Annotated in this window: 39 protein-coding genes; 8 read left to right on the top strand and 31 right to left on the bottom strand. The window is 33.5% G+C overall.

What is annotated here, in order from left to right; genetic code table 11:
* The first annotated feature begins 618 nt into the window (after nt 1-618).
* The 3 genes from GA0061080_RS05680 to tssI all read left to right on the top strand — a co-directional run bounded on the left by GA0061080_RS05680 (nt 619) and on the right by tssI (nt 5,693).
* Complete coding sequence (locus GA0061080_RS05680; protein ID WP_081300089.1) at nt 619-1,386, top strand: lipoprotein YafT; 768 nt, start codon at nt 619-621, stop codon at nt 1,384-1,386.
* A 155-nt stretch (nt 1,387-1,541) separates the two neighbouring features.
* Entirely contained in the window at nt 1,542-3,308 is a 1,767-nt protein-coding gene (gene tssF, locus GA0061080_RS05685) for a type VI secretion system baseplate subunit TssF (protein WP_065635573.1), read from the top strand.
* A 9-nt stretch (nt 3,309-3,317) separates the two neighbouring features.
* A complete protein-coding gene (gene tssI, locus GA0061080_RS05690; RefSeq protein ID WP_091122448.1) occupies nt 3,318-5,693 on the top strand; it encodes a type VI secretion system tip protein TssI/VgrG in 2,376 nt (791 codons plus the stop codon).
* Between the two features lie 205 nt (nt 5,694-5,898).
* Here the strand turns inward: tssI and GA0061080_RS05695 are convergent, their stop codons facing one another.
* A complete protein-coding gene (locus tag GA0061080_RS05695) occupies nt 5,899-6,162 on the bottom strand; it encodes a PAAR domain-containing protein (RefSeq protein ID WP_065635575.1) in 264 nt (87 codons plus the stop codon).
* Nucleotides 6,163-6,358: 196 nt separating this feature from the next.
* Between GA0061080_RS05695 and GA0061080_RS05700 the strand changes: the two genes are divergently transcribed.
* On the top strand, nt 6,359-6,877 hold the full coding sequence (locus GA0061080_RS05700) for an Hcp family type VI secretion system effector (protein WP_065635576.1): 519 nt from the start codon (nt 6,359-6,361) through the stop codon (nt 6,875-6,877).
* A gap of 87 nt (nt 6,878-6,964) precedes the next feature.
* Here the strand turns inward: GA0061080_RS05700 and GA0061080_RS05705 are convergent, their stop codons facing one another.
* The 14 genes from GA0061080_RS05705 to tssB form a co-directional block, all read right to left on the bottom strand.
* Nucleotides 6,965-8,329, bottom strand: coding sequence for a VasL domain-containing protein (locus GA0061080_RS05705; RefSeq protein ID WP_091122451.1), 1,365 nt, complete (start codon nt 8,327-8,329; stop codon nt 6,965-6,967).
* A gap of 52 nt (nt 8,330-8,381) precedes the next feature.
* On the bottom strand, nt 8,382-11,894 hold the full coding sequence (tssM, locus tag GA0061080_RS05710) for a type VI secretion system membrane subunit TssM (protein ID WP_091122457.1): 3,513 nt from the start codon (nt 11,892-11,894) through the stop codon (nt 8,382-8,384).
* Between the two features lie 16 nt (nt 11,895-11,910).
* The gene (gene tssA / locus GA0061080_RS05715; protein ID WP_167349190.1) at nt 11,911-13,317 is read right to left on the bottom strand and encodes a type VI secretion system protein TssA; all 1,407 of its coding nucleotides are present in this window, start codon (nt 13,315-13,317) and stop codon (nt 11,911-11,913) included.
* A gap of 12 nt (nt 13,318-13,329) precedes the next feature.
* Nucleotides 13,330-14,010, bottom strand: a complete 681-nt coding sequence (gene vasI / locus GA0061080_RS05720; RefSeq protein ID WP_081300090.1) for a type VI secretion system-associated protein VasI — start codon at nt 14,008-14,010, stop codon at nt 13,330-13,332.
* A 3-nt stretch (nt 14,011-14,013) separates the two neighbouring features.
* Complete coding sequence (tssH, locus tag GA0061080_RS05725) at nt 14,014-16,629, bottom strand: type VI secretion system ATPase TssH (protein ID WP_091122465.1); 2,616 nt, start codon at nt 16,627-16,629, stop codon at nt 14,014-14,016.
* Nucleotides 16,630-16,644: 15 nt separating this feature from the next.
* Nucleotides 16,645-17,379 (bottom strand): type IVB secretion system protein IcmH/DotU, encoded by a 735-nt coding sequence (gene icmH / locus GA0061080_RS05730; protein WP_065635582.1) that lies wholly within the window; start codon nt 17,377-17,379, stop codon nt 16,645-16,647.
* Nucleotides 17,380-17,381: 2 nt separating this feature from the next.
* Complete coding sequence (tssK, locus tag GA0061080_RS05735) at nt 17,382-18,725, bottom strand: type VI secretion system baseplate subunit TssK (RefSeq protein ID WP_091122469.1); 1,344 nt, start codon at nt 18,723-18,725, stop codon at nt 17,382-17,384.
* Nucleotides 18,725-19,255, bottom strand: coding sequence for a type VI secretion system lipoprotein TssJ (gene tssJ, locus GA0061080_RS05740; protein WP_091122473.1), 531 nt, complete (start codon nt 19,253-19,255; stop codon nt 18,725-18,727). Before tssJ ends, tssK begins: the two co-directional genes overlap by 1 nt.
* A gap of 1 nt (nt 19,256) precedes the next feature.
* Entirely contained in the window at nt 19,257-20,534 is a 1,278-nt protein-coding gene (tagH, locus tag GA0061080_RS05745; protein ID WP_091122477.1) for a type VI secretion system-associated FHA domain protein TagH, read from the bottom strand.
* 4 nt (nt 20,535-20,538) lie between these two features.
* Nucleotides 20,539-21,522, bottom strand: a complete 984-nt coding sequence (gene tssG / locus GA0061080_RS05750) for a type VI secretion system baseplate subunit TssG (RefSeq protein WP_065635586.1) — start codon at nt 21,520-21,522, stop codon at nt 20,539-20,541.
* Nucleotides 21,486-23,237: a type VI secretion system baseplate subunit TssF gene (tssF, locus tag GA0061080_RS05755; RefSeq protein WP_091122481.1), complete on the bottom strand. Its 1,752-nt coding sequence runs from the start codon at nt 23,235-23,237 to the stop codon at nt 21,486-21,488. Before tssF (GA0061080_RS05755) ends, tssG begins: the two co-directional genes overlap by 37 nt.
* Nucleotides 23,238-23,252: 15 nt before the next feature.
* Nucleotides 23,253-23,681 carry a type VI secretion system baseplate subunit TssE gene (tssE, locus tag GA0061080_RS05760; RefSeq protein WP_091122485.1) on the bottom strand — a complete coding sequence of 143 codons (429 nt, stop codon included), beginning with the start codon at nt 23,679-23,681 and terminating at the stop codon, nt 23,253-23,255.
* 11 nt (nt 23,682-23,692) lie between these two features.
* Nucleotides 23,693-25,174 (bottom strand): type VI secretion system contractile sheath large subunit, encoded by a 1,482-nt coding sequence (gene tssC / locus GA0061080_RS05765; RefSeq protein ID WP_065635588.1) that lies wholly within the window; start codon nt 25,172-25,174, stop codon nt 23,693-23,695.
* 64 nt (nt 25,175-25,238) lie between these two features.
* The gene (gene tssB, locus GA0061080_RS05770) at nt 25,239-25,730 is read right to left on the bottom strand and encodes a type VI secretion system contractile sheath small subunit (protein WP_065635589.1); all 492 of its coding nucleotides are present in this window, start codon (nt 25,728-25,730) and stop codon (nt 25,239-25,241) included.
* 873 nt (nt 25,731-26,603) lie between these two features.
* On the opposite strand from tssB, the gene GA0061080_RS05775 reads away from it, so the two are divergent.
* Complete coding sequence (locus GA0061080_RS05775; protein ID WP_091122489.1) at nt 26,604-26,981, top strand: hypothetical protein; 378 nt, start codon at nt 26,604-26,606, stop codon at nt 26,979-26,981.
* A gap of 163 nt (nt 26,982-27,144) precedes the next feature.
* Here GA0061080_RS05775 and mutT read toward each other — a convergent pair whose 3' ends face one another.
* From mutT to GA0061080_RS05800, 5 genes are all read right to left on the bottom strand, one after another.
* Nucleotides 27,145-27,549, bottom strand: a complete 405-nt coding sequence (gene mutT, locus GA0061080_RS05780; RefSeq protein ID WP_091122492.1) for an 8-oxo-dGTP diphosphatase MutT — start codon at nt 27,547-27,549, stop codon at nt 27,145-27,147.
* 118 nt (nt 27,550-27,667) lie between these two features.
* Complete coding sequence (gene secA / locus GA0061080_RS05785; protein ID WP_091122495.1) at nt 27,668-30,397, bottom strand: preprotein translocase subunit SecA; 2,730 nt, start codon at nt 30,395-30,397, stop codon at nt 27,668-27,670.
* A gap of 77 nt (nt 30,398-30,474) precedes the next feature.
* On the bottom strand, nt 30,475-30,819 hold the full coding sequence (locus GA0061080_RS05790) for a hypothetical protein (RefSeq protein WP_091122498.1): 345 nt from the start codon (nt 30,817-30,819) through the stop codon (nt 30,475-30,477).
* 205 nt (nt 30,820-31,024) lie between these two features.
* Complete coding sequence (locus GA0061080_RS05795; protein ID WP_091122502.1) at nt 31,025-32,584, bottom strand: multicopper oxidase family protein; 1,560 nt, start codon at nt 32,582-32,584, stop codon at nt 31,025-31,027.
* 121 nt (nt 32,585-32,705) lie between these two features.
* The gene (locus tag GA0061080_RS05800; protein ID WP_091122505.1) at nt 32,706-33,083 is read right to left on the bottom strand and encodes a hypothetical protein; all 378 of its coding nucleotides are present in this window, start codon (nt 33,081-33,083) and stop codon (nt 32,706-32,708) included.
* 218 nt (nt 33,084-33,301) lie between these two features.
* Between GA0061080_RS05800 and GA0061080_RS05805 the strand changes: the two genes are divergently transcribed.
* Both GA0061080_RS05805 and folA read left to right on the top strand, forming a co-directional pair.
* Nucleotides 33,302-34,366: an MJ1255/VC2487 family glycosyltransferase gene (locus tag GA0061080_RS05805; protein WP_091122508.1), complete on the top strand. Its 1,065-nt coding sequence runs from the start codon at nt 33,302-33,304 to the stop codon at nt 34,364-34,366.
* A 10-nt stretch (nt 34,367-34,376) separates the two neighbouring features.
* A complete protein-coding gene (folA, locus tag GA0061080_RS05810; protein WP_091122512.1) occupies nt 34,377-34,886 on the top strand; it encodes a type 3 dihydrofolate reductase in 510 nt (169 codons plus the stop codon).
* Nucleotides 34,887-34,939: 53 nt separating this feature from the next.
* Here the strand turns inward: folA and relA are convergent, their stop codons facing one another.
* The 11 genes from relA to dauA form a co-directional block, all read right to left on the bottom strand.
* Nucleotides 34,940-37,198 carry a GTP diphosphokinase gene (gene relA / locus GA0061080_RS05815; protein WP_091122516.1) on the bottom strand — a complete coding sequence of 753 codons (2,259 nt, stop codon included), beginning with the start codon at nt 37,196-37,198 and terminating at the stop codon, nt 34,940-34,942.
* Between the two features lie 3 nt (nt 37,199-37,201).
* The gene (gene rlmD / locus GA0061080_RS05820) at nt 37,202-38,539 is read right to left on the bottom strand and encodes a 23S rRNA (uracil(1939)-C(5))-methyltransferase RlmD (RefSeq protein WP_091122519.1); all 1,338 of its coding nucleotides are present in this window, start codon (nt 38,537-38,539) and stop codon (nt 37,202-37,204) included.
* 12 nt (nt 38,540-38,551) lie between these two features.
* On the bottom strand, nt 38,552-39,040 hold the full coding sequence (gene coaD / locus GA0061080_RS05825) for a pantetheine-phosphate adenylyltransferase (RefSeq protein WP_091122523.1): 489 nt from the start codon (nt 39,038-39,040) through the stop codon (nt 38,552-38,554).
* A gap of 169 nt (nt 39,041-39,209) precedes the next feature.
* On the bottom strand, nt 39,210-40,208 hold the full coding sequence (gene galM, locus GA0061080_RS05830) for a galactose-1-epimerase (RefSeq protein ID WP_091122526.1): 999 nt from the start codon (nt 40,206-40,208) through the stop codon (nt 39,210-39,212).
* The gene (gene galK, locus GA0061080_RS05835; RefSeq protein WP_091122529.1) at nt 40,199-41,356 is read right to left on the bottom strand and encodes a galactokinase; all 1,158 of its coding nucleotides are present in this window, start codon (nt 41,354-41,356) and stop codon (nt 40,199-40,201) included. The genes galM and galK overlap by 10 nt, the downstream gene beginning before the upstream one ends.
* Complete coding sequence (gene galT, locus GA0061080_RS05840) at nt 41,357-42,406, bottom strand: galactose-1-phosphate uridylyltransferase (RefSeq protein ID WP_091122533.1); 1,050 nt, start codon at nt 42,404-42,406, stop codon at nt 41,357-41,359.
* 44 nt (nt 42,407-42,450) lie between these two features.
* Nucleotides 42,451-43,467, bottom strand: coding sequence for a UDP-glucose 4-epimerase GalE (galE, locus tag GA0061080_RS05845; RefSeq protein WP_091122536.1), 1,017 nt, complete (start codon nt 43,465-43,467; stop codon nt 42,451-42,453).
* Between the two features lie 45 nt (nt 43,468-43,512).
* Entirely contained in the window at nt 43,513-44,787 is a 1,275-nt protein-coding gene (locus tag GA0061080_RS05850) for an MFS transporter (RefSeq protein ID WP_091122539.1), read from the bottom strand.
* 476 nt (nt 44,788-45,263) lie between these two features.
* Nucleotides 45,264-46,427 (bottom strand): histidine-type phosphatase, encoded by a 1,164-nt coding sequence (locus tag GA0061080_RS05855; protein ID WP_091122543.1) that lies wholly within the window; start codon nt 46,425-46,427, stop codon nt 45,264-45,266.
* 173 nt (nt 46,428-46,600) lie between these two features.
* Entirely contained in the window at nt 46,601-47,302 is a 702-nt protein-coding gene (gene trmB, locus GA0061080_RS05860) for a tRNA (guanosine(46)-N7)-methyltransferase TrmB (RefSeq protein WP_091122546.1), read from the bottom strand.
* A 182-nt stretch (nt 47,303-47,484) separates the two neighbouring features.
* Nucleotides 47,485-49,164, bottom strand: a complete 1,680-nt coding sequence (gene dauA, locus GA0061080_RS05865) for a C4-dicarboxylic acid transporter DauA (protein ID WP_091122550.1) — start codon at nt 49,162-49,164, stop codon at nt 47,485-47,487.
* A 210-nt stretch (nt 49,165-49,374) separates the two neighbouring features.
* Here dauA and GA0061080_RS05870 point away from each other — a divergent pair.
* Nucleotides 49,375-49,858, top strand: a 484-nt coding sequence (locus GA0061080_RS05870; RefSeq protein ID WP_167349191.1) for an IS5 family transposase, incomplete at its 3' end; no start/stop codon positions are given.

Consider the following 49,858-nt stretch of genomic DNA (forward strand, 5'->3'; position numbering starts at 1 on the left):
TCGTAAGGGGTGCCAGTATAAAGGCCATAAGGCGTTTGCGAGCCATCGGTAATATAGTAGTTTTTAACGGCTTGCGCATCACTGACGTTAGAAAGCACCGCATATAAAGGCATAGACGAGGTGGCGGTAATGGTGCGCCAGTTAGCTAGTGGCATATCTAACATAATATGCTTACTCCATGAAATAAAACAAAATAATAATTAACATTATGATTTATCAATATCACCAACAACATCCCCACCATAGAGCCGTTAAGAAATCGAAAATAAATGCATTTGCTTATTTAAAATACGTTATTTTTGTTATTGAAACAATATTTTTGAACGATATTATTTCAATAATCTTTTTTTAGCGCTTATTGTTGTATAAATTATTTTGTTTATTTAACATCGGTATTATTGTTATAATTTATTAGGTTATTGCTTAACTAACTAAATTATAAATAATTTTAATATTTATCTTTGGTGTTATTTTTTATTGTTATAAATCGAACAAAATTAATAATGAATTTTTATGGTAATGTTTGTTTTATTACGTTAGGATTATCTTATTTATGTAATAGAATGTAAAGTATTAGAAAAAATTTTGTCATCTATTCAAATAAGGGCAAATAACATCATGCAAAAAATAGCCAAATTAGTAAATTTTATAATTATTTCATTTTTAAGCTTTTTCTTGATAAATTGTTCATCCTCTCAAATGGTAAAAAATCCAGCTTATAGCGCAGCAAAAGTGGCTAAAGTACAGTTAACAGATAAAGATATTTTTGATGAAGAGTTGGATAAAGAGATTACGGATTATGACATTCAAGAGGCCGCTTATTTGGCTAAAAAAGGATTCCATGTTCCTCTTAAATCTTCTATTATTCTTGTGCAGTCTGGGGAAAGTGTACCAGATGCCACAATGCAGTTAGAAATGTCAAAGTACTATCAGGTTTCGGTTTATAATGGTTTTCCAAAAACAAAAACATTATCAAACCGCCGAAAAAGCAAAGATTCAGATCATGTCATTTATAATAATTACATGAAACAACTGCGTCTTATCGCTGCCAAAGGAGGTCAACGCACCATTGTTGTTTATTGGGGAGAGCTTGAAAACGGTGTTCTTGACGAAAAAACAAACATTGTAAATTGGCGTTTGTATTCTGGTGGTAAATTACCGAGTAATACCAAATCATTACGTTATTTACTAAAATTTACATTAGTTGATGTTGTAACTGGTAATTGGTCAACATATTCACCTATTAATGTTGAGGTAGATTATATTCCTCCTAAGTTCCGTAATAATGTAACGGATATAGCTCAGATTGATCAACTTATCCATAAATCATATGCTAACGCAGCTTTATTATTAGCTGAAAGATATAAAGGTAAATCAGTAAAATAACTTTCTTTAAATCAAATAACTATTTATCTTTTGTAATATAATTAATTGTGGTTTTATGTTAACATCAATAACATAATTATATATAAATAACACTTAAAGATGTTAACTGTATTTGAAATGTCTTAGTTAATCTAAGTCAAAAGGGTTTGAAGGGAATGGAGTTAAAAGATTTTTATCAAGATGAAATTTCATACATTAAACTATTAGCTCGTCATTTTGCTGAAAAACATCCTGAGTTAGATGCATTTTTTTCAGCATCAACTGACGATGCTGATGTTGAACGAATATTAGAAGGTAATGCTCTTTTAATTGCGCGTTTGCGCCAGAAAATTGATGATGCTTTTCCTGAAATAACCCATGCCTTACTTGATGAAGTTTGGTCAACGCCAATTAATCCTATTCCTGCAACAACGGTTTTTGAGTTTATTCCAGAAAGAAATGGTGAGATAATTTATATTCCTCCTGAAATACATGTACAAAGTTCGAAAAATCCAGGAACTAAGGACCATTATATTTTTCAAACAAGACGAGATGTTAGAATATTACCACTACAAATCATTAATCGTAAAATTGTACATAGTAATAAAGGCTCTCAGCTTACTTTAACGTTTGAATGGTATGGCAATTCAAATCAAATTGATTGGGAGTTTAAATTATTACCGCTATTTTTAGGGGAAAATAAACAGACAGCCGGATTATTATTGTTATGGTTTTCACATTATTTAGAAAATATCCAAATTAGAGTGGCAGGAGAGGAATATTCGTGCTCCAACAACTTGGTTAATATTAAACCCTCTACGGAAGAAAATTTACTTTTACCATGTAATGGTTCTCCTTATTGGCGTTTGCAACTATTGCAAGAATATCTCTATACCGATCATGTTAATGATTTTATTGAATTAGATATTAGTTATATAAAACCATACATTCTTCAAGGTGAGAATGCCTGTTTTGATGTGGTTTTTGATTTTAACCAAGCATTTCCTTTCGACAATCTTATTGATGAGCATGTGTTTCGTTTATATTGCGTGCCTGCAATTAATAAATTTTCAACAGTAAGTTATCCTATTTCCTTTGATAGCGCACAAAGAACCCCAACAGGCTTTGTTATTAAACCAACCAATCCTTTGCATGAAATTTATCGTATTTTGAGAGTCTATTCACCAGCAGAGGCACATCGATTAGGTCGTGGAGTCTCCATTGAATATAAACCGATTACTAAATTTTCTCCTACACGGTTTACATTTAATGACGCTGATATTTTTTATAAAATAGAGCGAGAACATGATGTTATTGGTAATGTCATTTATAAACTCTCTTTTTTTGATCACCAAGGTAAACCTACTGATGTGACCGATATAAATTATTTTATTTGTGAGCTTGAGTGTATTAATCGTCAAGAAATTACAGGGCTGAACATAAATGAAATTTCAACATCCACAGGCGAGGTACCGAGTGGTGTTGCATTTACCAATATTACTAAAGTCAGTAAGCCTTTTTTACCTATAATATCAAGCCATGTCCATTGGCCATTAATTTCACACTTATCATTAAGCCCTATTTTTTTAAATGATATTAATGTTATTCGTCAAGTAGTACAAGATTTTGATATTCATAGTAAGTCTAATCGTCCTGCTCATAATCGTTTAAAACAATTTTTACTTGGTATAGAAAATGTAATAAGTCATCCTGTTGACAGACTTGTTAATGGATTACCTTTAAGAGGTGTTCAACTAGAATTTTATTTAGATCCTGATTTTTACCCAGATAAAGGAGAAATGTTTAGGTTAGGATCGTTACTAGGAAATTTTTTTGCTTATTGTATTACTAATAATAGCTTTTTATTAACTAAAATAATCAATACACAAACTAAAGAATGTTGGACATTACCCCAAATTAGTGGCAGTAAAAAACAAATATAGGAATTAGCTATGAATAATAATGGGCTTCATTTTACGTGCAAAGTTGGTGAGCTTTCTGATGATACTTTTTCAGTGTATAAATTTACCCATGAAGAGGCACTATCAGAGCTATTTACACTTACTCTATATGTCGCAACCAAAGAACCATTATCCGATCTGAGTAGTTTAATTTTACAGCAGGTAACATTTAAAGTTAATGCCAGTGGTGAAGAACAACGAACCATTTCTGGCTTGATAGAAACTATTGAACAGGGAAAGTCTGGGTTCAGACGTACTCATTATAAAATTGTAGTGCGACCTTCAGCATGGTTACTTACGCTACGCAAAGATAGTCGTATTTTTCATTTTAAAAGTATTCCTGAAATTATAGAAAGTATGTTTTTATATCATAATATTCAATTTGATAGTCAACTTAATGACGAACATCTAATTCGGGAATATGTAACACAAAAACGAGAAACAGATTATCAATTTTTTGAACGTATCGCCGCAGAAGAAGGAATAACTTTTTGGTTTGAGCAAATTGATGATAAAAATCAGAAACTGTTTTATTCAGATAGTCGGTTAGGGCAAAAATCAGGTGCCAGTTTGATCTATAATACGCATCCTCAAACGGCCGAAACGGGTGATTTGATGAGTGATTTAACCTTTTCGGTAACCATGAAACCAAATATGGCGATTCATAAAGATAGAAATTACACAAAACCAGCTTATGAATTAATGCATCAGTCATCGACTCAACAAGGTAATGAGCATTTTGCTTTTTTTGAAAGTTATGGACGCTTTGAAGATGATAAACCTGGAAAAAACTTTACGCAATATCGTTTAGATGCACTACAGGCTGAATCTGAATTAGGGTGTGCAACAACAAATTGTATAAAATTGATGCCAGGGACAATTTTTACGTTAAGTGAACATTCAGATAATAAATTAAACGCCAAATGGCAAGTTGTTAGGGTTAATCATCAAGGTTATTGTCCTCAAGCATTAGAAGAAGAAGCTGATGGTGGTGTAACAGTTGTCAGTAATCACATTGAATTTATTTCAGCTGAAAAAGAGTGGCGACCTGCTTATATTCATAAACCAGTCCCTGATGCCAATGAAATAGCCGAAGTTGTTGGTCCTGCTGGCGAAGAAATACATACGAATGAATATGGATGTGTTAAAGTTCATTTTCACTGGAATCGTTATGATCCCGCTGATGATAAAGCTTCTGCTTGGGTAAGAACAGCCAATCAATGGGCTGGCAATGGTTTTGGTAGTGTTACATTACCGCGTATAGGTCAAGAAGTGATAATTACCTATATTGATGGCGATATTGATCGCCCTATTATTAGTGGTCGATATTATAATGCTCTTAATAAACCACCTTATAAATTGCCTACCCATAAAACCAAAATGGTTTGGCGCTCTAAGTCACATAAAGCAGAAGGTTATAACGAAATTTCATTTGAAGATGAAAGTGGTCAAGAGGAGATTTTCATTCATGGGCAGAAGGATTTTAATGCCCTTATCAATAATAATACAACATGGGATATTCGTAATGATCATAAAAGCAAAATAGCCAATAATAGCACTATTGAAATCATTGGTAATAGTGATGTTTCAGTCAAAGGAGAAACTCGGATAAAACGTGAGTCGAGTAAATCAGAAAAAATTAGCAATGAATTTCATCTCAAAGTTGGCACAGATTACGTAATTAATTCTGGTAGTGAAATATCAGCTAAGGCAAACTCAAAAATAACATTAGATGCTGGGACAGAACTAACCATTAAAGCTGGTGGGCAATTTATTGTATTAAAACCATCAGGTATATTTACTTCTTCTCCATTTAATATTGGAGCTGGTTCTCCTGGTAAAGGCAAAAAACTTAATTTAAAAATTCCAGGATTTATCGCTACTTTAGTTGCTCCTAGTCTTGTTCAGCAAGGAACAATTAAAAAAAATGCACCTTTTTGCGAAGAATGTGAAAAATGTAAACAAGGTCAATGTGATATAGGTGTTACACCATCAGATATGCCTGATAATTCAGCAAAAGTACAAAATATAATTTCGGGGGGTGGGTTTGCTGGTGGTTTAAGTAATCCTAATATGATAATGAATGGTGGATTTACTGGTGGCACAATGCCAAATATGGATATATTTGATAAAACATCAATATTAAATAATATAGTCAATAAACTTGGATTCAATAATCAATTCCAATTTTTATCAGGAGCATTTGATAGTGCATCACAACTTAGTAATAATATAAAAAATGTTGAACAAATGCTTAAAATGCCACAAGGTATCAATGGAGTAGCTAAGAATATACTTGGTAATGCATCTACACCAATGAGTTCATCTGGAACTAATTATAATGATATGTTAAAAAAAACATTCTGATATGATTGATATGAACTAAATTATTACTAAATAATGTACAATAATTAGCAAACTGAATAAAACTATTTTCTTTATTTAATATTGATTAGTATTTATATAGATATCATCATTTGTTTGAAAATACATTTGCTAAAATAAAACTTTATCAAAATATGGCAATAACTTACGTTAAATTGGTAAGAGATTGCCCTAATTAAATAATATTTTACCCTACACTAACATCACTTGTGGTTGAAATTAATGTGCAACCACAAGCGCTTTTATGACCATCTAAGGCGACAGGTTTTCCTTCATCTTTAAAATTAGCTTCGCCTTCAACTATAGGATTATTACCGTGTTCTGGTATAGGACATGACACCAAATCACCAACACGAGCGACAGGTTTTCCTTGTATTATAGTTTTTGTTGATGCCGTTATGACTCTTCCACCATGACTTGTTGGATCGCCAAGTCGAATTACTCCGCGCATAGTTTCCCCCCTTAAAGTAAGATATTGTTACACATGATTACTATATGAAAAAAATAAGATATACTAATTTATTTATTTTTTATAAATTTTTTGATCCATTTTATTATAAATAATGTAAAATAGATAACATAAATAATATAAGCACATTATTTAAATTATTCTTATAACTAAATTCATTATAAAAAAGGGGATTATTATGCCAACTCCATGTTATATTTCTATTGAAGGGAAAACACAAGGAAACATCACTGCTGGTGCTTTTACTGCTGAATCAGTGGGGAATATCTATGTTAATGGTCATGAAGATGAGATGTTAGTACAAGAGTTTTTACATAATGTTACTGTACCTACTGATCCTCAATCAGGACAACCATCTGGTCAACGTGCTCACAAGCCATTCCAATTTGTTGTTGCTTTAAATAAAGCTGTTCCTTTGCTTTATAATGCGCTAGCATCTGGCGAGATGCTACCAAAAGTACAATTAAAATGGTATAGAACTTCTATAGAAGGCAAGCAAGAACACTTTTTTACTACCACACTTGAAGATGCAACTATTGTAGATATGGATTTACATATGCCTCATTGTCAATCACCAAGTGATAAAGAGTATACTCAATTATTAAAAGTATCTTTGGCTTACCGCAAAATTATTTGGGAACATACTGTTGCTGGTACATCTGGATCTGATGATTGGAGAGCTCCAATAGAATCCTAATTAACTTAACTTAAATTAAAGGTTAAAAGTGAAATTTGGCTTTTAACCTTTATCAATAAGACTTTTTTAAGTCTCGTAATTATTATTTTAATTATCCTTATCGGTTTGGTAGTATCTAGTCATAATGGCTTTCAGTTTTCGATTAAGTTTTTGTTTAAGTTCAGTTGTGACCTCTTTTCCATTTTGCTGAAGCTCTTCAATTTGACGTAGCACTTCTTCAATAGGAGGCTCACTATCTAGTTCTTTTTGAATATTATCGAGCATTGTACGTAATTGATTAATTGTAATATAGCGATCTTCTGATATTGCATTATCTACTTTATTTATTAAGCTTTGTAATTGCATTTTCGCATTATGATAGTTTAAGGTGTTAATTTTATAAGCAACATTAGCTTGCAATTGATTCTGCCAATAATTATCCAACTGCTTATATTTTTCCTCTTCTGGCCATAGCCGTTGAACATTTTTCAATAAATTATTGATATAATAATAAGAACTAATAGGCGATAATGATGAAATATCATGAATTTGTTTTTCATAATGTGTCAATATAAAGGAGCGTGTTTTTTCATTATTGATCAAAGAAATATTTGGTTGTTTAGATGAATCCCTATCAAACCAAGACAAATTTGGCCCCATTAAATCTAACATTTGTGCATGTTGGCAATTAAAAAATTCCATTACACAAAAACTACAAACAGAAGCTAAAATAACGCCAAACGCAAAACTCCACCATGAAAATCGCTTTTTACTATGATATTCTAATGATATAGTCGATACATTTGGGGATATTTCTGTTATTTTATTTGTTTGGTATTGATCTTGTTCTATATCTTTATCAGATAAATCTTGCCTATTAGAAGTTTCCGGAAGATAAAGTAGTATTTTTTTGATTGATTTTTTTGGTTCTTTTTTCGGAAAAATGATATGTTTTTTTTCTAAAATTTTTATTTTATTTTCTATATAAAATAACAGGTTATCAATTAGAGGGGATTTTTCAAATGGTACTTGATATAATTTATCTATTACTTTTTGAAGAGCATCGCAAGCACGTTGCAATAAGGCTATATCTTTGATAGTGAAGTCTTGTTGGCGAATCAAAGAACCGAGCCGGGAATTAAACCAATTTAATGCATCTACTCGAAAAACAGGGTTAGTAGGCCATAATTCTTCCCATTGATAACAAATAAGTGATTTAAGAAGTTCACAACCTTCAACAAAGCCGCTCAAACCATAACGGTGGTATCTTGCAAGGGTATAATAACTAATCGATAATAAATCAATTCCATTTTTTTCAAAAAGTATCAGAGCATTATTTTCTATCAATGCCCAATCAATAATTGGATGTTTAGGATGACTTAATTTATTAATTTCTGATTTTATAGTTTCGAACTCATCAAAATGAGAGGGATCTTTTCCCATTTTAATAATGTGAATATTATTTTGTTCCATCGCACAATCTCAATAAACAGATCCATAATAAAATTAGGATCTGTGTCATTTTTTAATAAAGAGTATCAGAAAGTTTAAATTGGCTAAATAACCCACCAGCAAATGGATTTTCTGCACTATCAACTTGAATACGATAAATAACAGAACCTCCATCAATATCGTAACGTATATCAAAAGATGAATCAGTTATATTAGTTAATTTACCAATATCAAATAATCTAAATTGTCCCCAAAACCCAGAACGAATTAAAGTTCTAGAACTTTGATTCGTGTTTGAAATTAGTGTTAATTTGCTTTCAATTTCCTCTCGCATTGTGTTTGGCCAAATTATTTGAGTTTGAATACTTTTACCATGGCTATAATCAACCAACTGTCCATCAAGATTTAAAATACTACGACGTTTATTCGCTGACATAGAAATAGGTTTAATGGTATATTGAACATTCAAGGCATTTTGTGCATCAAAAAATGTCCTTCTAATCTTATCTGCCACTTTTAGTTGCGCTAATACATCTGATCTAATTAGTCTTTTATCATTAGCATCTTTTAATAAATTATTATCAACAAAAATTTTTAAATTTTCTTGATAAAAACTATCAATCACTCCTCCATTTTTGAAGAAACGTTGAAACTCACTGAGTGAAACATCATGATTAGATGCAGTGTTAAATGGATAACGGTTAGCAAGGTTTAAATTAAAATCTTTGACTACTTTCTCGTTCCATTCAACTTCCAATGAACGTATAGCTTCAGTAATAATAACATCCCAAATTTGTTTAGATAACTCATTTAGCCATCGTCCCAACGGTTCAGGAGCTGTTTTAGCTAATTGTTGAATCTCAATGATAGGATCACTACTATTCTGATTCATATGCAGTTGTACTGCTTTTAGTGCGGCCTTACCTGGAGAAGGTGAATTCTGTATCATCAGCAAATAACGATGTAGATCACCTAATTTTTGAGAAGCATTTTGAATAGTGCTTAATTGTTGATTATTATCTTGTAATACTGAAACAGCTTTTGAAAATTCACGATGAATACTATTGATTAGTGTTCGCTCTTCATTAGTAAATTCCGTTTTATTAGTTTTTTTGTTATTTAAATCAGATACAGGTAAGGCTTCGGAATTATTTTTTATAAGCATAATTGCTTTTTTCAACGGTTGTTCACTACTATTAATGCTCTCCAATGTTTCTATAGCATTAGCAATACTATCAAAATCCTTTATGATTAAATTATCATAAGCTTTATGCCAAGTATTTATATAATCATTCATATATAAATCAATAATATAATGCTTAATATTTTCCCTATCAGCATGGGTATATTTAGTACTTTTAGATATACCTAAAACCCAACTGTCTAATGCTGTTAAGTCTATAAAGCTTTCATCTTGTTTAAGAAAATAATTAATTAAACTTTCATAAGTCAAAAATTGAGGAATAGTTAATTGTTTTTCATTGTTTACTTTATAAACCAAATTAAACGATGCACCAATTTCAGTTTTAATATTTAAATCTGTAGGTAATATATTAGCCAATTTTAGTCGTAAATTTTGATATATACGTTGATAAATGGAAAGTTTTCTTAATTCAATCTGAGCTTGTTCTATAAATGGTTTAAATGGCATAAAAGCATCTATAGCCATTTTATCACCACTATTTCGTTCTTTCTTCCATTGGTTATGGATTAATGCATAATCCAAATGTTGTATTAGTTGATCTTGTTTATCTTGTTGTCCAATAAATAGATCACTCCAACGGTTACTCATATAATTTAGTACTAGCTCTTTATCACGTCCTGATTCATCTTCAATCATTCGCATAATACGTAGCACACCTAGTTTTTGTTCACTTTCTTTCGGTGCCAGTTGGAGTTCATCGGTTAATCCATGCATAATATCCGGTAAATATCTCTGTTGAAGCAGTTTTAAATACATAGATTCTATAGATGGCGCTATTTTATAGCCTTGATAAAATCCAAAATTAGATAAATAACGATTATATTCATGATAATTACCATAAGCAAACATCGCCTCACGCAGAGGATTAAGCTTTGGTAATTCCGAATCGCCGTAAATATCTTTTTGAGCCATAGTAGGAATTTGTATATACTGTTTCATTTGAGCTAAAACAAGATCGCCAGCATCATAGTTTTTCTTATAATAATAGTGAAATGTTGCAATTAGACTTATTGAGCAAAATATTGCTACAGCTGAAAATAATTTAATTTTACGTTGATAATGCTGCTTAGATTTTAAGTTATAACCTGCAATATTTGGTTCCGCTAATAAAACATCTTTAAATAATCGTGTTGAAAAGTAAGGTTGAGTTCGTAATATTGGCCATGTTGGATAAGGTTGTACATTTAAATGATATTGTGATGCTGTCGTTTTAACAAAAATATCACCCATTTGTCCTTTTTGCGTTGAAGAAACTAAATATAAACCACGAAGAATAAACATCTCTTTATCTTGATTTAGCAATAAATAATTGATGATATAGCGTAAGTAATCATGTATGCCATGCATCTGGCGACTAAAAGAAAATAATGCACTACGTTGCTCAATATCAACACTATTTAACATCATATCAGGTATTGCCTGATTCATCTGTTTGCCCCAATTTAGCCAGAACATGCTAAATTCTTCATTCCATTTTTTCTCATCATCAAAGGTGACACCTAAAATACTATCTCGTTGGTGTTTATCTAATTTTTGGTACATAGCTTCAAAACCGTAAAATAGATCTAGTTTTGTGAAAACAACATATACTGGTAATTTACACTGTAAAGTTTTATAAATATCGAATATTCGTTGATGTAAATTAGATAAGATTTCATCTTGTCGTCCCTTATTAGAAGAGACGAAATCGTATAAATCAATAGTTAAAATAATACCATTTAACGGTTGATTACTACGTTCTTGTAATAACCAATTTAAAATTGAAAACCATAATCGGCTATATAATTTTGGTTTTCCCAAATCATCAGTATTAGGTTGATTAATTAGTAATCCATTTACATCAAAAATAACAGCTTGTTCACCTAATAGTGGCTTAATTAGCGGTTTGTCCTTTTCATTTAAATCTGGTTGGTAAAGTGAAGTTGTAGAATAGCTTTCCTCTAAAAATAAGCTTTTCCCACTCTGTGATTCACCAATCATGACATACCACGGTAATTGATAAACACTATCTCGGTTATTATTAAAATGTTCTTTTAATTTAATTATCCAATGTTTTAAATAACGTATTTGTATACTAATATCCTCTTTAAGAGGATCTTTTACTTTTTCTTTATGATCTTTTTGTCTGTTTTCGTATTGTTGTAATTTTCTGATAACGATATAAAATCCCCAACAGAAAAAAACAATAATGTACAATGCTGTAATTAATAACCGAATTTCTAGTGATAAAAAGGGTTGATATTCGGCAATGGTCCATTCTGCTCCTGATATCCAAAGCCAAATCAATGATACAACAGCTATAAGGATAACGAGTAATGTTACTGAAGGTTTAAGCCGAGGTAACTTTGAGCCGATTAATTGAAATATTAGTGGTAATTTCATTGCATCGTCCTATTTTTTAGTTATTAGTCTTTGTTAATTGAATTAACGTTTCAATGAAAGAAGGTTCCCATTCCGTTAACGTTATATTTTTGCATGCGGTTAAGATACTTAATGCCTGTTGTTTTGCGGTAGTTTCAAATCCAGCATGTTTTAGAAGTTGTGCATTAATTTTTTGATAATAATAATTATCTCTTAAATCTTTAGAATAGTTATTTTCTTCAAGCAATTGGATTGCAGCTTCTAACCCCTTTTCCTTATAACACTCAAAAATAGCTTGTTCTAAATCGGTTTGTGAATTTTGAGAAAGTGAATTTTTTGATATCAACCATTTTTTCATACTGTCACTAATAAATGATGTGTGATCACTGTATTTTAAATCATATAATTTAGGTAACCGATTTAATAAAGTCTGTAATTCATCACGAATAGCTTCAGCTACGTTATTAAAACCTAAATGGTGTGCCATATTGGCTGAAATAAAATGCCCTTCTAGCCAAAATGGCATAAGAGTCAACTCATTTTCTATTTTTGCCCACTGTTGTATTGTTGATGTAGCTATATTCGCTTTATATTCATTAATACGATCTATGGGAACAGGCATTAAATCTGTTATATCATTATTATTGAGTGGTTCAGTGAGCGAATAAAATATAGCATGTCGCCTTAAACGAATACTTATTGGGTTCTCTGGATGTTTTTCAAATAATATTTCTGCAACTTTTATTAATGTCCGCTTCCATTCAACTTGTGTTTCATGATTGATATTCACTGATTGAAGCGGTTCTTGAACCACTGAATTTGATTTATTTTCAATGTTATTAACAACTACTTTCTTATTGACAGATTTATTATTTGATGAAGGTATTTTACTTTCATCTTTAGGATTAGATGACTGCAAAGAAAAGCGTTGATATGTTGTCAATAACTGCTTAAATTCTTCATCACAAGTCAGTTTATTTGTATCAAAAAATTGTTTAATTGATAATAAGTAATTATATGCTAACTGTTTTTCTATTGCGGTTGCTTCTTCATCAAAGATTTTATTAGCTTGTGAAAATCGTTGAATAATTTGCTTAAATAACCTTGCCTTTAGTTTAGGTTGTGGTGCAGAAATTAGCCAATATTTTGCAATATAAATTGACAATAAATAAATAGCCAACAAAATATTTTGAGGTTTTTTGGCATGTTGTAAAGTTCTTAATAAGTGCACTATGATGCGTGTATCTTTACTATCTTTTAATAATATTAATGCATTTTGTTGCACCTTTTCGATATCAATTTGCCCATGGCTAATGGTTCCCATGCTTGCAATTGCACTATCAATATATTCCCAAACTGGGTTATTCTCATCAATGGGTAATGTAGGATCTTCTATTTCACTCAATATAGGCTCAACCCAAGGATGATTTTCTAATTCTTTCACGGTCATTACTCCTTACCAATGACATGCTGTTCTTAATACTTTTATTGAGGAATTTAATGTTGATACATTAAACACTAAGTCGTTTAACATAGGATCGTCTGATTTTAGTGTTAATGATTTAGCATTAAGAATACGTTTAATTTGTTCTATACCAAGTAATCCTCTACTTGATTCAAAAATAAAACCATTGTCTCTGACAAACCAATTGGCTTTTACCACATCGTTCTCAGTAACTAATTTTAGTTTTGTATTTTTATGGTTTATTGGATTAAATAAAACGATTTGCATACGTGTAATATTATCAATGCAACTAAAAGCTAAAATCGGCCTTGGCGGTTGAAGACCAATCGCATAGGTCGTTAATAAAATCTGAGAGTCATTATTTGAAGTATTTAGAATAAAATAAGGACTATCTTCCTTACGTGTTTTTTCTTGTTCAACAATCGAAAACCAAAGGGGACTATGTTGCGGCACTTCTTCTTTTTGTAAAGGAGTTTTACTATTTGGATATAAGATTTTATCGTAACATTCTAATCGTGTAAGTGCCGATGTTTCTTTGGCGCATTGAGCTAATAAATTAAGTGTTTCTTTATCATTTAATGTCGCATTAGCTACATTCATCAAATGAATGCCTAATACCATAAAAAAGAAATACCGAATATAACTAAGATCAAAATGATAATTTTTACGCATCAGTTAATTAATCTCTGCTGTGAATTGATTATTATTAACACTAAAGTGAATAAGTGCTATTTTTTCGTTTGCGGATACTTTTTTGAGTAATTGTAACGAAACAGGTGGTAATAAAAAACCATCAATGATTGATTCAAGCATTCTAGCTCCATTTTCGCTTCGGTTTGCTCGGTTAATTATTTCTTCAGCCACCTCTGTATCGAATATAACATCAGCCTTAAAACGAGTATGGAGAACGTTGTGTAATCGAGTTAACTTATCGACAATGATTGATTTGAGTATATCTTCTGATAAGGGTAAGTAGGGAACAATTTCCATCCTTGCAAGTAATGCAGGTTTAAAGAAATTAGCCAACTCTGGATATAACTTATCTACAATGTTTTCGGGTTTATTAGCATTCTGAACAATGCTTTGATACCCTAGATTTGAAGTTAAAAAGAAAACCACATTTTTACAATCAATTATTCGCCCTTCGCCATCAGCTATTTCGCCTTTATCAAAAGCTTGATAAAATAAATTTAATACATCTGGATGAGCTTTTTCAACCTCATCTAATAATACAACAGAATAAGGTTTTTTTCGGATTGCTTCAGTTAATACGCCACCTTCTCCATAGCCAATATAACCAGGTGGTGAACCAATTAAACGAGAAACGGTATGTTTTTCTTGAAACTCAGACATATTTATTGTTGTTAGATACTGAGTTCCACCAAATAATAAATTAGCAATTTGTAATACCGTTTCCGTTTTACCAACACCACTTGGCCCCACTAGTAAAAAAGCACCTAGTGGTCTACCAGGCCTTCTTAAATCAGCCCTTGAAGTTAATAAATGCTTATGTAAATGAGCGATAGCAAGATCTTGTCCTTTTATGATCTGATTTAAATAAGTAGGGAGATCAGTAATAATCTTTAATTCATCTTGAGAGATCTGCCTAATGGGGACACCTGTCCATTCAGCAATAACATTTGCAATTTGTGATTTATCAACATGAGGAGAGACTAGATGAACTTGAGCCTCATTTAGTTGTTTAGTTAGTTGTTTTAGTTGAGAAGTCAGTTTTATTATTTCTACTTCTTTTGTATCATCTACTGTTTCACAACTACTATCTTCAAGTTGTAATAGTTGTGTACGTATACTAATTATTTTCTCAACTAATTGTTGCTGTTGCTGCCATTGAGCTTCAAGTTGTTGTAGTTCTTCCGTTAATGATATATTTTGTGCCTTTAACTCCGACAAACGTTCATCGTAATTATCTAATCCTAAATACTGTTGACGTGTTAACAACTGGATTTCAGTGTTATTCTGATGCAACCTATTTTGTAATGCACAAACACGTTTTGGTGGGGTTGTTAGATTAATTGCAATACGCGCACAGGCTGTGTCCAATACATCAATAGCCTTATCTGGTAATTGTCTACCAGATAGGTAGCGATCACTTAATATAGCGGCCGCTTTCAAAGCATCATCATCTATTAAAACACCATGTGCATTTTCATAAATAGCTCTTAAACCTCTAAGAATAACAATTGCTTCTTCTGCACTAGGTTCATTAACCTGTACAAGTTGAAATCGTCTAGATAAAGCTGCATCTTTTTCAAAATATTTTTTATACTCACTCCAAGTCGTTGCTGCTATGGTTTTTAATTCACCTCGAGCTAAAGCCGGTTTTAATAAATTAGATACATCTAAACCTCCAGCACTATTTCCTGCACCTATTAGTGTATGTGCTTCATCAATAAATAAAATAATTGGTATTGCAGATTCGATCACCTCTGACATGATTCCTTTGAATCTTTTTTCAAATTCTCCTTTAACTGATGCGCCAGCTTGCAATGCACCAAGATCAAGATTCATTAGCTCAGTGCCTTTAAGTTTATCAGGAACTTGCTCATTAATAATGCGTAATGCTAACCCTTCAATTAATGCACTTTTCCCAACACCGGCTTCACCTACAATAATAGGGTTATTTTTACGCCTGCGACACAATATGTCGATCATTAAATCTATTTCTTCATCACGACATAGTACAGGATCTAATTTGTGTTGCCTTGCAAGTTTAGTAACATTAGTTGCATAACGATCTAGTAAGGTGAGTTCACCAAAGGAGGTTGATGATGACTTACCTTTTTCATCATCTGAAATATTTTCAGCTGAACCTTGCGTCCACTGCTCAAATTGATCTTTTAATAATTCTTGATTAATTACTTTAAGATGCTGAGAAAGCGGTATTGAGACATATCTGGTAGGATTTTGAAGTAGAGCAAGTAATAAAGCACCTGTTCTAATTTGAGGTTGTTTTAATTCAATTTGAGAAATTAATAAGGCTTCTTGAAACCATTGAATTAATAAAGGTGAAAATGGTGGCGTCTCATCCCATTGAGTATGCATAAAAGCACTTTCATCTAATAATTGCTTTAATAGCTGATAATCAATTTTAGCTTTGTCTAAAATTATTCTTATGTCATTTAATGGTGTGTCTAAACATTGAAATAAATAATGTGATACTGTAATTTCAGGTTGTTTTTTACTAACACATAACGTTGCTGTTGTTTCTAAAATTTGTTTGCTTATAGGATGAAATTGAGCAACTAATTTTGGTAAATCGATTTTAATCATATAACTTGCCTAATATTAATGTAACAATAGATTTAATTGATTAATAATTTCTTGCGTTTGATTATTTAATTTCAAGGTATAAATTAAGTAAACTACAGATAAACCTATAATTAAAAATATTGAAAGCGTTGTAATAGAAATTTTTTTCTGCAACTTGTAAGGGCTTTTTATGCTTTCCCCTTGTGATAATACTATATTGCTAGATTGCCCCTGCATTGAGTAAAGCAAATCATGTAATCGTCGAAAAATTTTGTTAAATTCTTCTGTATGTCCAATACCGACTTTGTAACGACCGCGAAAACCAAGGCAAAAACAGATATATATGAACTCAAGTAAGTCTTTATATTTTTGTGGTTCACTTATTAAACGTTCAAGTAATAAATAAACCCTCTCTCCTCCCCATGATTCGTTATGAAATCGGACTAGTAATGAATGAGCTCCCCAATTATTTTGAGTGTTCCATGGATGTTGCATCGCAAGTTCATCAATAAAGGTGCAAAGTACATAACGGAAAGAAATAACTGCACTTGATTCATACCCTTTAGTTTGTAAAATATGCTCAATGGCCAAAATATCGTTTACAACCTGTTTATAAACTTCTTCAGCATTATCCAAGTTTGTCATGTCTCTTAAACGTTGGGTCATACCAAGTAATGGGGTTGCAGCATCAATCATTGGGTTGATACTGTTACCTCTTAGAATAAACGTTTGCTGTATTGTATCTTCATGATGAAAAATCGTATTTTGCATTATTATTTACCTCGAATAGCCCAAAATTGCAAATCAAGTTCAGGAAAATCTCCTGCTACGTGGAAAGCAATAGCACCATTAGTAATGATATCTTCCCAAGCCGGTGCATTAGTATCTAACTGAAAGTAGGTATAACCAGAATGGTGTGGTAATTGTGAAGGAGCCGCACTGAGTGCTTTAAGAGGAATACCTAAAACTTGTATACTTACAATCTCTCGAATTTTATTTGGTGTTGATACTTTCGTTTGTTGTACAAATAATCGTAATAAAGATTCTTGTGGTACACGAGCTTTTACCGCCAGAATAAAATCTGCAGTACGTAATAAGGTCTTATCATGAATAACGCCATCATATACACCATGAGATCGTTTTGATAATTGAATAGAAACCGCTCTAGGCATTAATACGGTGCTTAATGCACGTCGAGTAATTAACATTAAGTCATAAAAAGTAGTTGTAAGATCATCATGATTATAATGCTCAAAAAATGGGCTAATACGTGACTCATCTGTAAATGTCATCAGTTCACCACAGATTAAAACTAATTGGCGATAAAGATCTTCTGGATGTACACTGGTACGCTTTGCTAAATGGATAAAAATAGGTTTTGCTCGATTAAATAGTTGTAGCATTAGAAACTCAGCTACATCAGCAACACCTTGTTGATTTGGCGCACTAATCCTCTGTGATATCTGCTTACCTCGTTCGGTGATTAATCCAGCAACTTCACTTAAAAAATCATATAGCAAATACGAAACACTAATTGAATTACACGTTGGAATAAAATATTCATCTAAAACAAGTGTACCATCCGCTTTTTTTTCTTTAATTCGACAAACTGGTAATACGGTATAAGCACTAAGGTCGTCTGAACCTTGCATTAAGCGTGGCGATAATTTAGCAATAGGAACTTCACGGATCTCGCCATTTTTACTGAAAATATCGCGAACATTTATCTCATCATGCACATATCTTGTGTCTCTCATTTTATTATCTTTTGCAATATCTATCGCAGTGACTGACTCACTTCGATTTGGTAACACAAGATAGATATTATGACTTTCAGCTGTATCTAATTTCTTTATTTCAATGGGATCAGGTAATTGATCTTGAAAGGGAATATCGAATAATGTGCCATCTGGCATTAATCCAAGTGCAGAAGATAATCCCACGCGTCCTAATCGTAGAAATTCGCGATTGAGTTCTAAGGTACTAAACCCATAAAAATAGTTATTGATAAGGTTTAAATGGTGACTTAATAAATAGTCATAATAACGCTGTTGTTGCTGAAAATTCTGTGGGCGAACCGCCCCATTTACCCAAATAACATTGCTATGAGTACCCATTATTTTTCTTCCTTCTTAATTAAAACTTCATTGGCTTTTATGTGTATTAGATAGGTTGCTTTTTTGCCTATAGCTTCTACTTCGGCAATGTCAGCCCAATAAGAATTGTTAATATCACCATAATGTGCTATTACGCCAATAAATCGTGTTTTTTCATTGATTTTCAGTGGTGGTAAAATTTTATATTGGTCTGGTAATAGTGTGTAATCTTGATGATCAACATAATTCTTGCCGAGTGCTTTTTCAGGTCCTTCGATCAACAGCTGATCATAATTAGCGCTTAAAAAGTGTGAGTCTTCGTTAAGGTAAATAACTTGTAATTCTATTGGTGAGGCTTCTCCTTCCTGATTTTGATTGATATCTTCACCAGATAAGAAAGTCAGGGTTACTTCAGTTGGGTTCTCCGATGGATAGCCAACAGGAACATTGGGATCGCTGATTACCTCAAAAATTTTTTTTGTTGTTTCACAGCCAAAAAGGTTCAACGATATAAGAAAACAAAAAGATATTCTCAACAAACGGTTATGCATTTCAAATACGCTCCTGGTTAAGCCGTCGCAATTGCTTGTCATATTCTTGATCATAATGTTCCCAGAACAATTTTTCGAAGCCTTGTTGTCGATTCGATGACAGCTCCTTGTAATAGCTACAATACATATTCCAAGACCATGTTCCATCATGCTCCTTCACTTTTCGACTATTACGATAGATTTCAAAGCGACTTGATAGCTGGTCGGGTGAAAAAGCATCTAACATGGCAGAAAGTGCGTATTTAGTTGCAATTTCACTGGCTTTATTATGGATTGCGACATTTTCCAATGATTCTTTTACTGCTGCTGGCGCTGATAAATAAACAGTACAAAGCTGTTCAGAAAATAGTAATGCCATTGTGTCAGAATAGTTTTGATTCAATCGTAGCGGGTTATCTTCTATTGGCCTTAAATTTTTATTTTTTAAAACATCTTTTGACAGGTTTAATTTTAATAAACCTTCAACGGTAGCTTTAAGGGTTTCCCCCAATTCTTCTAAAAGAGCATTTGCTTCATCTGTATTATGAATATTTAAACTAACTCCTAATCCTCGAAGAAAAGGAACCAAACTTAAATTTACATTTTCGATGGTATATGTATTATCATCATGTAACGTTGAATCACAATTGGGAACTTCGATAAAATTATTGTTCATTAGGCTTCCTTGTTTTACATTATAGTCTACTAATGATTTGTTTTGTTCTGATGGATTATTTTCATGTTCTGATATATTTTTATAAAAATCAGATAATACATCGCTAGAGTCTTTTTCTATTGCTTTAAATGGATCAACAATTTCACTTTTTTGCTCTGTATCATTACTATATAGATGTGAAATAGTGTTTTTATCTTCGGTATCAAACATGTCATTCAATGATATCTCATTGATTGATATAATTTGTGAGGGTGATTTATCTAAAGGATCATCTAATAACTGATGAAGATCAGTTCCAATTCTGGCATGAATAATTAGGTTACCAATTCTTATTTCATCCCCATGCTGTAACTTAACAGAACCAGTTTGTGATGATATTTCAGACTGATTAATGAATAATTTATTTTCTATTGGCTGAATAAAATAATAACCATCTTTATTATTTATTTGAGCATGAATACCTGAAACACTGTTATAGAAATCTTGTATTTGCCATTCAACATTCTGATGACTGCCAATAATACCTCCGTTAAGATTAAATACATGCTCCCTTGTGTTACCACTATGAAGTGCTTCAGTATTTCTTATTTTTAATTGTAAAATTTGATGATTGATTTGCTCCATGATTTTATTCTCGCATACAAATAGTGATACTTGGATAATCTGGCATTTCACCAATAAATGTAGTCCATCCTAATAAACAACTTATTTCATTACCTAAATTCATTTCATCCAATTGATCTTTAGCTAACGAGAGCCTCACATCAAATGCAAGTTGATCTCGCAAAATAAATGTGACCAATGTCTTTAGTGGTTCAAATAGTTCCCCAGAAGGTAAAAAAGAAAGATAGCGTTTAACAGTTAACTGATTTAAACATAAAAGAAATTTGCCATTGCAGTCATCAATATTATCACCAATGACAAAATTTTCACCTAATTCAGAATTGATTTTACCTAAAAAAGTTTGCTGATCAGGTTGGATTGGTACTATTCGTTCTTGCCATGGCATAATAGAAACATCATCTAAATCAAAACAGTGTGCAATTAATCCGCTAATTACTTCTGGAGAGCGAGCTGTACCTGAAAGTAAACCTACATATGACAGCATTTTGCTATGATTAATTTGTAATGTTTTCCTTAAATTGGGATTTTCTAAACCAACAAAAGCAAACATACGCTGTGAAAAGCTATCTAATCCATTATTGTAAGATATATAATAGCGATATTTACGCCAAATACGATGAAATAGGGTAATAAATCGATGATTAAACAAATCAAGAAAATGATTTAAACCAGATTCATCTTGAGTATAACTCCAAGCAAATTTTTCTAAATAAAAAGTTGGCAAAGGTGACTGACTTCCTTGCAATCCTAAAAATGTTGTTTCTAATAAATATTTCCCATCATCAGTTTCTTTTAAATTTGATATATCACTTGTAGGGAAAGCTAGAGTTCCATTTGCTTTAAAACGGACTAATTCATCCTCAGGAAAACCATCTTTATTTAAATCATTCTGCTTATTATGTGTTTTATAAATTAACTCAATCAGTTGATTAAAGTTATATGTTTTGGCATTTATATCAGCAAGTGCTGACCGACTTTTACTGGCCATGTATAATGCTCCTGATTATCAATGTTCACTATAACTAATAGATGAAATGAGTTTAATGCAGCTTGTTGAGCTAAAAAATGAGCGAGTACTGTCCCCCAAAGGTAAAGATCTCCTTCTGATTTAAAAACTGATTGACTTAAATGTATATACGTCTTTACACCTTGAACAACCATTTTATTTGCTAATTTACGTTTAACTTGACAAGATTCAATTTTGACAATACCACTAAGAATTTTTAATAATGTTCTTTCTTGCTGCGGATTATGCATCGCTGGAAAATGATAACTTTGAAAAATCTGTTTTAAGATATCTTGTTGTAGTAATGATTTGTAATTTTTTGCCAAATTGGAGATGGTTGTCCAATATTGACTTTCATCAATCATTGGGACTAATTGCAAGGTTGGGCGAATAATATTTTTGAGTGTAATTTGACTTTTATCATCTATAGAAATAACTTGTTTTAAATCTCCAATTTTTAATTCAGATGGTTTATCTTTATTTGAACAAAGTAATCTAACTGATATGGTTTCGATATTATTAATCCAATCCTTTTCATCATTACGCACAAAAGAAATCCAGTGACGAATAGTTAATGTTCGCTTGTCTTGTGTTTGTGTGATATTGTAAAAACGCTTGTTTTGATCTTTATATAATTGATTTTTATGTTCAAAACTATTAAAATCGCAATACTCTACTATCTCATTTTTTTTTGTTCTACTTTCAACCCGTACTACTGAGTAAATTTCAAAGTTATCTCTATACTGGTAATTAGCTTCTAAAGGATATTTTTCTTTTTTTCCATCTAAGAGAATTGGTTCCGCATCATGATAAAATAAATTTATTGCAGGTACACAATTAATTTTTATCATATGTTTACGTAGTTTAATTTTAGGATCAATATCGCAATTAAAATTAATTTTTAATTGAAAATGAGTACAATTAATGCTTGTGGGAAATAAGTTATTATCGTCATGTAAAATTTGTAAAAAAAGAAATCCCTCAGGAAAGGCAAAATATTCATGCAGTGTTCTAAATCCCTTATTGGTATTATCTGCATATGGTAATAGAGTTTGTTCATGATTAAAACCGATAGGATTGAACCGTAAATTAGTTAAAGGTAATTCTACACCATTAACAATGATACAGCCTGATGTTACATAATTTAATAACATCATATATAAAATACTACCGACATAGCTATCATCACCAAGATAAAATTGAAGAGCATTCAGATTATTTAGTTTTAAATGTGGATCCAATGCAAAATCAATAATAAGAGAGTTTTGTTGCAATTGATGCGATAGTTTTATATCTTTAATAACTAATGGTGTAACCAACAAATCACGGCAAGTTTGAAATGTATACGAAGCTGTACTTGTAGCTTGATGCTTGATTTCACTTCCTTTTAGTAACATGGCGTTTGTCGTTTTATCGTGAATGGATGCCTCTAGAATAGTTAAACTTGGAATAGGTTTTAAATAATTTGGCCATAATAAGACTAAAAGTGACTGAATTAACTCCGGTAAATCATATTTTAATTTTAATTTAAGTTGGCTGGTGATATAAGCAAGACCTTCAATCAGTCTTTCAACATCAGGATCTTTTTCATCTTCAATGATAAACTGTAACAATTGAGGATGCACTTTTGCAAAGTCATGTGCAATATCTCGAATAAATACAATTTCATCATGGAACTGTTCCGTAATTAATGACATAAGCTCAGTTCCCAATTATTCAAAAAAATAACGTTGTCTATCATTAAAATAAACTTTAAACTCTATGTTATTTGTACCAAACTCGTCCTTTACAATTGCTTGAATTGTAAATTGCATTGTAAGCAGATTGCTATCATTTGCCCGAGCAATTACGGTAACTTGCATAATACGTGGTTCATATTTTTCTATACAATTTTTAATTTCTCGGCAAATTTCAGCTTTAATTTCCGAAGAGTTCATCGTTGCATCATTCAAATCAACAATCCCCATTGAATAGGAACTTTGGCAGCCACCAGGACGACTATTAAGAATCCTAGATAAATTAAATTTAATCGAATCCAAACAAGTTTTATCAAATTGATAATCATTTTGATCCGACTCCGTATGAATTCGATCAAATAAGCTTTGTTGATGATTTTTTTGCCACTTTAATAATGCTGCCATAATATTAGGTATTATTCTTTATCTAAACGACCAACAAGTGATAACTCAAAATTAGCACCCATATATTTAAAATGAGGTCGAACTAATAATCCAACTTGATACCAACCTGGATCACCTTCAACATCAGAAACAGTTACACTAGCTGCTCGCAATGGTTTTCGACTGCGAACATCAGCAGGCGGATTTTCTTGATCTGCAACATACTGTTTAAGCCAAACATTTAGCTCACGCTCTAAGTCAGCTCTTTCTTTCCAAGAACCAATTTGCTCTCGTTGTAATACCTTAATGTAGTGTGCCAATCGATTAATAATAAACATATAAGGCAACTGCGTACCTAATTTGTAATTAGTTTCAGCTTCTTTACCTTCTTTGGTATTAGGAAAACGTTTAGGTATTTGAACTGAGTTAGCCGAGAAAAATGCAGCATTATCCGATCCTTTTCTCATTGTTAATGTAATAAAACCTTGTTCAGCTAGCTCAAGTTCTCGACGATCTGAAATAAGTGTTTCTGTTGGAATTTTCGCTTGAAGTTCACCCATTGACTCATAAAGATGTACAGGTAAATCTTCAACGGCACCACCACTTTGTGGACCAATGATGTTGGCACAAAAACGGTATTTTGCAAAACTATTAGTAATACGAGTTGCAAACGTAAATGCTGAATTAGCCCACAAAAAATGGTTATGATTATCGTTGACTTGTTCATTATAATTAAATGTTTTTACAGGGTTATCTGAAGTTGAATAAGGTAGACGAGCAAGATAATTACCAGCTAGCAAACTACAATATCTAGCATCTTCAGACTCTCTAAATGAACGCCATTTAGTATATGCAGGGCTTTCAAAAATTGAACTAAGCTCTTTAATTGATGACATTTCAGTATAGCTATCGATTCCAAAAAATTTAGGAGAAACAGATGAAATAAATGGCGCGTGAGCCATTGCACCAACAGCAGTGACATATTGCATTAACTTAATATCTTGGCTACCTGGAGTGAATGCATAGTTTCCAATTACAGCTCCAACAGGTTCACCACCGAACTGGCCATATCCTGCTGTATAGATATGTTTATAAAATCCACTTTGAACAATTTCTGGGGCATATTCAAAATCTTCTAATAATTCTTCTTTTGTTGCATGCATTAACTGAATTTTGATATTTTCACGAAAATCAGTTCGATCAACGAGTAATTTTATTCCACGCCATGCACTTTCAACTTGTTGTAATTTCTTATGATGTAAAATCTCATCCATTTGTACTGAGATCTTTTTATCTAGTTCAGCGATCATTTGATCAACAAGTATCTTATTGATAGGCTCTTCTTTACTATCATTCTCTAACATTTTAGCAATAAAAGCTGCTACTCCTTTTTTAGCTGTTTCATACCCTTCTTCTGCAGGCGTTAACCTTGATTTTGACATAATTTGATCAAGCAAACTGCTTTCGTGAATAGTACTAGGTTCTTGAAGAGCATTATATTCTGCTTTAGACATATACCTAAATTCCTTATTTAATTGACTATTAATAATTTAATAACTAGAGGTACCAATAAAGATATTAATCTTTATCAGAGATTTGTAGTTCATTTAATAAATTTTTTCTTGCTTTATCATCTGATAATACATGCGCAATCGCTTCTCTGAAAGCCTTAATATTGCCCATCGGGTTTTTTAAAGCTGTGAGAGCTTCACGTAATTGAATTAAATTATTAATCTCTGGTACTTGTTTTGCTATTTGATCAGGATTAAATGAATGAAGATTTTTAATATCAAGATTGATTGATAGCTCTTCATCATTATCTTCTTGTAACTTATTTGGTACGTTAAAAGTTAATTTTATATTCGATTTTTCCATTACATCGTTAAAATTATTTTTATCAATAGAAACTAATTGACGTTCTTCAATTGAAGTATCTTCAGTTCTACCTTTATGGTCACCTACTATAACGAGATTTAATGGAAGTTCTTTTTCTTCAACTTGATCACCTGTGGCTGGTACATACTTAATATTAATTCTTTCTTTTGGGGCAACGCTTGCACTTTTACTCATAGATACCTTCCTTCAATGGATTAAAAAATACAACAAAATTTTAACTAATTATTTACTATTTCTATTATATGTTAATTTTTCTACAGTTCAAACATAAAAATATACAATATAGATTAACTTTTTCATTCTATTGTTTTTGTTATTGATTAATGTAACCGTAATTTACTTCTAAAAGTTGTTCGTTTGAGGGAAGATATAGTAATAATTACTATATTTGAGCCTTTTAATCGAAACACGATAAGTATTGAGGTTTGTAGAATCGGTTATTTGTAGCAATTCCTCGTGTTGTTTACCGTAATTTGAGAAATTACTGTAATAAATATCCATAAAAAACAAAATTAACGTCCTATCACAGACACGCGATAAGGGCTGATACCAAAGATTTGCTTTTACTTAAAAATCAAACGAAGCAGCAAATTAGAAAATATTATTAATGTATTTATATGATTTTTTTAATATTTATACATAAACGTGGTGCACTCCTGAAAGTTTTTGACAAAAAATTCTACTGTCTTTATTTGTTTAGATATACTGCGTAATAACCATCATATCAATCAACAATTCAACAAATCCTCCTTGCCATAAACCAATGGGAAAGTCGAAATGGAGATGTGCGTGATGCATATGTTTATGTTAATGAATGTTGCAAAATCACTAGCTAGTAACTATTTAAAAATAAAAAAGATAGAAAAAATAAGTTTAATCGTTTTATTGATTTTCATAATACTGTTAAAACCCATAAAATGATTTCAGGGAAAACGTCTTATGCGTTTTTAGTGAATTAATTGAATCATGAAGTATAAATAACTCGACGTTTTTCTACAGTCAAGAAAATTTAGATATAATACAAACTCAGCTTGAGGTTAAATGATTATGAAACCAATAAAGTTAAAACCACCATTACTAACTATGTTAAGAAATAGATTTAGTAAACATTTTAAAATGCTAGAAGTTTTTAATTATAGTGCTGATTGGTTCGAATTTTTTGAAAAAAATAAATTTAGTGAAAAGTTTATTATGAAAGATTTGAATTTTTCTAATCTTAATATATTAGTTGATAAATTTACAATTCAATTACATGTAAAATTAGAATCAATTTTCCATGAAAATAATTATCATTATAAAGAACATTTTTTGATTAGAGAAATCCAATATCAATATATGTTTTATACGCTAACAAGGAAAGCATATATTAAATGCATAGCTGAAGTGAATGCATCTATTGAAAGAAATGGATGTGCTTTTTTTTGATTTAAATAGGAAGCCACATATGTATTTTGGAAGAATCAATAATTGCAACTATCTCATAGTTAGTGCAAAATTTGCGTAGAAAATTACGTTGTCAGTTTTAGTGTTTTATATTCAATGGGAGTCTTGTCAAATTACTACAAACAATGCGAGCAATTCCTACAAATTAGATCTGTTTATCTAAGTTCTTTAGCATCTCAATAATTGGTCTATTAGCATCTGGAAACTCATCGGCATTCAGATCTTCTTGGTCAACCCAACGACTTGGTTGGCCTTCTTTAGCAAAAGGGAAACCATCCCATTCTTCAACTAAATACGCATGAATTGTGATATCTCGATCATCATAACTGTGTTTAAAGATATCTAAAAATTGAGCTTGGTGGATATGGATGTCAACTTCTTCAGCTATTTCTCGTTGTAAGGTTTGATATGGAGTTTCTCCGACCTCGATTTTTCCACCAGGGAATTCCCAAAAACCAGCAAGATGCGAGTCTTCCCCGCGTTGGGTAATAAATATTTGACAATTTTGTGAACGAATAATACCTACAGCAATTTCAGTATGTTTTTTCATAATCCTGTTTGTTTATTTGTAAACTTAGGGAAAGTTAGTACTTCCCCGTTTTTGTTCTATCACCGACCTTAATCGGTGATTTAGGCATTGATTTATTAAATAATACTAAATTTTTGTTTTAATTAACAGCACCATGACAATGTTTATATTTTTTACCTGAACCGCAAGGACATGGATCGTTGCGTCCTACTTTGGCTTGTGCTTTTACCATTGGTTGTGGCGAACCAGTTAATTGCTCTTCACTTTCACCACTTATGCCTGCTAGTGATTCATGGTTAGCTTGTTGTTTAGCCATTAATTTTTCCATTTCGGCAAGACGTTGTCGTTCGGCTTCGTCTACTTCTTCTTGCGAGCGAATTTGTACACGGCTTAAAATACCAATAACATCATATTTTAACGATTCTAACATGCTAGCAAACATATTAAATGACTCTCGTTTATATTCTTGTTTTGGATCTTTTTGCGCATAGCCACGTAAATGAATACCTTGGCGTAAGTAATCCATCGAGGCTAAATGCTCTTTCCAAAGCGTATCAAGGGTTTGTAGCATGACGCTTTTTTCAAAATGTCTAAATGCTTCAGCACCTGCGATGTTTTCCTTTTCTAGATATCTGTCTTGCGCCATTTGTAAGATACGTTCACGCAAGGTTTCTTCATGCAGATTTTGCTCTTCATCTAACCATTTTGCTATTGGTAAATCTAAATCAAAGTCTGTTTTTAGTGCCGATTCAAGCCCCGGAATATTCCACATTTCTTCAATTGATTGTGGTGGAATGTATTGGTCGATTAAGGTGTTAAATACATCACCTCGGATCGAGTCTATGGTCTCTTTTATGTCGCTGTTATCAAGTAAGCCGTTTCGTTCACGGTAAATAACTTTACGTTGATCATTGGCAACATCGTCATATTCTAGGAGTTGTTTACGAATATCAAAGTTACGACTTTCGACTTTCTTTTGTGCGTTGGCAATGGCTTTGGTTACCCATGGATGTTCAATAGCTTCTCCTTCTTTCATGCCTAGTTTGCGCATCATGCCTCCAATGCGGTCTGATGCAAAGATTCGCATTAATGGATCTTCAAGCGATAGGTAAAAACGTGAAGCTCCTGGATCACCTTGACGACCTGCACGACCACGCAACTGATTGTCGATACGACGTGATTCGTGGCGTTCAGTACCTAAAATATACAGCCCTCCTAATGCAATCACTTCTTCGTGTTTTGCTTGCCAAGCTTGTTTGGCTAGCTCAATGTCTTCTGGGGTTGGGTTTTCTATTTTTGCTATTTCGCTTTGCCAGTTTCCGCCTAGCATAATGTCGGTACCACGCCCAGCCATATTGGTCGCAATGGTTACTGCGCCTTTGCTACCAGCATTAGCAATAATTTCGGCTTCTTGAGCATGGAATTTGGCATTTAAAACATTGTGTTTAATACCTGCTTTTTTAAATGCTTGTGAAACAAGCTCTGATTTTTCGATCGAGGCGGTACCAACAAGGACAGGTTGTCCGCGTTTTACACACTCTTGTACATCGGCCACAATTGCGTTGATTTTTTCTTTTTCTGTCATGTAGACAAGATCGGATTGATCTTTTCGTTGCATTGGGCGATTGGTTGGGATAACAATGGTATCTAAACCATAAATTTGATTAAATTCAAATGCTTCAGTATCTGCCGTACCAGTCATTCCAGCAAGTTTTTCGTATAAGCGGAAATAGTTTTGGAAAGTGATTGAAGCCAGTGTTTGGTTTTCGTTTTGGATTTTAACGTGCTCTTTGGCTTCAACCGCTTGGTGTAAGCCATCAGACCAACGACGGCCATCCATGGTACGACCTGTATGTTCGTCAACGATGATGATTTCATTGTCTTTAACAATGTAATCAACGTCGCGGTGGAATAGGTGATGGGCGCGTAAAGCAGCATTAACATGATGCATTAATACGATGTTGCTTGGTGCGTAAAGTGATTCTTCACCTTTCATGATGCCTTGTTTTATGAGCAATTCTTCAACTTTAATTAATCCACGCTCGGTTAAGTTAACTTGGCGAGATTTTTCATCAATCGAAAAGTCTCCATCGCCTTGGAATTGTTCAGAATCTTCTTTTTCTTGTCGAACTAGGTGTGGAATTATTTTGTCGACACTAATGTATTTGTCTGAGCTGTCTTCTGCTTGTCCTGAAATAATCAGGGGCGTTCTGGCTTCGTCAATAAGGATTGAGTCAACTTCATCGACTAAAGCGTAATGCAGTGGGCGCTGTACGCGTGATTCTTTGTTAAATACCATGTTATCACGCAGATAATCAAAGCCATATTCATTGTTGGTACCATAGGTGATATCAGCATTGTAGGCATCACGTTTTTCGTGTGGCGGCATGTTTGGTAGGTTGATGCCAACGGTTAACCCTAAAAATTCAAATAATGGGCGGTTATTTTCAGCATCACGCTGTGCTAAATAGTCATTGACGGTAATGACATGTACCCCTTTGCCTGTTAAAGCATTTAAATAAGCAGGTAGTGTTGCTGTTAAAGTTTTACCTTCACCAGTGCGCATTTCGGCAATGCAACGTTCGTTTAATACCATACCGCCAATTAACTGTACATCAAAATGACGCATACCAAACACACGTTTGCTTGCTTCACGCACTACGGCAAAAGCTTCTTCTAAAAGATCGTCTAATTGGGTTCCAGTGGCAAGTTTTTCCTTAAATTCTATGGTTTTGGCTTTAAGCTCGGCATCTGATAATGCTTCCATTGCAGGTTCAAGGGCATTGATTCTTTCTACTCGTTTACGCATGTTTTTTAATACACGCTCATTACGGCTACCAAATACTTTTGTTAATAATTTTAATAACATAACTGTTCTCTTATTTTTCAATACGGATTTTAAGGCATTTGCCTTGTATAAAAATTAGTTTTATTTGAGTGTAAATTCTAAGAGGTAGTCTTTGGCCCAGCTCGTATGCCGTTATAAGGGGATAGTCGGATCGCCTTGCTAGGGGAAAGATCATCATAATTAGGCGTTATTAAAAATGCTACAGTATGCTGCTTTTTGGAAGATGCTAGTGTTTGTGACGTTCTTTTTGTTGTTTCTTGGTGATCTTGTTCAAAAGATGCAATGGCACTAATTCCACTATGCGAAACGTCAGATTCCGATGGAAGCGCTTCGTTTTGACATAAACCAAATCCAGCAGCAATCACACCTAATAATAAGTGCGATAAAGCGGTTTTGATAATCAACCGTTTGCTGAGTTTTTGCCAGTAGTTAATGACGATCATAATCCGTGCATTTTAGCATTTTTTAGCAAAAGAAAAAACCCTTATTACAAAGGGAATAATGTGATAAAAGGAATTTTAATAAGATGATAGGTTTATAAAAACTCGCTTTTTTTCGGTAGTAATAAGCGAGTTTTTGTTAATTTATCTTCCCTTAATCCAACCATACGAAAAAATTGAATTAAGGAAAGAAATATAAAGAAGGAGGCTATTCCACCATTAATTGCCCCATCATGCCAGTTGTTTCATGTTCAATAATATGACAGTGATACATGCGAAGCCCAGGAAGGTTTTGCTGTATTTTGATGGTGAGTTTTTCGTGTGGTCGCAAATTAATGGTGTCTTTTAAGGCTATGTACTCAGGCTGAGTTTTTTTACCATTTAATTCGTGCGATTGTACAATAAATTGTGCTCCATGGATGTGGAAGTTGTGATCCATATGGGAGTTGTTGAATATTGTCCATTCTTCAATATCATGAATTTTGCTTTTTAGATCAATTCGCGACATGTCATGACGTTTACCATTAATTAAAAATAACACACCCCCGCGTGGCTCTTTCATGTCCATTACTTCGGTATATTCCAGTAATTTATGGGCGACAGCAGGCCCCATGTTAGGTAGGTGGTTTAGTGTGTTTGGTAAGGTAATTGGTTCAGATTTAGTGAGTGTTAACTCGCCCAGTATTATATCTTGTTCTGGTGGTACATTGCCCATTTTATTGCGATCGTATCCGATTGATTGTAAATAGACGGTACTAGTTTGTTTTGGCATTATGATTAATTCAGCACGTTCAGCTGGGGTTAATAATAAGGGTTTAGTAAGCAAATAAGGTTTAGCTAATAATCCGCCATCAGTGCCAACTAAATAGACGTCACAGTTAGGGATAGAAAGATTAAGATATCGACCTGAACATGAATTCCATACTCGGATTCGTGTGGCCGAGTCTATTTTGATTTTTGGGCGGTAACAGCCATTTATCAATACAAATTGGCCTTCACGTCCATTCATCCAATCAAGCATTGAGTTATCAGCAATTTGGCCTTTATCAGTTAATTTCAAGTCTGAAAAGAACCAATGTTGTTCAGGGAGTGATGCTAGTGGATCGTGTTTGCTGCGAACAATAAATGTACCTGCTAAACCGCGATAAACTTGTTCGGCTACTGTATTGTGTCCGTGAGGATGGTACCAATAAGTGCCAGCAGTGCCTTTAGGAATGGTAAATTCATAAGTTCGACTGCCTCCTGCTGGAATTTCGTTTTGTGGATTGCCGTCTTGATCAGATGGAATGAGCAATCCGTGCCAATGAACCGTCGTTGGTTGAGTAAGTTCATTTTTTACAGTGATTTTGACATGGTCTTCTTCAAATACTTCGATTTTAGGGCCGGGTATCATTCCATTATAGGTCCAAAATTCTGTGGTTAAATCTGGCGTTAAGGTAATTTTGGTTGATTTTAGATGTAATGTTGCTTCAAAAACACCTTCTTGGTTACTTTCATTTTTTAAGTTAGCCAAAGTTGGTAAATTCATTCCTTGTGGTAGTGCTGAAGTTGATAAAAGTTTTTGTGACATTGGGCTGTTGTTGCTCATGTCCATATTCATGTTCATGTTCATGTGTTGGTGCATATTACCCCCTTTTTGACATTTATCAGAATTAGTGTCACACATTGTCTCATGCATGTTATTGTCCCCCATTTTGGCTATAGCTTTAGTTGCGACCAATCCACCAATAGCTGCGGTAATATTTATCAAAAAATTTCGACGTTTCATGATGTTCCTCGAAAATAGTTAAGTTTAACAATAACCTACAGGCTATGCTGATAAAACAAATATCAATATAATTCGGTTATTGCGTATTGTGTTACTTACTGCTTTTATTTACATAAATCAATTAAACAGCTTGTGGTGGTCTTAACTCTGGAATAAATTCGTTATATTGTGAAATGGGCTTTATAGGCAGATATCGTTCACTGCTAGAGGAAATATAAAGTCTTATAGGGAAATTAGAAGCTAAAATATTGTAATTTAAACACTGATGAAATAAAGCACAAGCTGACATAACTGGTTTTTTTGGTAGAATCAAAACTTGCTTTTGAGAAATAGGTTCGTGTTTAGTTGTTAATTCAAATGCGGAATGAGCAGAATGACAAGTTAAAGCTGGTGATAATCGTAAGTTGGATAAATGCCATGAAGAATAACTAAACCAAAATAGCATTGATGCTAATACAATTATTGGGCTAATTAGTTTATTCTGGGACGTTATAGGCATCTTGAGATCTCACTATTTTTGTAAAATAAATAATAGTCCTGCTTAAAGTTTTAACATCACCCTGACATAACTAGTTTAATTTAATTGTGTTGATTTGTCGACTTGTCTATTAATATATTAAAAACACTGAAATTTTAAGTTAATGCGCAAAAAAATAAGATAATTATGACGTCTTCTGGTATGATATTTATCAATAATAATTGACGAATAATACAGATATGAAAATCCTCTTTGGTGTTCAAGGAACAGGAAATGGCCATGTCAGTCGTTGTAGAACTTTAGCTAAAGCGTTAAAAAAAGCTGGAGCTGATGTTGATTATATTTTTAGTGGTCGTGATCCTAAAGACTATTTTGATATGCAAGATTTTGGCGATTATAAAACTTATCGCGGCGTCACTTTTGCTACACTTAATGGTAAAATCAATTTTCGCAAAACGGTACAACGGATTCGCGCTTTCAGGCTGATTAAAGATGTACGTGAGCTTGATTTGTCAAAGTATGATTGCATTATTAGCGATTTTGAACCAGTTAGCGCTTGGGCTGCGCATCATCAACACCGTGAATGTTTAGGAATAAGCAATCAAGCTGTATGTCAATATCTTAAGCCTAAAGAATATGGATTAGTCGCTAATGTCATTATGAAATATTATGCGCCAGTTACTAAACCAATTGGTCTACATTGGTTTCATTTTGGGCATAAGTTACTACCGCCAATGATTGATTCATTTCAAGCTGCACCAACAGAAGATGGCAATATTGTGGTTTATTTGCCGTTTGAAGGCTTGGATGAAATCATTGCGATGTTAAAACAATTTCAGAATTATCAATTTATCTGTTTTCATCCTGATATAAAATTAGAATCTCAACAAGGTAATATTCATTTTCATCCCCTTGGTCGTGATAATTTTACCAAAGCGTTAGTAAGTTGCTCTGGGATTATTTCAAATACAGGTTTTGCATTGATTTCTGAAGCATTAACACTAGGCAAAAAGATTCTTACTAAACCTGTTGCTGGTCAATTTGAACAAATTTATAATGCTCAATGTTTACGATCTCTTGATATGGCAACAATTATGGAACACTTAAATTGTATCAAGCTTAAGTATTGGTTATCGTTACCTTCTCCAAAGCCAATAATCTATCCTGATGTTGCTACCGAACTAGCCAATTGGATCGTTGCAGGGCAAAAAGAGTCATTACTTTCTTTAAGTGAGCGACTTTGGAGTCAAACTATTTTTCCTGAAAATGTTAACCAGCAAATAAAATCTTTAGGGTATGTGTAAAGGATTGAATATGATATTAAGTATTATTGTAGCCATGGCTAATAATCGTGTAATTGGCTTAAATAATCAAATGCCTTGGCATTTACCTGCAGATTTGGCATGGTTTAAAAAAAATACGCTTAATAAACCTGTTATTATGGGGCGTAAGACATTTGAGTCTATTGGACGCCCGTTACCTGCTCGACACAATATTATTATTTCAAGACAAGCCTTTCATGACTCTAATTTAGTTTCAAATGTTAGTTGGGTACAATCGATTGATACGGCTATATTATTAGCTCAAACGCAGGATGCTGATGAGGCATTTATTATTGGTGGTGGTAATATTTATCATCAAGCATTACCTTTAGTCGATCGGCTGTATTTGACTCATATCGATGCTAAATTGCAGGGTGATACTTATTTTCCTGATTATTTAACTGAACAGTGGCAAGTTATTCATCAAGAAATCCATCAACCTGATGATAAAAATCGTTATTTATGCCGATTTGAAATTTTAGAAAGAAAGTCTAAAGGTTAAGGATTGCCATTCAATCGCCACTAATATTATAAAAGTGGCGATTTTCATGTTAGTTAGCCTTGAAAACGTTTTGCTTCAACAACATCGGGTAGTTGTTTGATTTTATTGAGTACTCGATTTAACGAGTCTTGGTCAAATATTTCCATATCGACATCGATTGTTGCTAGTTGTTGTTTCATATCTGAGCGACTAATTAGTCCTAGAACATTTACCTTTTCATTAGCCAAAACAGTAGTAATATCTCGTAATAAACCACTTCGATCGTTTGCAACAATTTGTACTACCATGGTGTAGCTTGAGTAGGTATTGCTGTTCCATACTGCATGGGTAATACGTTCAGGAGCATGATTTTTAAGCTCTTGCAATTGTTCACAATCAGCACGATGAATTGAGATCCCTCGTCCTTGGGTAACAAATCCTGCAATGGGATCACCAGGAATAGGGCGACAGCAATTTGCTATGGTGTACATTAAATTACCCACACCCTCAATAATAATTTCACTTCCTTTTTTATTATTAGTTTTATTGGTATTTTTAGTTTGTATATTTGATTTTTGAGCAATTTGTTTTAATACAGCTTCGTCGGCTTCTTCAGCAGTGGGTTTATTAAATTGTGCATTGATGAAGTTAACTAATTGGTTAATTCTTACATCACCACTACCAATACCAGCAAGCACTTCGTCAAATGAATGTGCGTTATATTTGTTGATTAGGATTTTTTCAACACTTTTTATACTAATATTTAAAGGTTCAAGCTCATGCTCTAAAATTTGTTGACCAGCAGCAATATTTTTATGTCGATCTTGTTTTTTAAACCAAGTTTGAATTTTAGCTCTGGCTCGGCTACTGTTAATAAATCCTGTGTTAGGATTTAGCCAATCACGGCTTGGGTTAGGATGTTTTTGAGTAATAACTTCGATTTGATCACCCATTTTTAAGCGGTAGGTAAATGGTACAATTCGTCCACTAACTTTTGCACCAATACAACGGTGTCCAACATCACTGTGAATATGGTAAGCGAAATCAAGCGGAGTTGAACCTGCTGGTAAGTCAACCACATCACCTTTAGGCGTAAATACATAAACTCGGTCATCAAAAATTTGACTACGGACCGCTTCCTGGATTTCGCCGCTTTCTGACATTTCTTGTTGCCATGTTAATAATTTACGCAGCCAAGAAATTCGCTGATCATAAGCGGTCATTTTATCCGTACTGCCTTCTTTATACTTCCAATGAGCGGCAACGCCTAGTTCTGCATCGTTGTGCATTTGTTCAGTACGGATTTGAATTTCAATTGTTTTATCTTGTGGACCATAAACAACCGTATGAATTGATTGATAACCATTCGGTTTAGGGTTGGCAACATAATCATCAAATTCTTTGGCGATATGTTTGTAATGACTGTGCACAATGCCTAATGCGTTATAACAATCTTCGATACTATCGCTGATAATACGCACAGCCCGAATATCATAGAGATCTTCGAACTTAAGATGTTTATGTTCCATTTTCCGCCATATACTATAAATATGTTTTGGGCGACCATAAACTTCAGCACGAACGTGATCTTGGTTCATTAGATCTTGTAAATGATTAACAAATTGGTTGATATATAATTCACGATCTAATCGTTTTTCATGTAATTTTTTAGCAATAAAATGATATTCATTAGGATGTAAATAGCGGAAGCAAAAATCCTCTAGCTCCCATTTTAATTGTCCTATGCCTAAGCGATTAGCTAAAGGTGCATAGATATTAAAACACTCTTTAGCTGCAAGCACTTGTTCTTCTTGCGGTGCATTGATTAAATTGCGCAAATAGGTAATGCGTTCTGCCAATTTTATAATAACACTGCGAAAGTCATTTGCCATTGCCAGTAACATGCGGCGAATACTATCAATTTGTTCAGTGGTTGCACTGCCGCTACGAATTGCGCGTAGTTGGCGAATTTCTTTCATTCTGACAATGCTTGAAATAATATGAGAAATTTCACGATCGAAATCTTCAGGAATATCTTCTCGACGAATTATTTTGCTATCAACAAAAGGAAGTAATAAAGCAGCACATAAGCTATTGATGTCCATATTAAGTGTTGCTAATATTTCAACCATTTCTATTGAGTTTTGAAAACAATAGACTTGCTCAGGTGCGCCTGCGCTACTTTCAAAACAAAAGTCCCAGACTTCTCTAAATTTTGTATAAGATGCGGGGTTAGTTAGTAATAACTCTTGTTTTGCCCATCGTTCAACATCAAACTGGGTAAGTGGATAATGTTCTTCGCTATGTTGGTGTGCGCCTCTAATCGATACCATAACTTATGTCCCTGATTTTATTAACAACAACATTGATTCAATGTGTTTGGTTTGCGGAAACATATCTAAAATAGCAACTTGAGCAATTTGATATCCTGCATCGATAAGTTCTTTGCTATCTCGTGCAAGTGTAGCAGGATTACACGATATATAAACAATTTTTGACGGAGCCAATTTTGCGATTTCAATTGTTGCATTAAATGCACCAGCTCTTGCTGGATCTAATAATACTTTATTATATTGTGATTGACTCCATATCGAAAATTGTTGAGTATCATCTAAATTGCTAGTTAAAAAATTGGTTTCCGCACAAATCTCAGTATTATTTAATATAGTGTTGAATTTTGCTTTTTCAACCAAGGTATCAACGCCTTCAACACCCGTTACAGTTTTACTTAGTTTTGCTATAGGTAACGAAAAATTACCCATTCCGCAAAACAGATCTAAAACCCGATCTGTTGGTTGTAACGTTAGCCAGTTAAGCGCCTGCTCGATCATCTTTTGATTAATTTTACAATTTACTTGAATAAAATCGAGAGGACTGAATGTTAATTTTAAATGATTAATTAAATAAAAATGCTCAGTATTACCGGTAATATGTATTAAATCGTTGCCGTGAAAATAAAGTGAAATATTGTTATTTTCAGCGAATTCTTTTAATAGGTTAACATCATGATTGCTTAGAGGTATAGTGTGCCTTAAAACAAGAATAATACCGCTATCGACCGAAATTAGTTCAACGTGACCCAGTGCTTTCTTCTGTTTTATGTTATTGAGTATGCTTTGTAATGGCGTTAGCAATGAATCTAATTCGTCAACTAATACTGGACAATGTTCGATATTGATTATTTGATTGGATTCTGCTTGGCGAAATCCAATTGCTAATTGGCCTTTAACGATATTAATTGAAATTCTTGCCCGTCGACGATAATGATAAGGCTGATCGGCAATAATATGTGGTGAATTTTTAACGATATTTGTTAAAGGTTGTCCTGTTTCTTTTTGTAGTAGATTTATTAACGCATCGTATTTTGCTTGTTGTTGCATCTGTGGTGCAATATGTTGTAGCTCACAACCTCCACATTGTTGATAATATTCACATAGAGGTTTAACGCGGTATTTGCTTTGATTATGATATTTAATGACTTTGGCTTTAGCATAATTTTTTTTATTTTCAGTTAACTCAATATCAACGGTTTCATCAGGCAAGGCTGATTTTACAAAAATTGTTTTACCTTTATGATTGGCTACGCCTTGCCCAAAGGCATCTAAAGATGAGATAGTTACTGTCAATTTTTGTGATGTAAACTTTTTTCTTTGTGGAGTATAAAAATTAACCATAGACGTTTTTATTTATGTTAAGCGTTTTAATAATTCTGTTTTGACATGCAGTGGTACTAAATTTGTTATATCGCCACCATGGTAGGCAACATCTTTTACTATTGTCGATGAAATAAATCCCATTGCAATTGATGGCATTAAAAAGATAGTGTCTAAATCAGATTTTAATGCACGATTCATTTCGGCAAGTTGCCTTTCGTATTCAAAATCATGTGTTGTACGAACGCCTCGAACGATAACTGTGGCATTATGGGTTTGTGCAAAATTAGCCATTAAATTGTCAAAGCCAATAACTTCGACATTGAGTAAATGTTCGACTGCTGTTGACGCTAAATTTACGCGTTCTTCTAAAGTAAAGAGTGTTTTTTTATTAGGATTTTCGGCAATAGCGACAATTAATCGAGGAAATAGTAACGAAGCTCGTGTAACAAGATCAATATGACCATTAGTAATGGGATCAAAAGTACCCGGGAAAATAGCAGTTAAACTTTTGCTTTTCATATTTAATATTATCCATTAGGTATGATGACTGTATCATACCTAATTTTACTTAGGATTGTTAGTTTAGCCGTGCAAAATTCTTTTGCTCAATTTACTGGATTTCTAGTAATGTAAACATGAAAAAACTAGATGTTATTAATATACGGCAATAATTAAGTCAAGTAACTTATTAATTTATAAAAAATTGGTAAGCAGTGTGATGTTCATATATTTGTTTTGGTTGTAAAAAGCAGCTTGGTTGTGGCCAGTCTGGGTGATTAGGGCTGTCCGGTAAAAATTGGCTTTCTAATGCTATGCCAGCAAAATTTCCATATTCACTATTATTCCGGTTTGGTGTATGTTGTAAAAAGTTACCTGTATAAATCTGTAATGAAGGTTTGGTTGTAGTAACATTCATTGTTACTTTTTTATCAGATGAAATGAGCTGAGCGGCTATAGCTTGATTTTTATCCAATAAATAAGCGTGATCGTAACCGCTAGTAATTTGTCGATCAAGGCTTGCTAATAATCTGTCAGATATTAGCCTTGGTTTACGCAAATCCATATCATTTTGGGTAACACAAACCAAATCATTACTCGCAATACCATTGCTATCAACAGGTAGGTATAAGTTGGCATTAACTTGCAAGGAGTGATTAAGGATATCTTTGCTAGTTTCTCCATCCAGATTAAAGTAAGCATGATTGGTTAAGTTAACTGGCGTTGTTTTGGTTGTTGTTGCTTTAAATTTGATAACAACTTTATTGTCATCAGTCAATTGATAGATAGCTTCAACATTAAGTTCACCGGGGAAACCTTGATCGCCATCGGGGGATGTTAAAGTAAATGTGATTTGTTGATCAGATTGAGATTGAATGTGCCATAGTTGTTTATCAAAACCTAACTTGCCTCCATGTAACTGGTTTACACCTTGATTAGCCACAAGTGGGTAGTGTCTATTGTCAATATCAATTGTCGCATTGGCAATACGGTTAGCGTATCGGCCAATTGTAGCACCTAAATAAGCATCTTGCTTTTCATATTGTTCGAAAGTTTGGCAACCCAGTAATACTTCACGGTTTTGTCCATCAACAGGCAATATACAAGAGAGCCACGTGGCACCCCAGTTTGATAGTTTAATTTGCATACCGTGCTTGTTTGAAAGTGTGATTATCTGTTTTATAGGCATATCACGTTAGCTCCTTCACTTGGGTGGCAGATATAGAAGTCTTCTTTAATACCAAACTTTTTAACATAATTGTGGTTAACTATCGTTTTAACATCGTCAACTTTATCTTTTAACACTAAAGCGACCACACAACCACCAAAGCCTCCTCCAGTCATACGTACGCCACCTTGTTCACCAATAACATTGTGGATAATTTCAACAAGGTAATCAATAGCAGGTACGGTAATTTCGAAATCATCGCGCATGGAATTATGGCTTTGTGCCATTAGATTTGATAATAATTTATAATCACCATTTGTAAGGGCTTGGGCTGCTTTTATCGTCCGTTCGTTTTCAGTTATCACATGGCGAGCACGTTTATAAGCAATTGGATCGAGCGTACTTTCAATTTGTTTTAAATCATCTAACGATGCATCACGTAATGCTTTTACACCAAGCGCTTTAGCTGCGGCCTCGCATTGCTTGCGTCGGGTATTATATTCGCTATCAATTAATCCACGTTTGATATTTGAATTGATGATAACCACAGCAAAATCTTTAGGAATTGAGACAGGTTTAACTTCTAATGAACGACAGTCAATTAACAATGCATGTTGGCTTTGTCCAAGAGCGGATATTAGTTGATCCATGATGCCACAATTGCAACCAACAAATTGGTTTTCAGCCTCTTGACCAATTAATGCTAATTTGGTGCCATCTAAAGCCAAGTTGTAAAGGACTTGGAACATTTTAGCTACCGCAACCTCTAGAGATGCTGATGAACTTAGTCCTGCCCCTTGAGGAACGTTTCCACTAATAGCAAAATCGACGCCATGGATATTATTTGCATATTTTTTTAAGTGTTTTACCACTCCACGTATGTAGTTAGCCCACATATAATCCGAATGCTTTTCAATAGGAGAATCTAAAGAAAATTCATCTTGTTGATTATCGTAATCAACCGCAATAACTCGAATAAGATTATCTGAACGTTTGTGACAACTTATTATCGTTTGATAATTGATAGCACAAGGTAAAACAAAACCATCATTATAATCGGTATGCTCGCCAATCAAATTTACACGACCGGGGGCTTGTATAAGTGTATCGGGTTTATAGTCAAATTTAGATTCAAATGCTTGTGTAGTTGCTTTGATTAATGCGTTCATCTATTTATCCTTTTTGTCTTTATAATGCACATCACTAACGTTACGTAATCTTTCAGCTGCTTGCTCTGGGGTTAAATCACGTTGTACTTCGGCTAACATTTCGTAACCTACCATAAATTTTTTTACTGTGGCGGAACGTAATAAAGGGGGATAAAAATGTGCATGTACTTGCCAATAATCATTTTTATCTTGTATAAATGGCGCACCATGCCAGCCCATAGAGTATGGGAAAGAACAATGAAATAAATTATCATAGCGACTCGTTAATTTTTTGAGCGCAATAGCTAAATCACTTTGTTGTTCGTCATTTAATTGGGTTAATTGTGGAATGTGAATTTTTGGTAATAATAAGGTTTCAAATGGCCATATTGCCCAAAAAGGAACAACGGCTAGCCAATACTTAGTTTCTACAACGATTCGTTCACGATTAATAAGTTCCTTTTGGGCATAATCAACCAATAAATTGCGATGATACTTTTCAAAGTAATTACGCATATTTAGATCTTCGCACACAATTTCATTCGGTAAAAAACTATTAGCCCAAACTTGCCCATGTGGGTGAGGGTTAGAGCACCCCATTGCTGATCCTTTGTTTTCAAACACTTGTACCCAAGGATAGTTTTCGCCTAACTCTTGCTGCTGTTTTATCCAAGTTTTAATTACTCCTTCAATTGCTGGTAAATCAAGTTCAGGTAATGTTTTGCTGTGATCGGGTGAAAAACAGATAACTCGACTAGTACCTTTTGCACTTTGCATTTGGAATAATGGATCGGTGTTTTTGGGAGATTCTGGTGTATTTTCCATTAGTGCTGCAAAATCATTTGTAAAAACAAATGTTCCCTTATAATTAGGGTTGATATCTCCAGTTACCCGTTTATTACCTGAGCACAAAAAACAAGTTGGTTCGTAACTTGGTTTTTGTTCTTCGTTTAATACTTCTTGTTGTCCTTGCCATGGGCGTTTTGCCCTATGAGGTGAAACAAGCACCCATTGGTTGGTCAATGGATTATAACGACGATGAGGATGGTCAACTGGGTTAAAAATATCCATTTTTGCCTCTTCTGTTAATTTTGTATGTTTTATGAAATGTATTATTAATCAGGATAGCCTTGAGGGTTATTTGATTGCCAATTCCATGAATCTTTTACCATGTCATCAAGCGTGAGTTTGGTTTTCCAACCTAATATTTGCTCAGCTTTATTCGCATCAGCCCAGAATGCTGGTAAATCACCTGCTCGTCTTGGAGCAAAATGCCAATTAAGAGGTCTTCCTGATGCTTTTTCAAAAGCTTTAATGACTTGTAATACGCTATAACCAACACCTGAGCCTAAATTGTAAATATGCACACCAGCTTTATTTTGATCGGTTTTGAGTGCTGCGATATGCCCATCGGCCAAATCAACAACATGGATAAAGTCACGAACACAAGTGCCATCCGTTGTTGGATAATCATTACCAAAAACAGCTAATGATTCACGTTTGCCAACAGCAACTTGGGTAATATAAGGCATAAGATTATTAGGAATACCAAGTGGATCTTCACCCATTAATCCGCTTGGGTGTGCGCCAACAGGGTTAAAATAGCGTAGTAAAGTCAGTGACCAATCAGGTTCAGCAACGGCCAAATCCATAATACATTGCTCTACCATTAATTTACTTTTTCCATATGGGCTAGTTGGTAAACCTTGTGGTAATGTTTCAACATAAGGTACAGGAGCAAGTTCGCCATAAACAGTGGCCGACGAACTAAATACTAACTGTTTAACGCCTGCAGCTCGCATTGCCTTCATTAGTACAATACTGCCGTAAACATTATTTTCATAATATTCTAGCGGTTTGTGAACCGATTCACCGACTGCTTTTAAACCAGCAAAATGGATCACCGCTTTAATGTCATGTTCTGAAAAAATCTTAGTTAATAGTTTTTCATCGCATACATCGCCTTGATAAAAAATGACAGATTGCCCAGTAATTTTTTGCATTCTATCTAGTACTGATGCTTTGCTGTTAAACAAATTATCAATAATAATTGGTGTGTAGCCAGATTTAATTAGTTGAACACATGTGTGACTTCCTATATATCCACAACCACCAGTTACTAATATTTTCATAATAAAACCTTCATCTAATTCAATAATAGTTATAGTGAGTGTCTGCTAATCTTCAGACCCTTCACTGCTTTTATGTTTCCACAGATCCCATGGTCCACGCCCTGATAATGTAAAGGATGAAATAAGCGTAAAACTAAATGCGATCAAGCCAAGGATTAAATATGCTCCTTCGAAACCTATTTTAACATACATTAACCCCGCAAAAGTGGACATAAACATGATAGATAATTGTTTTGCAAAACAAAATGCAATTAAGTAAACAGTTGCCGATAAGCGAATAGGAAAGTGTTTAGTAATATATTTAAAAGCGCCAACAAGTAATAAAGGTGCTTCGAACATATGCAAAGTTTTGAGTATAACAACTTCAACTGCTGAGCTAGCAAATGCCGATCCCGTAATACGAATAGACATAATAGTGCCGGCAACAAGTAATGTATTTTTACTGCCAATTTTCTTTACAATCAGTGGTGCAAAAAACATAACAGTGGCATTTAAAAACTCACCAAGCGTTGTGACATAACCGAATGCTTCTCGTCCGGCTTGTTCACTAGAAAAAAATGAGGTAAAAAAGTTAGCAAATTGTTGATCAAATACATCATAAGTACAGGCAACGCCAATAATGTATAGCATAAAAAACCAGGTTTTGCGCATTTTTAGCAAATTAATGGCAAGTTTTAAATTAAATGGTTCAGGTTTATTTAGCCCCATTTGCTCAACAACTTCAGTCGTTGTTGTTTTTGCTGGATCAGCAATTTTGACTAAAAATAAAAGAATCAATGCAAATCCTGAACATAACCAGTAAACAGCATTGACATCTTTAGAAATCATAATTCCCACAAATGAAGCACAAATTGCCCAACCAAAACAACCAAACATACGGCTACGACCAAATTCAAATCCACTGCGCCGACTGATTTTTTCAACAAGCGCTTCAATGGCTGGTGCTCCACCACTAAAAACCATACCAAGATAAAGCCCTCCAACAATTGCGCCCAAGGTAACATTAAATTGAAGTAATGGTCCCAAAACGAAGATAAAAAATGGACCAAATAGTACAAGAAGTAGTGTGATAGCCCAAAGAAGATGTTTTTTTAATCCTAATTTGTCAGAAATCAATCCAAACAAAGGTTGAAAAAAAAGCGCAAATAATGAAATAAATGAAAAAACGTATCCAGTATTTGCTTCATCTAGACCATTCATTTTTAACCAAACAGGAAAAAATGGGAAATATGCGCCCATAATAAAAAAGTAAAGAAAGAAGTAGATACTAAATACCCAATAATTCTTATTACTTAGTGATAATTTTGTTTTTTGATTCATAATGAACTTCCTTTGTTAGGCTTTAAATGATTAACACACCCATTTAGAAATCGATTACATTTTTTTTAAGATTAGGAAAATTATTTGTTAAAAGAGATAATAACATTAAAGAAGGTTGTAAAAAGTGATCTAGATAACATTTTATGAAATCGTTTACATTAAGTGTTATAATTGATTCTGTCAAAAACTTTCAGGAAAGGTGTGTGTTTATGTATAATCTTAATCTTTTTATGATAATAACCATCATGATTTATGAGTGGTTTACTTAAAAAGAAGATTTAGGTTAATTAATTAGAATAGATTTTAGCCAATAAAACGCAATCTTTCTTAAAATCGATTACATTTCGTGTTTGTTTTATACTGAAACGAATACCTTTCCTGAAAGTTTTTAACAAAATTTTTGTTATTATAATCTTTGTTTGTTTATCGTTATTAGCTTATTCAATTTTAGGCGACATTGAATAATTTAACGATAATTAGTTAATTTTGAAAGATTTTATTCGTTCCTCAAAATCTGACCAACTATAATAACCCTCATTATTAATCGCTGCATTTTTTAGTTGAAGTTGATAATGCTGTGGTGGATTATCCGCATTCAGTACTTGTCCATTATGGAGTTGTTCAAAGCTTTGATAAATATATTCAGCTTTAAAAAAGTATTCTCCGGTAGATAGGTGACGAAAACGTTGTAAAGCGACTTTTCCACCTATTGGTGTGCTTTCAAATTGCTTTGGTAGTTGATAAGTTTCAAACTCTAATGCCCCTAGCAATGATGCAATTGTACTATCGTGCCCTACAAGTAAGTTTACTGTATTATCTTGTTGCATAAGATTGTCTATAGTATTGATGATGGGCGTAGCAGAATGTTTTGCCAGTGTTTTAGTGTGGCATATTAAATTAATATATTGATTACGAAGCTGAACGATTTGTTGCCACTGGGCTAAGTCATTTATTCTTCCCCATGCAATATGTTCTTTAGGAAATGCTGAATAATATTGTAATAAAAAGGCATCAACCGCTGATGCGCCTATCGCTAGTGCGCCAAGTAATGCTGGCTCTTCATTTTTTTCCAGATGAAGCTTAAGCGGAATATCAGCTAATGGGCATTGGTGTTTAGCATATAATGTTGAATGTCGATAATCTAAAATATCAGATAAAACTTCATAAGCGGAAGCTAAATTTTTAAAAATGGACTCTACTTGATTGGTTTGTTCAATGTCATGTAATACTGCTTGTTTTAATTCTGGTGAATCATCTCTTAGGCTTGGATCAAAAATAGGATCCATCTTTTCGATTGGATATTTATGGTTAATTGCAATATCATAACCTGCATAAGCACCGGCAATAATAAATTGTGCGGTTGCGACTGTTCTTTGTAGGCTATTAGCATAAACAAATATTTTTGGAGCAATTACCGAAAGTTTTATGTTATGGGTTTCAAGCCATTGTGATAAATAGTGTCCAAAATAGACTTCTAAAGCACCCCCTCGGGTTGTTAAATAACCATAAGGGTGTTGCCATTTAGGCCATTTAAATGGTGTTGCTTGTTCAAGAAGTTCAAGTGTATTTTGTAACGGTGTGCGAATACCATGACGACTTAATATAACAATTTTATCTAATTGGTAGTGCTTGTTTATCATTTTTGAACCAACCTTATTTATGTAGATAATCTAAAATAAAATCGTGCTACTTGAATAATAGATTATTTTTACCTGTGTTAATGGGGTTGAGTTATAAGCTTCAACAGGGCGACGGTAATAAATCAATTATTTCATTTTGTATAATGGTTCCTTAATGGATTGCTATTTATCCATTATTTTTTCATAAATTGCAAATCCCAAACACCATGACCAAGATTTTTCCCTCGCTTTTCAAATTTTGTAATTGGCCTATCATCTGGTCTAGGAATGTAATCTCCCGTTGGTGATAAATTTTCAAATCCTTCCGCTTGGGTTAAAACTTCTAACATATGTTCTGCATAATGTTGCCAATCAGTAGCTAGATGCAAAATCCCACCTAATTTTAATTTTTGTCGAATTAACTGTACAAATTGGGGTTGAATAATGCGGCGCTTATTATGTCTTGCTTTATGCCAAGGATCAGGGAAAAAAATTTGTACTTTGTCTAATGTATGATTAGGGATCATATTTTCTAATACTTCAACAGCATCGTGACACATCACTTTTAAGTTTGATAATTGATTTTCTTCAATTGCCATTAAACAAGCACCAACGCCGGGTTTGTGGACTTCGATTCCTAAAAAATTTTTATCAGGTGCATTTTTAGCCATTTCAATTAACGAAGCACCCATACCAAATCCAATTTCAAGAACAGCCTGTTTGTTAGATTCAAAAACTATTGGTGAATTTGCATCATATTTAATACCAAATACCGGCCATAAACTTATTAATGCCTGTTCTTGGCCTTTTGTTAAACGACCTTGCCGCAAAACAAAACTACGAATGGCTCTTTTGGTGTTGATATTTGGGTTATTAGTTTTTAATTGTTCATTCATTACATTATCTACTTTGCTTATGGAATTTCTACAGCTAATTGATAGTTTATTTGTTAGTTTACCCGATTTTAAGTTCACAACATATCAAAAATAATTTAGGAAATGAAAAAAGATAGTCAAGACTCAATTTACTGCACAGTAATTAGTTTTATTCAAACTTTCACTGCACAGTGAATTAGTTATTAAGGCTTAGTTTTATCTTTCAGTGCTTCATCTAATGTTGAATAGAACATCAGTTTATTAGAAATAGGAACTATTTTTGCACGAGCTAGTGTCTTTAGTGGTTGAAATTGTAACTCACAAATTGATAAATCAACATCTTCAGGTAGTTCATCAATAAAATGTATTAAAGCATTGAGCCCACCAGCATCAAGAATAGGTACAGCATCCCATTGTAGCACTATGTGCTTATATCCATTAATCTTTTGATAGATCTCTAAAAATGTGCGTTCAGCAGCAGCAAAAAACAGTGGCCCATTAATACGTAACACTAAAGTTTTATCGTCACTGCGATTTAGCTCAACTAAGCGAGTCATTCGAGCAATACGGCGCATAAATAGAATTGATGCAAGCACAATCCCAAGTGTAATTGCAATCACCATATCAAATAGTACTGTGAGCGACATGCAAATAAGCATAATCAATATATCATCTTTTGGCGCATATTTTATAATATAAATGACGCGTTGAACCGCGCTCATATTCCATGCGACGATAAGTAACAATGCCGCCATAGCAGAAAGTGGGATAAACGATAATGCAGGTGCAAAGCAAATTAGTGCAAGTAACACAACGAGTGAATGCAAAACGGCAGCAATCGGCGATGTTGCACCGGCTTTGACATTTGCCGCCGACCGCGCGATAGCTGCTGTTGCTGAAATGCCACCAAAAAAGGGTGCAATAATATTTCCTAACCCTTGGCCAATCAGTTCGCTATTTGAGTGATGTTTAGTGTGTGTCATTTCATCTAATACGACAGCACAAAGTAGTGATTCAATTGCGCATAACATTGCCATGGTTAACGAAATCGGTAATAAGGCGGTCAGTGTTGACCAATCCCAATTAAATTCAGCATGCTGCCAAGGTAAAACAAATTCTGGTAATACAGAGGGTATGCCATGACCTATCGTATTATCAGCTAGTGTATAGGTAAATCGTGAACCAATCGTTTCAATTTGATAGCCAAATTGATTAAAAATAAACATGACAATAACGCCAGCAATCAGTGCCGGTAAATGTCCTGATATTTTAAGCCTTAGTTTTGGCCATACGATTAACACAGTCAGTGTTACTACACCGACCATAGTGTCAGCAATATTAATAGTTGGTAGCGTTTTAATTAGTTCAATAACTTTACTAATATAACTTTCTGGCATATGTTCAAGCGTTAAACCAAAAAAATCTTTTATTTGCATGGTCGCGATAGTGATAGCAATGCCTGAAGTAAAACCTAATACAACCGGTAATGGGATATATTCAATTAATCGACCTAATCGAATCAATCCCATTAATACAAGAAATATACCAGACAGTAATGTTGCAATAAATAACCCCGATAATCCATATTGTAATGATACAGGATATAAAATAACTACAAAGGCTGCTGTAGGCCCAGAAACACTAAACTTTGAACCACCTGTTAATGCAATTACAAATCCCGCTATAATTGCAGTATATAGGCCATGCTGAGGAGGTACACCACTAGCGATTGCCAGTGCCATTGCTAATGGTATTGCTATAATACCAACAGTTATTCCGGCAATTAAATCTTTTATAAAACGAGTAGTGTTGTAAGGGGTACTTATACATGCAGATATCAATGCACAGCTAATTTTAGTGTTAGAAAGGCCATATAATTTCATTTTTTAATCAATTAGGGGAAAATTATCTTAAGTGTCTAATAAGATAATCTTTTTTACAGAAAATAAAAGTGTGTTATGAAAATAAACCTCTTTTTATAGAATCTTTATGTAGATAAAGATTAGAGCGTGTTGATCTTCCGTGATTATTTTTTAGACGGCATGATGTGAGTTATAATAATTCTGCAAAAAACAACCATAACTCGATTCATCATGCCAAGAACAATGCTAACAGATAAACGGTGGGAAAAGCTACTACAAATAATGAAAAATACCGGCCGAGTTTATAATAAATCCGAGCATCGGATGACGTTTGAAGGGATCCTTTTCCGAATGAGAACCGGCGGTATTGCTTGGCGAGATTTGCCAAAAGAGTTCGGTGAATGGAGCACCGTCTATAGACGATTTAATTTGTGGTCTAAAAAAGGAATATTAGTTGATATTTTCAAACATTTATCACAACTAGCGGATTTTGAATGGGTGTTCCTAGATGGCTCAATTATCAGGGCTCATCAACACAGTACAGGCGCTGCAACGGAGCATTGTGAGCAAATAGGTCAGAGCTGTGGTGGTCATTCAACTAAAATTCATCTTGCGGTTGATAGTGGTGGTTTGCCTATTTGTTTTGAGCTTTCTGAAGGACAACGACATGATATCACTTATGCAGAAAACCTAGTTGAAAAGCTCGATGAAGTCA

This window comes from Gilliamella intestini, from assembly GCF_900094935.1.
GTDB lineage: Bacteria > Pseudomonadota > Gammaproteobacteria > Enterobacterales > Orbaceae > Gilliamella > Gilliamella intestini.

What these genes read in the sequence shown, in the direction of transcription:
- GA0061080_RS05680 (WP_081300089.1), top strand. Translation starts at nt 619, where the DNA reads ATGCAAAAAATAGCCAAATTAGTAAATTTTATAATTATTTCATTTTTA.
- tssF (WP_065635573.1), top strand. Translation starts at nt 1,542, where the DNA reads ATGGAGTTAAAAGATTTTTATCAAGATGAAATTTCATACATTAAACTA.
- tssI (WP_091122448.1), top strand. Translation starts at nt 3,318, where the DNA reads ATGAATAATAATGGGCTTCATTTTACGTGCAAAGTTGGTGAGCTTTCT.
- GA0061080_RS05695 (WP_065635575.1), bottom strand. Translation starts at nt 6,162, where the DNA reads ATGCGCGGAGTAATTCGACTTGGCGATCCAACAAGTCATGGTGGAAGA.
- GA0061080_RS05700 (WP_065635576.1), top strand. Translation starts at nt 6,359, where the DNA reads ATGCCAACTCCATGTTATATTTCTATTGAAGGGAAAACACAAGGAAAC.
- GA0061080_RS05705 (WP_091122451.1), bottom strand. Translation starts at nt 8,329, where the DNA reads ATGGAACAAAATAATATTCACATTATTAAAATGGGAAAAGATCCCTCT.
- tssM (WP_091122457.1), bottom strand. Translation starts at nt 11,894, where the DNA reads ATGAAATTACCACTAATATTTCAATTAATCGGCTCAAAGTTACCTCGG.
- vasI (WP_081300090.1), bottom strand. Translation starts at nt 14,010, where the DNA reads ATGCGTAAAAATTATCATTTTGATCTTAGTTATATTCGGTATTTCTTT.
- tssH (WP_091122465.1), bottom strand. Translation starts at nt 16,629, where the DNA reads ATGATTAAAATCGATTTACCAAAATTAGTTGCTCAATTTCATCCTATA.
- icmH (WP_065635582.1), bottom strand. Translation starts at nt 17,379, where the DNA reads ATGCAAAATACGATTTTTCATCATGAAGATACAATACAGCAAACGTTT.
- tssK (WP_091122469.1), bottom strand. Translation starts at nt 18,725, where the DNA reads ATGGGTACTCATAGCAATGTTATTTGGGTAAATGGGGCGGTTCGCCCA.
- tssJ (WP_091122473.1), bottom strand. Translation starts at nt 19,255, where the DNA reads ATGCATAACCGTTTGTTGAGAATATCTTTTTGTTTTCTTATATCGTTG.
- tagH (WP_091122477.1), bottom strand. Translation starts at nt 20,534, where the DNA reads ATGGAGCAAATCAATCATCAAATTTTACAATTAAAAATAAGAAATACT.
- tssG (WP_065635586.1), bottom strand. Translation starts at nt 21,522, where the DNA reads ATGGCCAGTAAAAGTCGGTCAGCACTTGCTGATATAAATGCCAAAACA.
- tssF (WP_091122481.1), bottom strand. Translation starts at nt 23,237, where the DNA reads ATGTCATTAATTACGGAACAGTTCCATGATGAAATTGTATTTATTCGA.
- tssE (WP_091122485.1), bottom strand. Translation starts at nt 23,681, where the DNA reads ATGGCAGCATTATTAAAGTGGCAAAAAAATCATCAACAAAGCTTATTT.
- tssC (WP_065635588.1), bottom strand. Translation starts at nt 25,174, where the DNA reads ATGTCTAAAGCAGAATATAATGCTCTTCAAGAACCTAGTACTATTCAC.
- tssB (WP_065635589.1), bottom strand. Translation starts at nt 25,730, where the DNA reads ATGAGTAAAAGTGCAAGCGTTGCCCCAAAAGAAAGAATTAATATTAAG.
- GA0061080_RS05775 (WP_091122489.1), top strand. Translation starts at nt 26,604, where the DNA reads ATGAAACCAATAAAGTTAAAACCACCATTACTAACTATGTTAAGAAAT.
- mutT (WP_091122492.1), bottom strand. Translation starts at nt 27,549, where the DNA reads ATGAAAAAACATACTGAAATTGCTGTAGGTATTATTCGTTCACAAAAT.
- secA (WP_091122495.1), bottom strand. Translation starts at nt 30,397, where the DNA reads ATGTTATTAAAATTATTAACAAAAGTATTTGGTAGCCGTAATGAGCGT.
- GA0061080_RS05790 (WP_091122498.1), bottom strand. Translation starts at nt 30,819, where the DNA reads ATGATCGTCATTAACTACTGGCAAAAACTCAGCAAACGGTTGATTATC.
- GA0061080_RS05795 (WP_091122502.1), bottom strand. Translation starts at nt 32,584, where the DNA reads ATGAAACGTCGAAATTTTTTGATAAATATTACCGCAGCTATTGGTGGA.
- GA0061080_RS05800 (WP_091122505.1), bottom strand. Translation starts at nt 33,083, where the DNA reads ATGCCTATAACGTCCCAGAATAAACTAATTAGCCCAATAATTGTATTA.
- GA0061080_RS05805 (WP_091122508.1), top strand. Translation starts at nt 33,302, where the DNA reads ATGAAAATCCTCTTTGGTGTTCAAGGAACAGGAAATGGCCATGTCAGT.
- folA (WP_091122512.1), top strand. Translation starts at nt 34,377, where the DNA reads ATGATATTAAGTATTATTGTAGCCATGGCTAATAATCGTGTAATTGGC.
- relA (WP_091122516.1), bottom strand. Translation starts at nt 37,198, where the DNA reads ATGGTATCGATTAGAGGCGCACACCAACATAGCGAAGAACATTATCCA.
- rlmD (WP_091122519.1), bottom strand. Translation starts at nt 38,539, where the DNA reads ATGGTTAATTTTTATACTCCACAAAGAAAAAAGTTTACATCACAAAAA.
- coaD (WP_091122523.1), bottom strand. Translation starts at nt 39,040, where the DNA reads ATGAAAAGCAAAAGTTTAACTGCTATTTTCCCGGGTACTTTTGATCCC.
- galM (WP_091122526.1), bottom strand. Translation starts at nt 40,208, where the DNA reads ATGCCTATAAAACAGATAATCACACTTTCAAACAAGCACGGTATGCAA.
- galK (WP_091122529.1), bottom strand. Translation starts at nt 41,356, where the DNA reads ATGAACGCATTAATCAAAGCAACTACACAAGCATTTGAATCTAAATTT.
- galT (WP_091122533.1), bottom strand. Translation starts at nt 42,406, where the DNA reads ATGGATATTTTTAACCCAGTTGACCATCCTCATCGTCGTTATAATCCA.
- galE (WP_091122536.1), bottom strand. Translation starts at nt 43,467, where the DNA reads ATGAAAATATTAGTAACTGGTGGTTGTGGATATATAGGAAGTCACACA.
- GA0061080_RS05850 (WP_091122539.1), bottom strand. Translation starts at nt 44,787, where the DNA reads ATGAATCAAAAAACAAAATTATCACTAAGTAATAAGAATTATTGGGTA.
- GA0061080_RS05855 (WP_091122543.1), bottom strand. Translation starts at nt 46,427, where the DNA reads ATGATAAACAAGCACTACCAATTAGATAAAATTGTTATATTAAGTCGT.
- trmB (WP_091122546.1), bottom strand. Translation starts at nt 47,302, where the DNA reads ATGAATGAACAATTAAAAACTAATAACCCAAATATCAACACCAAAAGA.
- dauA (WP_091122550.1), bottom strand. Translation starts at nt 49,164, where the DNA reads ATGAAATTATATGGCCTTTCTAACACTAAAATTAGCTGTGCATTGATA.